Annotated in this window: 52 protein-coding genes and 2 pseudogenes; 12 read left to right on the plus strand and 42 right to left on the minus strand. The window is 60.2% G+C overall.

The window, feature by feature from the left end; translation table 11 throughout:
- The 6 genes and pseudogenes from G485_RS25615 to G485_RS28885 all read right to left on the minus strand — a co-directional run.
- Positions 1-163 (minus strand): annotated as a pseudogene (locus tag G485_RS25615) (IS5/IS1182 family transposase); the annotation flags it as partial.
- Positions 164-320: 157 nt separating this feature from the next.
- Positions 321-2372, minus strand: coding sequence for a peptidoglycan D,D-transpeptidase FtsI family protein (locus tag G485_RS25620; protein ID WP_051318110.1), 2052 nt, complete (start codon positions 2370-2372; stop codon positions 321-323).
- Between the two features lie 108 nt (positions 2373-2480).
- A complete protein-coding gene (locus G485_RS25625; protein WP_084423206.1) occupies positions 2481-4571 on the minus strand; it encodes a peptidoglycan D,D-transpeptidase FtsI family protein in 2091 nt (696 codons plus the stop codon).
- 39 nt (positions 4572-4610) lie between these two features.
- Entirely contained in the window at positions 4611-5732 is a 1122-nt protein-coding gene (locus G485_RS0108250; protein WP_027092176.1) for a transglutaminase domain-containing protein, read from the minus strand.
- The gene (locus G485_RS0108255; protein ID WP_027092177.1) at positions 5729-6163 is read right to left on the minus strand and encodes a hypothetical protein; all 435 of its coding nucleotides are present in this window, start codon (positions 6161-6163) and stop codon (positions 5729-5731) included. The genes G485_RS0108250 and G485_RS0108255 overlap by 4 nt, the downstream gene beginning before the upstream one ends.
- A 300-nt stretch (positions 6164-6463) precedes the next feature.
- On the minus strand, positions 6464-7663 hold the full coding sequence (locus G485_RS28885; protein ID WP_240489097.1) for an ATP-binding cassette domain-containing protein: 1200 nt from the start codon (positions 7661-7663) through the stop codon (positions 6464-6466).
- 269 nt (positions 7664-7932) lie between these two features.
- Here G485_RS28885 and G485_RS0108270 point away from each other — a divergent pair, with 269 nt between their 5' ends.
- Positions 7933-9153, plus strand: coding sequence for an MFS transporter (locus G485_RS0108270; protein WP_027092178.1), 1221 nt, complete (start codon positions 7933-7935; stop codon positions 9151-9153).
- Between the two features lie 518 nt (positions 9154-9671).
- Complete coding sequence (locus tag G485_RS0108280; protein WP_027092179.1) at positions 9672-10034, plus strand: ribonuclease M5; 363 nt, start codon at positions 9672-9674, stop codon at positions 10032-10034.
- A 125-nt stretch (positions 10035-10159) separates the two neighbouring features.
- Here G485_RS0108280 and G485_RS0108285 read toward each other — a convergent pair whose 3' ends face one another.
- Both G485_RS0108285 and cyoE read right to left on the minus strand, forming a co-directional pair.
- Positions 10160-10843, minus strand: a complete 684-nt coding sequence (locus G485_RS0108285; RefSeq protein ID WP_051318111.1) for an SCO family protein — start codon at positions 10841-10843, stop codon at positions 10160-10162.
- A gap of 8 nt (positions 10844-10851) precedes the next feature.
- Positions 10852-11709 (minus strand): heme o synthase, encoded by an 858-nt coding sequence (cyoE, locus tag G485_RS0108290; protein WP_027092181.1) that lies wholly within the window; start codon positions 11707-11709, stop codon positions 10852-10854.
- A 287-nt stretch (positions 11710-11996) separates the two neighbouring features.
- Here cyoE and G485_RS0108295 point away from each other — a divergent pair, with 287 nt between their 5' ends.
- Positions 11997-12419, plus strand: coding sequence for a cell wall hydrolase (locus G485_RS0108295; protein ID WP_027092182.1), 423 nt, complete (start codon positions 11997-11999; stop codon positions 12417-12419).
- 32 nt (positions 12420-12451) lie between these two features.
- Positions 12452-12967, plus strand: a complete 516-nt coding sequence (gerQ, locus tag G485_RS25635) for a spore coat protein GerQ (RefSeq protein ID WP_420805737.1) — start codon at positions 12452-12454, stop codon at positions 12965-12967.
- Here gerQ and G485_RS25640 read toward each other — a convergent pair.
- Entirely contained in the window at positions 12918-13235 is a 318-nt protein-coding gene (locus tag G485_RS25640) for a hypothetical protein (RefSeq protein WP_035155321.1), read from the minus strand. The two genes, gerQ and G485_RS25640, sit on opposite strands and share 50 nt — an antisense overlap.
- Before the next feature lie 90 nt (positions 13236-13325).
- Here G485_RS25640 and G485_RS0108310 point away from each other — a divergent pair, with 90 nt between their 5' ends.
- On the plus strand, positions 13326-14309 hold the full coding sequence (locus G485_RS0108310; RefSeq protein WP_027092183.1) for a metal-dependent hydrolase: 984 nt from the start codon (positions 13326-13328) through the stop codon (positions 14307-14309).
- 104 nt (positions 14310-14413) lie between these two features.
- Here the strand turns inward: G485_RS0108310 and G485_RS0108315 are convergent, their stop codons facing one another.
- On the minus strand, positions 14414-14644 hold the full coding sequence (locus tag G485_RS0108315; RefSeq protein ID WP_027092184.1) for an alpha/beta-type small acid-soluble spore protein: 231 nt from the start codon (positions 14642-14644) through the stop codon (positions 14414-14416).
- Positions 14645-14739: 95 nt separating this feature from the next.
- On the opposite strand from G485_RS0108315, the gene G485_RS30370 reads away from it, so the two are divergent.
- Complete coding sequence (locus tag G485_RS30370; RefSeq protein ID WP_169732301.1) at positions 14740-14916, plus strand: hypothetical protein; 177 nt, start codon at positions 14740-14742, stop codon at positions 14914-14916.
- Positions 14917-14961: 45 nt separating this feature from the next.
- Here the strand turns inward: G485_RS30370 and trpS are convergent, their stop codons facing one another.
- The 3 genes from trpS to G485_RS0108335 all read right to left on the minus strand — a co-directional run bounded on the left by trpS (position 14962) and on the right by G485_RS0108335 (position 20463).
- The gene (gene trpS / locus G485_RS0108325; protein ID WP_035155325.1) at positions 14962-15963 is read right to left on the minus strand and encodes a tryptophan--tRNA ligase; all 1002 of its coding nucleotides are present in this window, start codon (positions 15961-15963) and stop codon (positions 14962-14964) included.
- Between the two features lie 442 nt (positions 15964-16405).
- Positions 16406-18289 carry a beta-propeller fold lactonase family protein gene (locus G485_RS0108330; RefSeq protein WP_420805740.1) on the minus strand — a complete coding sequence of 628 codons (1884 nt, stop codon included), beginning with the start codon at positions 18287-18289 and terminating at the stop codon, positions 16406-16408.
- Positions 18290-18429: 140 nt separating this feature from the next.
- On the minus strand, positions 18430-20463 hold the full coding sequence (locus tag G485_RS0108335; RefSeq protein ID WP_027092187.1) for a hypothetical protein: 2034 nt from the start codon (positions 20461-20463) through the stop codon (positions 18430-18432).
- Positions 20464-20653: 190 nt separating this feature from the next.
- Here G485_RS0108335 and G485_RS25645 point away from each other — a divergent pair, with 190 nt between their 5' ends.
- Positions 20654-21730, plus strand: a complete 1077-nt coding sequence (locus G485_RS25645) for a permease (RefSeq protein WP_051318112.1) — start codon at positions 20654-20656, stop codon at positions 21728-21730.
- A gap of 98 nt (positions 21731-21828) precedes the next feature.
- On the opposite strand, the gene G485_RS0108345 is transcribed toward G485_RS25645, so the two are convergent.
- Together G485_RS0108345 and G485_RS0108350 are read right to left on the minus strand one after the other, a co-directional pair.
- Positions 21829-22230, minus strand: a complete 402-nt coding sequence (locus G485_RS0108345; protein WP_051318113.1) for a hypothetical protein — start codon at positions 22228-22230, stop codon at positions 21829-21831.
- A 337-nt stretch (positions 22231-22567) separates the two neighbouring features.
- Positions 22568-24361, minus strand: a complete 1794-nt coding sequence (locus G485_RS0108350; protein WP_027092189.1) for a M3 family oligoendopeptidase — start codon at positions 24359-24361, stop codon at positions 22568-22570.
- 117 nt (positions 24362-24478) lie between these two features.
- On the opposite strand from G485_RS0108350, the gene G485_RS0108355 reads away from it, so the two are divergent.
- Complete coding sequence (locus G485_RS0108355) at positions 24479-24718, plus strand: hypothetical protein (protein WP_027092190.1); 240 nt, start codon at positions 24479-24481, stop codon at positions 24716-24718.
- A 33-nt stretch (positions 24719-24751) separates the two neighbouring features.
- Here the strand turns inward: G485_RS0108355 and G485_RS0108360 are convergent, their stop codons facing one another.
- Positions 24752-25453 carry a DUF2225 domain-containing protein gene (locus G485_RS0108360; RefSeq protein ID WP_027092191.1) on the minus strand — a complete coding sequence of 234 codons (702 nt, stop codon included), beginning with the start codon at positions 25451-25453 and terminating at the stop codon, positions 24752-24754.
- A 60-nt stretch (positions 25454-25513) separates the two neighbouring features.
- Complete coding sequence (locus tag G485_RS0108365; protein ID WP_240489099.1) at positions 25514-25885, minus strand: globin domain-containing protein; 372 nt, start codon at positions 25883-25885, stop codon at positions 25514-25516.
- 548 nt (positions 25886-26433) lie between these two features.
- Between G485_RS0108365 and G485_RS25650 the strand changes: the two genes are divergently transcribed.
- Both G485_RS25650 and G485_RS0108375 read left to right on the plus strand, forming a co-directional pair.
- Complete coding sequence (locus G485_RS25650; protein WP_420805741.1) at positions 26434-27444, plus strand: nucleoside recognition domain-containing protein; 1011 nt, start codon at positions 26434-26436, stop codon at positions 27442-27444.
- Between the two features lie 144 nt (positions 27445-27588).
- Complete coding sequence (locus tag G485_RS0108375) at positions 27589-28416, plus strand: NAD kinase (RefSeq protein ID WP_027092193.1); 828 nt, start codon at positions 27589-27591, stop codon at positions 28414-28416.
- Between the two features lie 204 nt (positions 28417-28620).
- On the opposite strand, the gene G485_RS30605 is transcribed toward G485_RS0108375, so the two are convergent.
- On the minus strand, positions 28621-29592 hold the full coding sequence (locus G485_RS30605; protein ID WP_084423211.1) for a YutD-like domain-containing protein: 972 nt from the start codon (positions 29590-29592) through the stop codon (positions 28621-28623).
- Positions 29593-29673: 81 nt separating this feature from the next.
- Positions 29674-30558, minus strand: a complete 885-nt coding sequence (lipA, locus tag G485_RS0108385) for a lipoyl synthase (RefSeq protein ID WP_027092194.1) — start codon at positions 30556-30558, stop codon at positions 29674-29676.
- A gap of 98 nt (positions 30559-30656) precedes the next feature.
- Here lipA and G485_RS0108390 point away from each other — a divergent pair, with 98 nt between their 5' ends.
- Positions 30657-31712, plus strand: coding sequence for a M23 family metallopeptidase (locus G485_RS0108390; protein WP_084423207.1), 1056 nt, complete (start codon positions 30657-30659; stop codon positions 31710-31712).
- A gap of 130 nt (positions 31713-31842) precedes the next feature.
- Here G485_RS0108390 and rbsK read toward each other — a convergent pair whose 3' ends face one another.
- From rbsK to G485_RS0108500, 20 genes are all read right to left on the minus strand, one after another.
- Positions 31843-32775, minus strand: coding sequence for a ribokinase (rbsK, locus tag G485_RS0108395; protein WP_027092196.1), 933 nt, complete (start codon positions 32773-32775; stop codon positions 31843-31845).
- 384 nt (positions 32776-33159) lie between these two features.
- A complete protein-coding gene (kduD, locus tag G485_RS0108405) occupies positions 33160-33918 on the minus strand; it encodes a 2-dehydro-3-deoxy-D-gluconate 5-dehydrogenase KduD (RefSeq protein WP_027092197.1) in 759 nt (252 codons plus the stop codon).
- Positions 33902-34660: a DeoR/GlpR family DNA-binding transcription regulator gene (locus tag G485_RS0108410; protein ID WP_027092198.1), complete on the minus strand. Its 759-nt coding sequence runs from the start codon at positions 34658-34660 to the stop codon at positions 33902-33904. Before G485_RS0108410 ends, kduD begins: the two co-directional genes overlap by 17 nt.
- A gap of 45 nt (positions 34661-34705) precedes the next feature.
- The gene (gene kduI, locus G485_RS0108415; RefSeq protein WP_027092199.1) at positions 34706-35536 is read right to left on the minus strand and encodes a 5-dehydro-4-deoxy-D-glucuronate isomerase; all 831 of its coding nucleotides are present in this window, start codon (positions 35534-35536) and stop codon (positions 34706-34708) included.
- A gap of 1189 nt (positions 35537-36725) precedes the next feature.
- The gene (locus tag G485_RS0108425; protein ID WP_027092200.1) at positions 36726-37913 is read right to left on the minus strand and encodes an amidohydrolase family protein; all 1188 of its coding nucleotides are present in this window, start codon (positions 37911-37913) and stop codon (positions 36726-36728) included.
- Positions 37914-38099: 186 nt separating this feature from the next.
- Positions 38100-39497 carry an allantoinase gene (locus G485_RS0108430; protein ID WP_027092201.1) on the minus strand — a complete coding sequence of 466 codons (1398 nt, stop codon included), beginning with the start codon at positions 39495-39497 and terminating at the stop codon, positions 38100-38102.
- A gap of 90 nt (positions 39498-39587) precedes the next feature.
- Positions 39588-40727 carry an ABC transporter substrate-binding protein gene (locus G485_RS0108435; protein WP_027092202.1) on the minus strand — a complete coding sequence of 380 codons (1140 nt, stop codon included), beginning with the start codon at positions 40725-40727 and terminating at the stop codon, positions 39588-39590.
- 25 nt (positions 40728-40752) lie between these two features.
- A complete protein-coding gene (locus tag G485_RS0108440) occupies positions 40753-41643 on the minus strand; it encodes an ABC transporter permease (protein WP_027092203.1) in 891 nt (296 codons plus the stop codon).
- The gene (locus G485_RS0108445; protein WP_027092204.1) at positions 41640-42383 is read right to left on the minus strand and encodes an ABC transporter ATP-binding protein; all 744 of its coding nucleotides are present in this window, start codon (positions 42381-42383) and stop codon (positions 41640-41642) included. The genes G485_RS0108440 and G485_RS0108445 overlap by 4 nt, the downstream gene beginning before the upstream one ends.
- An 81-nt stretch (positions 42384-42464) precedes the next feature.
- Positions 42465-43154, minus strand: coding sequence for a GntR family transcriptional regulator (locus tag G485_RS0108450; protein WP_027092205.1), 690 nt, complete (start codon positions 43152-43154; stop codon positions 42465-42467).
- A 279-nt stretch (positions 43155-43433) separates the two neighbouring features.
- Positions 43434-44948 carry a response regulator transcription factor gene (locus G485_RS28285; RefSeq protein WP_051318114.1) on the minus strand — a complete coding sequence of 505 codons (1515 nt, stop codon included), beginning with the start codon at positions 44946-44948 and terminating at the stop codon, positions 43434-43436.
- Entirely contained in the window at positions 44945-46678 is a 1734-nt protein-coding gene (locus G485_RS0108460) for a cache domain-containing sensor histidine kinase (RefSeq protein WP_027092206.1), read from the minus strand. Before G485_RS0108460 ends, G485_RS28285 begins: the two co-directional genes overlap by 4 nt.
- A gap of 78 nt (positions 46679-46756) precedes the next feature.
- Positions 46757-47578 carry a carbohydrate ABC transporter permease gene (locus tag G485_RS0108465; protein ID WP_035155330.1) on the minus strand — a complete coding sequence of 274 codons (822 nt, stop codon included), beginning with the start codon at positions 47576-47578 and terminating at the stop codon, positions 46757-46759.
- A complete protein-coding gene (locus G485_RS0108470; protein ID WP_051318115.1) occupies positions 47575-48516 on the minus strand; it encodes a carbohydrate ABC transporter permease in 942 nt (313 codons plus the stop codon). The genes G485_RS0108465 and G485_RS0108470 overlap by 4 nt, the downstream gene beginning before the upstream one ends.
- A gap of 65 nt (positions 48517-48581) precedes the next feature.
- A complete protein-coding gene (locus G485_RS0108475; RefSeq protein ID WP_027092209.1) occupies positions 48582-49916 on the minus strand; it encodes an ABC transporter substrate-binding protein in 1335 nt (444 codons plus the stop codon).
- A 403-nt stretch (positions 49917-50319) separates the two neighbouring features.
- A complete protein-coding gene (locus G485_RS0108480) occupies positions 50320-51519 on the minus strand; it encodes an enolase C-terminal domain-like protein (protein WP_027092210.1) in 1200 nt (399 codons plus the stop codon).
- A 40-nt stretch (positions 51520-51559) separates the two neighbouring features.
- Positions 51560-52324, minus strand: coding sequence for an SDR family NAD(P)-dependent oxidoreductase (locus tag G485_RS0108485; RefSeq protein WP_240489100.1), 765 nt, complete (start codon positions 52322-52324; stop codon positions 51560-51562).
- A gap of 58 nt (positions 52325-52382) precedes the next feature.
- Positions 52383-52643, minus strand: coding sequence for a hypothetical protein (locus G485_RS0108490; RefSeq protein WP_027092212.1), 261 nt, complete (start codon positions 52641-52643; stop codon positions 52383-52385).
- Entirely contained in the window at positions 52640-53563 is a 924-nt protein-coding gene (yunB, locus tag G485_RS25665; protein WP_051318116.1) for a sporulation protein YunB, read from the minus strand. Before yunB ends, G485_RS0108490 begins: the two co-directional genes overlap by 4 nt.
- A gap of 120 nt (positions 53564-53683) precedes the next feature.
- Positions 53684-54700: an HD-GYP domain-containing protein gene (locus G485_RS0108500; RefSeq protein ID WP_027092213.1), complete on the minus strand. Its 1017-nt coding sequence runs from the start codon at positions 54698-54700 to the stop codon at positions 53684-53686.
- A gap of 381 nt (positions 54701-55081) precedes the next feature.
- Here G485_RS0108500 and G485_RS0108505 point away from each other — a divergent pair, with 381 nt between their 5' ends.
- The gene (locus G485_RS0108505; RefSeq protein ID WP_027092214.1) at positions 55082-55555 is read left to right on the plus strand and encodes a C40 family peptidase; all 474 of its coding nucleotides are present in this window, start codon (positions 55082-55084) and stop codon (positions 55553-55555) included.
- A gap of 89 nt (positions 55556-55644) precedes the next feature.
- Here the strand turns inward: G485_RS0108505 and G485_RS0108510 are convergent, their stop codons facing one another.
- The 3 genes and pseudogenes from G485_RS0108510 to tnpA form a co-directional block, all read right to left on the minus strand.
- Positions 55645-56175 (minus strand): YceI family protein, encoded by a 531-nt coding sequence (locus G485_RS0108510; RefSeq protein WP_027092215.1) that lies wholly within the window; start codon positions 56173-56175, stop codon positions 55645-55647.
- 161 nt (positions 56176-56336) lie between these two features.
- Complete coding sequence (locus tag G485_RS0108515) at positions 56337-56615, minus strand: HesB/YadR/YfhF family protein (RefSeq protein ID WP_027092216.1); 279 nt, start codon at positions 56613-56615, stop codon at positions 56337-56339.
- A 591-nt stretch (positions 56616-57206) separates the two neighbouring features.
- A pseudogene (gene tnpA / locus G485_RS25670) lies at positions 57207-57589 on the minus strand (IS200/IS605 family transposase); the annotation flags it as partial.
- Positions 57590-57671: the final 82 nt, after the last annotated feature.

Raw genomic sequence — 57671 nt, forward strand, 5'->3', positions numbered from 1 at the left:
GAACCGAATATGCTTTTTGACCGATGCCGATCGATGAGAAGGATTGGAAGTATTTCTCTTCCACTTTATCCCAAGGGATGAGTGCGGCAAGCTGTACCCAGCGATTCCCAGGATTAAGCTTCCCGCCAAAGGGTAAGTAGAAATTTTCCAACAGATCTGCCATATCCCGATTCGGCACGAACACGTTCGCTCACTCCATCTGCAAGGTTTTTTGCCAATTTTCTATGTTTTCCTTGCAGATAAATTCGACAAAAGTAGCTCAAATCCCTTGTGGAATAAGGATTTTTTGTTCGTTCAGCAAGCCCTATTGTACGATGCCGTCATGGAGCCCGGGGTCCCGCAGCGGTCAGTCCGACCGTCGCGTCGTAAGCGTCGAAAATTTTGCGCGCGATGGGCGCAGCTCCCCAGCCGCCGTAGCCGCCGTCCGGCACGACGACCGCCACCGCGAGCTTCGGCTTCTCCGCGGGCGCATAGGCGATAAACACCGCGTTCTCCACAAACTTTCGCTTCCCGACTCCCTGCTGCTGGGACGTTCCCGTTTTCCTCCGAAAACTGTATTGGACGCCCTCGAACCCCTGAACCGGAACCTGATCCATCCCCTTCTCGATCGTCTCCCAGTAGACGTTCGGGAAGTCGACGGTTCCCAGCACGACCGGCTGGAACGTGGCGACGACGTTGCCGTCCGCATCCGTCCGATGATCGACGAACTGCGGCTGCATCCGCTTCCCGCGGTTGGCCAGCATGGAGGCATACTGCGCAAGCTGAAGCGTCGTGTACTTCCCCTGTTGGCCGAACGACGCGTAGATGAGCGCCGATTGCGCGCTGCCCGCCTTCGCCTCGTGGAAATACTCGATCGTGCCGGCGCTCTCCTTCGGCAGCCCGCTGCCGGTTTTCACGCCGAGTCCGAACCGCTTCATATAGCTGTCCCAAACGTCGACGCCCTTGCTGCGGTCGCGCTTAAACAGCGCGTCCCCCACGTTGGCCGCCATGAACGCGTTGGACGACTTGGCGATCGCCCGCGTCGGCGTCAGCGTCCCGTTCGCAGCCCGGCTCGCGTTCTGGACTTCCGTCTCGTGTCCCTTGGCTCCGAACGGGAAATAGCCGGGATCGTTCCACGTCGTCGTCGGCGTAATCAGCTTCTCGCTTAGGCCGACCAGAATCGTCAGCGGCTTCTGCGTCGAACCGAGCGGCACGAGCGACGTCGGATGCTGCGCCCGTTCCTTCGGATCGTCGTAGGGCGGATAAACCTCCTTGATCGTTCCGTTCTCCATGAACGGCATAATTTGCGCGAACGTCGCCGAATCGATGCCGCCTTGCCAGACGTTCGGATCGTAATCCGGCATGCTGGCCATGGCGACCACCTTGCCGGTGTCCACTTCCATCGCCACGGCGTAGCCGGTCGTCGGCTGCGCGTCCTTCTCCTGCTTGGCCGTCGATTGCCGGATGCTTTGGATCTGATCCATAATCGCTTGCTGCGCCGTCAATTGGACGTGCCGGTTGATCGTCAAGTACAAATTTTGCCCCTTCACCGGTTTCGTCAGCTTCGCATCCCCGACAATCATGCTCTGGTTGTTGACCTGATAGGTCTTATAGCCGTTCCGCCCCCGAAGCTCATTCTGGTACATCAGTTCGAGGCCGTCGTAGCCGACCTCCTCCGAGTCGAGATATTTAAGCGCGGGATCGTCCTGATTCTTGTTGATATTCTTGTAGAAGGCCAGGTTCTCTTTGGCGCCCTTCATCTTGTTCATATACCCGACCAATTGAACCGCAACCCGGTCCGGGGCATATTGGCGGATGCTCTCCTCCACGATGTCGATGCCTTTAAACTCGTCGCGATGCTCGCTGAAATAGGCGATTTCCTTCTGCGTCAGGCCCGTCTTGATCCGCCGCTGCTGGAACGGGTAATGGACGCGCCCCTTGAAATCCATTTTCTCGAACACTTCCTCCGCCGTCAGGGCGGGAACGGAAGCGTCTCCGTACAAGTTGAACGCCTGCACCAATCGCGCCGCGAGAGCCCGCCCCTCTTCCGGCTTCGTTCCCGTCGCCAGCGTGTAATAAAGGGATTGAGTCGATGTCGAATAGGCGATCCGGTTGCCTTCCGAGTCATAAATGTTGCCCCGGATCGGAGGAATGGACACACCCGCTGTGCCGAGGCTGTTCTTCTGGTCCTTCAGCGCCGCCGCTTCGACGAATTGCAAATACGCCAGCCGCACAATCAGCAAGGAGAATAGCCCGAACGTCAGGAAAAAAAACAGGTTCAGCCGGAAGCTGAAATGCCTCCGGATGCGAATTTCCCTCTTCTGCGCTTCTTCCGAATTCGACTCGCTCACTCTGCTCCCCCGCTTCCGGTCCGTTCGCCGCAGCTTCCACATTCCTCCATTTCATTCTACCATTTATGGATGGGGGAGGAAACCTGTTCCAAGTGGGCCCGCAAAAAAAACGGCCCTCCGCACGGGTCGGAGAACCTCTCTTGTCTTGCCTTATTGTGCGCTTGCGGCGTTATTCGCCGCCGCTTGGTCGTCCTGCTGCACCGGCTGAGTCGCCGCAGAGCTATCCGACGCCGAAGTGCCGGATGCTTTGCGCGGACCGGCGTCGGTCAAGCCGACCGCTTCGTCGTATGCGTCGAAAATTTTGCGGGCGATCGGAGCCGCGCCCCAGCCCCCGAAGCCGCCTTCCGGAACGACGACGGCAACGGCGAGCTTGGGATCCTCGGCGGGCGCGTACGCGATGAACACCGCGTTCTCGACGCGGCCGCCGCCGACGTCCTGCTCGGACGTCCCGGTCTTCCGGTAGAAGTTGTACGGGAACCCGTCGAAGCCTTGGACTTTAACCTGGGACATCCCTTTCTCGATCGTGTCCCAATACGTTTTCGGGAAGCTGACCGTGTTCAGCACTTCCTTGTGATAGGACTGCACGAGATTGCCCTCCGCATCTTCGATATGATCCACGAATTGCGGCTTCAAGCGCGTGCCGTGGCTCGCCAGCGTCGTCGCATATTGCGCCAGCTGCAATGCGGTATAGCGCCCTTGCTGCCCGAAGGAAGCGTAGATGAGAGCGGATTGCGCGCTTCCCCGCTTGGCTTCGATGTAGTAGTTGATCGAGCCTTTGGACTCGCCGGGCAAGCCGCTGCCGGTCGTAACGCCGAGCCCGAATTCCTTCATGTATTTGTCCCAGACGTCCAGCCCGTCGCTGCCGTCGCGCAAGTACAGCGCATTGCCCACCATCCCCGCCATGAAGGCGTTGGACGATTTGGCGATCGCCTTCGAAGGCGTCAGCCAGCCGTTGGCTTCGCTCTTGGAGTTTCGCACCCTCGTCTCGTACCCCTTGCGCCCGAATTGGAAATAGCCAGGGTCATAGAAGGAAGATTCCGGGGTAATCAGCTTCTCGTTCAAGCCGAGCAGAATCGTGAGCGGCTTCTGCGTCGAGCCCAGGTTGACGAGCGAGGACGGGTGCTTCAGCCGTTCTTTGTCGTCGGCGTACGGAGCCTGAACCTCGCGGATCGCGCCGTTGCCCATGTAATACTTGACGGCGTCGTATTCCTTGGAGCTGATGCCGCCCTGCCACAAGTTCGGGTCGTAATCGGGCATGCTCGCCATGGCGACGACTTTGCCGGTCTTGACCTCCATCGCGACCGCGTAGCCCGTTCTGGCGTTCGGCGCCCGCTCGGCCTTGTTGCTGGAGGTGCGGATTTTCTCCAGATGGCTCATGATCGCGTTCTGGGTCGCCAGTTGAACCTGCTTGTTGATCGTCAGGTACAGATTGTCCCCTTTGACCGGCTTGGTCAGCTCCATCGGTCCGATAATGCGGCTCTCGTTGTTGACCGGATACGTCTTCAGTCCGTTGCGGCCCCTCAGCACATCCTGGTACATCAGCTCGATGCCGTCGAAGCCGACTTCCTCGGAATCCAAATATTTCAGCGTCGGATCCGTCTGGCCTTCGTTGATGTTCTTGTATTTATTCAGAGAGGTCGCCCCCTGCAACTGCTTCATATAGCCGACCAGCTGCACGGCCACTTTGTCCGGGCTGTACTGCCGGATACTCTCCTCGACGATGTCGATGCCCTTGAACTCGTCCCGGTGCTCGCTGAAATACGCGATCTCCTTCTCCGTCAGGCCGGATTTGATCCGGCGCTGCTGGAACGGAAGGTGCACCTTGCCGCCGAAGTCCATGTCGTCGAATACGTCCTCCGCGGTAAGCGGCGGCTTCGTCTTGTCGCCGTATTCGTCGAAGACTTTGACGAGCTTCTCGGCCAGCGCCCGTCCTTCTTCCTCCTTCGTTCCCGGCTCCAGCGTATAGTAGAGCGACTGCGTCGAAGTGGAATAGGCGATCGGTTGGCCGGTCGAATCGTAAATGTTGCCCCGGATCGGCGGGATCGACACGTCTCGCGTGCCGATCTGGTGCTCCTTCTCCTTGAGCGTCGGTCCTTGCACGAACTGAAGGTAAGCAAGCCTTACGAGAAGAAGCGAAAAAACGAAAAAGGTAACGAAAAAGAACAAGTTCAAGCGGAAGCTGAAGTGGCGGCGGTTGCGCAACTCCCTCTTCTGCGCTTCTTCCGTGCTGTCGTTGCTCACATGCCGTTCCTCCTGATGCTTTCATTCATGGCACAGCCGTCAGGCTTGCCGGACGTGCGTAGCTTGGAAATTCGGCGGATCGAACCAATCGCCGGCTTTGGCCCAGGTCGGATCGAGCGGCACCCACGCCTGCTTCTCCGGCAAATAGACCTCGTTCCACGCGTGCGGTCCGGACCCCCCCATACCATCGTAGCCGATGCCGGTCACGACGCGGACTTCGAGGCCGACGGAACGGGCCATCGCCGCGTACAGGCGGGCATAATCGATGCAGACGCCTTTGCGGGTGCGGAACGTGTCCTCCGGCGTCTGTTCGTGCCACTCGCCTCTCTCCTCGTACGCCGTCACTTTGTCATAATCATAGACGATTCTCGTGCCCACCCAGTTGTATAAGGCGCGCGCTTTTTCCTCCGCGGTCTTCTTCCCTTCGGTTATTTGCTCGGCCGCGAGCACGATATCGGAAGGCAAGTCGGCATCGATGACGTCGTAGCGCTTCTGCCACAGCTGGTCAAGCTCGCCCTGCATCTTCTTGGCGAAGACGGGCAGCCGCTCCTCGATGAGCCGGCCGGCGGCCGGTTCGATGATGCGCGCCGCGGCTTCCCGGTACAGGCTGGAATCGGCCACGTAATCGACGTAAGGCGCCGAAGGGAACAGCGCGCAGTAGCTGAACAGCACGGCGGTCAGCAGCAGCGCGCGCCCGCAGCCGAGCGCCGCCCCGATGATTCCGCCGAACAGGCGGCTTACCGGGCCGCCCGACGGCACGAGTCCGAACGGTATCGCTCCGAACCGGATCAGCAGCGAGCCGACCGTCCCGAGGACGGCCCGAAGCACGGTGTAGGCGATCAGGAACAGCACGGCGAAGCGGAGCAGCGGCATGTCGCGAAGTCCCGCGTATGCCGTGTAGGCAAACTGAATGAAGGCGGACGCGTCCGCCTTCGGCTGCAGCCAATTTTGCCGGACGAGCCATTCCTGCACGCCCGGCGAAGCGGCGGATGCCGCCCATGCCGCCAGCGCGACCGACGCGATCGTTATCGCCGCTCCCGCCACGAACAGGAACAGCCGCTGCGCGGAACCGGTCGCCCCTCTCCAAACGCCCTGCAGCAAGGACACCGCGACGACGGCCAGCAGCGCCAGGGTGACCAGATTGGTGTCCAGCGAGATCATTTTGAAGCTTCCCGCGCCTGCACGACGAATTCGCGCACCGCGCCTTCTAGCGGCACTGCCGGGAACGTCACGCCGCGATAGGTTATCTTCACTTCGCCGGAATTCGGAACGCCCGACAGCGCAATATTTTTGGTCGTTACGGTGTACGTCCCGTCGTCGTTCAACGTATACTTCGCCTCTTTGGCCTCCCCGGCCATGGCCGTTATGGCTTCGTCCAGAAGAGCCGAAGACACCTTGCTGCCGACTTCCTTCAAATCGTTGACGCTATATCCCCCGTAGACCATCACGCCGATGACGATGGCCGCGACGAGCACCCATTTCATCAGCGTTTTGACCACGTTTACGATAATCACCAGCGCGACGATCGCAACGGCGATAACGATCCAATGATCGATGGCGAACTGCTTCCAGGCCTCGAAATCAAGGTTCATTGCATCTCCCCCATAGCTATACGAATATCCCTACTCTATTATACTTTACCTTTTTATCGCGAGTAAAACCGGACGAAGGTCTAGATTTTACCTGCGCCGCCGCCAGCCACCCCCAGTGGACGGGGCCGACCCCTTCGCTTCGCAGCCGGTCGGTGAGGACCCACTGGTTGACTCCAAACGAATATCCTGCTGCGAAAAGTGTACGGCTGGGCGAGCATGAGGCAGCTGAGCATAAGCCCGCTGGCCATAAACGTTGCGGCGATAAACAGCGTGACGAGGCCTTCTTTGCGCTACACCAGTTCAGGCAGGCCATTCATCAGCGCACGCGCGGCAGCTCTGGCCGCGATCGCGAGCAGGAAGGACGCAAGAGCGAGCAGACAGACGGACCACACGGCGGCAAAGCGCGCCCGCAGCAGCGTTCCCCGGCCGTACGGAAAGCAGAGCCACCACGCCATCCTCCGTTTGTTCGCTTCGTTCTGATGGAGGGTGGTCACGATCAGCATTTGGATCAAGCCTTCCCGGGTACCGGAAGCGAAGTAAGCCCCGACGGCCAACAGCGCAAGCAAGGCGCCGAAAACGATACGCACCGAACGCTCCAACGCGAACAGCGCGGCGAAGCCGGTTCCCTTTGCGCGAAAGCGGGCCTTTCGCTGCCGCCGGTCCCTGGTCGCAGCGCCCGGCGCCCGGCGGCGGGCCAAATACGGCAACCCGTAACGCGGAACGAAGACGAGCAGACCGCGGTACAGCAAGACGGAAGCCAGCCAGCTGATCATCGCGTAAACAAATACCTTCCCTGTAGCAGGATTCGACGGACCGGCCGGCCAGGCGGAGCGACTCCACTTCGTAGGAGCCTTTGACCGCGCCGTCTCCGATCAGCTCGATGCGGTCGAACAATTGCTCCATCTCCCGGATGTCGTGCGTCGCGATCAGGAACGTCCGGTTCCCGTCCGCCATGTCCCCGACGACGGCGGAAGCGATACGCTCCCGCGAGATCAGATCGACGCCGGTAAACGGTTCGTCCAGCATAATGAGCGGCGCCTGCCGCGACAGGCAGGTGAGCAGTTGCAGCCGGGCTTCCTCGCCGCGGGACATCGTGGCGATCCGCTTCTCCCGGTCCACGCCCAGCTTCGACGTCAGCTCTTCCTCCCGGGCCGGGCTCCAGTCCGGATAAATCCGCGACGCGAAGTCGAGCCATTCCCCCGCCGTCAGATGCGCGGGAAGCTGCCCCCGGTCCGGCAGAAAGGAAACTTCGGACAGGCGGTCCGTTCCGGCGGTTCGCCCGAACAATTCGATTCGCCCCTCGTCGGGAGCGAGCAACCCCGCCAACAAGCGGAGAAGCGCCGACTTGCCGGTTCCGTTCGGGCCGAGCAAGCCAGCCAGACAGCCCGCTTCCACCTCAAAGGTTACGCGGTCCAGCACCTTTTTCTTCCTGTACGTCACCTTGACGTCCGTACACCGGATCGCCGGCATTCCCGCTTTAACCGTCCAATCGCCGTTCATGCGGACTCACTCCTTCTCCCGGGCCAACGCCCATCGTTCTTCCAACGTCAAGCCGATCGACTTCGCGGTCTCCTCCATCTGACGGACCGCTTCTTCCGCCAATTGCTTGCGGGATCTTCGGATCGCCGGATAAAAGCCTGGTTTCCCCCGACGCCGCGAACGCGAAACGTTCGGGCATATCCCCGGCTCGTTCGACGTACAAGTAGGATAGACCTGACAGGCCGTCCTCCGGATCGCGAACGGCCCGTCGAACCGGAGGTGCGCAGCCGATGAGAACGGCTATTTGGCTTTACTTGTTCCTGTTCGTCGCGTTCTTCGATCTCCATGCCCAGTATCCGATGCTCACCCCGTTCGCCATCTCGCTCGGCGCGGCTCCGTCCTTCATCGGTCTGGTCATGGGCATGTACTCGCTCACCCATCTGCCCGGCAATCTGCTCGCCGGTTACGGCGTCGACCGCTTCGGGAGCCGCCTCTTCATCGCGGCGAGCCTGGCGGGCGCCGGCATCCTGCTGCTGCTCCAGTCGCGCGTCACCGATCCCTGGCATCTGCTGTACATCCGCTCCGCGAGCGGATTCGTGCTGGCGTTCCTCTCTCCCGCTTGCTTGTCGCTGCTCGCCCGGCTCGCCAAAAACCATTTTCACCAAGGGAAGCTCATGGCCGGCAACGGGCTCGTCCATACGATCGCTTCGGTTGTGTCGCCGGCTGCCGGCGCCTGGCTGGCCGCGAAAATCGGATTTACGGAATCGTTCGCCATCCTCGGCTGGATCCTGCTCGCGACCGGCGTCTCGTCGCTATGGTTCGTCCGGGAGCCCGAGTTGCCGCAGACGGCCGCCGAAGAGGGCTCCGGCTCGGGCGGCGTCTCCCGCGCCGCCGCGCCGAAGACGGCGCCTCTGCCGGATCCGGTCCAAGCGCCTGCTTCTCCCGAGAAGTTCCCCTGGACCGTCTTCCTGCTGCCGGTCTCGATCTCGTGCGCGCAAGGCATTCTGGCGTTCGAACTGCCGCTTCGGGCGACCTCCTCGGACGAATTGATGACGACCGGCCTGCTCTTCTCCATCGTCAGCCTCGGAGCGCTCTCCACGCTCGGAATGCTGTTCCTGCAGCGGTATTTGCCTTATGCGCGAAGCGTCGCCGGGGTTCTGCTCATGGCGCTCGCCTATTACGGATTGGCGGCGGGATGGCCGGTTCCGATGATGGCGCTGCTGTTCGTCGTCGGCATGGCCAAAGGGATCGTGTTCCCCGCGATGACCTCCTTCCTGCTCCAGCTTAGCGGACCTTCCCGGTTCGGCCGAACGTTCTCCTTCATGTCGATCGCCTCGTCCGTCGGCGCGTTTCTCGGGCCTGTCGCCGCGGGAGCCGTTCGCGACCGTCTGTCGCCCTTCTTCCTCTCCTTCGCCGTGCTGATGGCCGCGCTGACCGTGCTCATGCCCCGGGCCATCTACGCCAAAGGCTGGGACGGCAGTGCCGACACGCCTCCGGCGGCCGGCCATTGAACCTCGGACTGCGCCTTCGCGGGGGATGCGCGCCCACGGCTTGGCCGGTTTGTCCCCCTTCGCCGCCCGGGCGGTCTGGGCAAGCGCACAGGTCGGGGCCGGGACATTCGCATAGGATGCGGATAGGTCCGCGCGGATCGAATCAGGCCGGAGCGGGCCTCAAACCGGGCTTCCGAAGCGGGGTGATGCCGATTGGCTCCGATCGTCAAACACGGTGGCGGAGTGGCGGCTTTGTTCGTGCTCGTGCTGTTTTTGCTGCTCGTGATTATCCTTAGCCTTTGGTAAATAGCCGCGCTGCCGCTTCCCGGCAAGAGCGCGTCCCGGGCGCGCTCTTGCGCGGTTAGGCGCCGCCGGGACAGGCCCGTTCGGACGGAGGCCGGCCGGCCTTCCGTCGGGAAGCCGGGCCCGGCTTCCCGAGCGGCGGCTGATCCCGCGGACGCGAGTGTGGTACAATAGAGTTATCACAATATACGCAGCGCAATTGCCGCAACCGCCGCAGCCAAGGAGGAGCAAGGGACATGGAATCCGCTATCGCCATTATCGTCGAAGGCAAAAACGACAAAAGCCGCCTGGCCCGCCTGCTCTCCTCCGAAATCGCGATTCACTGCACGTTCGGCACGCTGAATACGGATAAGATCGAAGCGCTCCGCAAGGCGGTCGGCAACCGCCAGGTGTATCTCTTCACCGATCCCGACGCTTCCGGCCGCCGGATCCGGGGCGTCCTCCGGGACGTATTCCCCGACGCGGAGCATATTTACACGCGGCGCGGCTACAACGGGGTCGAAGGCACGCCGGAGGAATATTTGATCCAACAGCTGGAGAAGGCGGGGTTGGAAGATTATATCGTTTACCCGCCTCCTTCTTCGGTGTTTCCTGAATAAAAAAGGCTTCTCTGCGTTGGCCGCCGACGGAAGCGAAGCGTTTCCGGAATTCAAAAAAAGAGCAGACCCCTCAAGTCCATACGGACCTAAGGAGTCTGCTCTTTTCGCGTTCAAGCTCGCGCCCTCTACAGAAGACTCTTGATTTCCTGCAGCAGCGCGTCGGCGTCGTAGTCGCCAGGATTGCCGTTCGCAGCCGGCGAGATGAAGTCCCGCATGCGTCCCTTCTTGTCGACCAGGACGATCAGGTTCATGTGGCCGAAATTGCCGTCCTTGTCTTTGGTGACGAGCAGCTGATACTTCTTCGCCAGCTCCGCCGTCTCCTTCTCGTCCCCGCGCAGAAACTTCCAGCCCGTATAGTCGGCGTGGAACTTGGAGGAGAACGTCTTCAGCGCTTCGGGCGTATCCCGCTCCGGATCGATCGTCACGGAGAAAAACTCGACCTTGCTGCCGAATATGCCTTCCTCCTTCAGCTTGTCCTGCACTTGGGACACCATGAAGGTGGTTGGCGGACAAACGTCCGGACAATTGGAATAGAAGAAATAGACCAGCCGCACTTTGCCGTTGGAATCGCTGAACGTAACCGGATTGCCCTCTATATCGTTGTAAGTAAAATCCGCGGCCGCTCCCTGATCCGGCAGCTTGCCCGTTCGGTTCGACGCGGAATTCCAGATCAGAAATCCCGCCAGCACGACGCATATCGCCAGCAGCGTGATCGGGAAGGCGTAGCGCTTCGCAAACGGCCGCTTCGCACCTCCCCCTTGGGGAGCCGTTCCGGCCGCCGCCGGGCGTTCTTCTTCGTTCATGGACATGGCCTGCGTTACACTCCATTCGTATCGAGAATCATCGCGATAAACATGACCATCAAATAATTGACGGAGAACAGGAAGTCCGTCTTCGCCCACTTCTCGGTGTTCGCCGTCCGGAAGCCGGACAGCGCGTGGAGCACCCAGCAAGCGAGAATGACGATGGACAGGACGAGAAACACCTCGCCGACATACCCTTCGGTGTAAAGCAGAACGGAGGCGACGAGCAGCAGCGCGATATACGGAACCATTTGAATTTTCGTCCGCAGCACGCCTTTGACGACAGGCAGCACCGGGTAGCCGGCAGCCCGGTATTCTTCCACCCGGCGGATGGCGAGCGACCAGAAGTGCGGAGGCTGCCACAGGAACAGCAGCGCGAACAGAATCCAGGCGCCGGCGTCCACCTCGTTCGTGACCGCGCAATACCCGATGACGGGCGGCATCGCCCCGGAGACGCCGCCGACGGACGTGCTCCAGGTCGAATTGCGCTTCAGCCACAGCGTATAAACGACGACATAAACGAAAAAGCCGAGCACGCCGAGCCAGCCGCAAAGCGGATTGACCATGACGAACAGGCAGCCCAGTCCCAAAATGCCAAGCACAATAGCGTAGCCGAGCACAAAAGAAGGCCGCAACCGGCCTTGGGGCAGTGCCCTGTTCTGCGTGCGGGCCATCTTCGTATCGAAATCGCGATCGAAATAATTATTGAACACGCAGGCCGAAGCCATCGTCAGCGTCGATCCGAGCAGCATCCAGACAAGCAGCGGCCAGTCGATCTGCCAACGGGAAGCGACCCAGAAACCGCCGAACGCCGCAAACAAATTCAAGCGGATGATGCCCGGCTTGGTGAGGGCCACAAGATCTTTAAACACGGTGTTCCTCCTTTAAACGAACCAAAAAAAAGCAGCCTTACCGGTTGTCATGATTAGATGATACCCCAAATCTTCGACCGTTGACAATGTTCGCGCTTCCGAGTTCATCAAATCGCCACCGCCTCCGGACAAGCACCGAATCCGAAGCGGCTATGACGGCCGATACAGTCACACATTCCGGGCGGGCGCAATAGACTGTATTGCGACAATCGCCCAGCACCCCTCGCCATCAGCCGGGCGCCGATCGAGACCAAGCGGGATGAAGATGAAGGGAAGAATACCGCCTTATGGCCGTTGTAAAAGCAAGCAGCGCGGACGTTAGGCTGCTCGCTCGCCTTCTGCGCGCCGAAGCGGAAGGAGAGGGCAACTTAGGCATGCTCCTGGTGGGCAACGTCGGCATCAACCGGATTTTGGCCAACTGTCTCGATTTTCGGAACATCCGCTCGATGAGCGACATGGTGTACCAGTCTCCGGGGGGCTTCGAGTCGGTTCAGAAGCCGTACTTCTATCAGAGGGCGCGGGAGTCGGAAATCGCGCTCGCCCGAAGGGTCATTAACGGCGAAAAGTTTTGGCCCGCCTCGAACGCGCTGTGGTTTTTCCGTCCTTCCGACGATTGCCCTCCCACCTGGTATAATCAAACGAACACCGGCCGGTACAAAGCCCACTGCTTCTACGCGCCGTCCCCGCAGGATTGTCCGAATGTTTACTAAGGCGCAAGCCGTTATTTAAGGAGGTTTCCCTTTTGTACAACAATGTGCAATGGCCGCAAGCCCAGGTTAATCCCGCGTCATTCGGGGGCGTTCCGACGAACGCCCAGATGCCGGCCGGAACTTTGCAGTCGAGCCCGTTCGCCACGGCTGTCCCGATGATGCCCCAGATGGTAACGGGCAATGTCTTCCCGGTTGCCCAGGCAACGACGATGACGCCCCCGCCGGCGACGAGCGGCTCGATTGTGACGCCCAGCGGAATGACGTTCCCTCCGCTTCCGAAGGAAGAGTCTTATGTCGAAAATATTTTGCGGATGAACCTCGGCAAAGTCGGCACCTTCTACATGACGTACGAGAACAACAGCGAATGGAACGCGAAAATATTCAAGGGCGTGATCGAAGCGGCCGGACGCGACCATATCATCATCAGCGATCCGGTCACGGGACGCCGCTTCCTTCTGCTGACGCTCAACCTCGATTATGTCACGTTCGACGAGCCGCTTACGTATTCCCTTCCGTTCGGATCGATGGGCAGCACCCGTTCGCGTTAATCGGCCGAAACGTCCAAATCCGCACCCCTTCCCTGCCTCCCTTCACCCATTTCTCCATCACTCTCCAGGAACGTCCTTCGCGGCGTTCTTTTTGCATTCGCTCCGCTTCTTCCTCTCCGGCCGCCCTTCGAAGCTCCACGAACACGCCGGGCTGCCCGACGTTCTCCGCAAGCTCGGCGCCCTTCCACCGCTCCGGATCGGCGCCGACCCAGGCCAGAAACTCCTCGCGGCATTCCTCCGGTATGACATATTCGCAGAACAAGATCATCGAACCGCCCCTTTCCGTTTTCTCATAATTTGCCCCTCCCATGCCCATACTGAACCCGACTACAGCCACCAACCGAAAGGGGTCATACGCATGGATTCAGGCACCCATCTGGTGTTCGGACTCGGTCTGGGAGGATTGGCGCTGACCGATCCCGCGATCACTTCCCATCCTTACGGACCGGTAACCGTCCTGATCGGGACGATTCTCGGCTCACAGGCGCCGGACGCGGATATGCTGCTCCGATTCAAAAGCAATGCCGATTATATCAGAAACCATCGGGGACTGTCGCATTCCTTTCCCGCCATCGTCGGCTGGACGGCGCTTATCACGCTGGTTCTGTCCCTTGTGTTCCGCGGCGTTCCGTGGCTGCACCTCGGAGTGTGGGTACTGCTTGCCGTTGTCGTGCATGTGGCGTCGGACCTGTTCAACTCGTACGGCACCCAGGCATTCCGCCCGCTGTCGCGGAAATGGATCGCCTGGAACATCATCCACATTTTCGACCCGGCCATCTTCCTCGCGCACGTGGCGGCGATTCTGCTGTGGATGAGCGGGTGGGCCGACCCGAGAGCGATCTTCCCCGTCCTGTACGGCTTGCTCGTGCTGTATTATGGCTGGAGAACGTGGGTTCATCGCCGGCTGTCTGTCAAAGTCCCCGGACAAGACCCCGAACGGGACCAGGGAGACGAGTATACGCTTCTGCCAACGCTCTCGCTCTCCAAATGGAACGTCGTCAAGCGTTCGGCCGACTGCCGGTACAGCATCGGCGAATGGGAGAACGGACGGCTTACCTGGGTCGACCGTATGAAATGCGACGAACATCCGGCGGTCGAAGCGTCGAAAAGCAACAAAGACGTTCGGGCGTTTCTGGACGTGACGCCGTTCCCTTGCGGTCTCGTCAAATCGCATTCCTGGGGGTACGAGGTCCGCTGGGTCGACATTCGCTACCGCCATCGCCGGCAGTACCCGTTCGTCGCGGTCGTGCTTATGGACGCGTCCTATGTCCCGTTCCAGTCTTATGTCGGATGGCTGAGCGACGAACGGCTGGAGAAGCGGCTGCGAATGAACACCTATTAAAGGTAGAGATGGAACCCCCCGGCTATTGACGGGCGAAACCGATTGGAGGACAATATTAAAAGCCCGAGGGCGACCTCGGGCTTTCAGTCGGGGATTAGCGTCCCTTAGCGACTGCCGGAAAGTTGTTGCTCGGCAATGCGAACCAGGTTCTTGGTGATATATCCGCCAAGAGATCCGGCATCGCGGGACGTTACGTTGCCATAGTAGCCGTCTTGCGGAATCGTAACGCCGAGGGATTGAGCAGCTTCCATCTTCATGTTCTCCAGGGCGCCCTTCGCTTCCTTGACGAGCACACGGTTACGGGAAGAGGAAGTATTGTTGTTGTTTGCTGGCATGATTGAATGCTCCTTTCGCCTTGCGGATTGGTTTGCAAGCTTGCTTTCCTAGTATGCAAAGGCGGGAGAAAAATATGCTTAAGGAGATCAAACCGATGAACAAATCTTTAGGTTTATTGTTTGCCGTCACTTCCATCGCCTGGATGATCGCCACGGCGATCTCCATCGACTACAACGGATGGCTGGCGCTGCTGTTCTTCGTTCTGGGCATGGCCAACATCGGACTCGGCTTCGCGGTCAAGGCCAGGCTGGCCAAGCGCGCCCGGGCGTAACCGCCCGGACGCCGGCCGGAAGCTCTGCCGGGCGCCGCTTTCGATTTACCGCCGGGGCAGCAGGAAGCCCATCAAGTCCTTCACCTGGCGAAGCGTCGTTTCGGCGACGGCCATCGCTTTCTCGGCTCCGTCGCGCAGAATGTCGTGAATAGCGCCCGAAGCGCGGATGTCCTTGTATTTCCGCTGCAGCGGCTCCAGCGTCGCGACGACGTGCTCGGCGAGGTCCTTTTTGAACGCTCCGTACCCTTGCCCTTCGTAACGCGCCTGAATGTCCTCCAGGGACAGGCCCGAGCAATGGGCGTAAATGCTCATCAAATTGCTGATCTCCGGTTTGTTCTGGGGATCGTAGACGATTTCCTTGCCCAGGTCCGTTTTGGCCCGGGCGATTTTTTTGCGGATGACGTCCGGTTCGTCCAGCAAAGCGATGTAGCTGCCCGCGTTCGGGTTGCTCTTGCTCATCTTCTTGGAGGCGTCGTCCAGCGACATGATGCGGGCGCCGACCTTCGGGATGTACGGCTCCGGAATCGTCAACAGATCGCCGTACCGGTGGTTGAACCGTCCCGCGAGATCGCGCGTCAGCTCCAGATGCTGCTTCTGGTCGTCCCCGACCGGAACCAGATTCGCCTGATACAGCAATATATCGGCCGCCATCAGCGACGGATAAACGAACAGCCCCGCGCCGACCGCTTCCTTGCCCGCCGATTTGTCCTTGAATTGCGTCATGCGCTCCAGCTCGCCCATGTACGACAGCGTCGTCATCAGCCAGCCGAGCTCCGCGTGCTGCGGCACCTGGGATTGCACGAACATTGCCGCCCGCGCGGGGTCGATGCCGGCCGCGACGTACAGCGCCGCCACCATCTCCGTCTGCTCCCGCAAATCCGCCGGCTCCTGCGGCACGGTCACCGCGTGAAGATCCGCAATCATGAAGAAGCAATCGTACTCGCGCTGCAAGGCCACGAAGTTGATCATGGCGCCGATGTAGTTGCCGATCGTCAGCTTGCCGCTCGGCTGAATGCCGGACAATACGCGCAATTTCTTTTCGCTCATGCGAGCCACCCTTTCCATAGACCGGTACTCTCCGGAGAAAATAAAAAAAGACCTCTTCGCCAAGGGACGAAGAAGTCGTGGTGCCACCCTTATTCGCTTTGCTGCCGGCAACGATTGTCGGCGGCGTCCGGGCCGCGGCTGAGCGTGCCGGGTCGGGCAAAGCCTTAAGTTCCGCTAACGGGGAACAACCGGGGAGCATCGGGCCGTTCCCGTCCGGGGAACCGCCGTTCCGCTCCCGGCTCCGAGCTCCACTTCCGCCGGCGGACGGACACCGGTTCGCAGCAACCACCGGCTCTCTGGGTCCGTAACCCGCAGGCGTACTCTCTCTCATCATCGCCGAGCTTCATATTGTCATTCATTATACTCTCCCGCGCAAGGATGTCAACCGGACTCGGCGGTGCTTCGGCTCTTACGGCGGAATGGGCAGCGTGAACGACAATTTTTACTCAATCTGCTTCAGGTAAGCGACGACCGCGTCGATCTGTTCGTCCGTCAGCGGGCCTCCGTGCTTGCCTTCCGGATTGCGCGTCGTCAGCACGTCCTTCAGCGTCGCAGCGCTGCCGTCGTGCAAATAAGGCGCGGTCGCCCAGACGCCCCTCAGCGTCGGAACGTCCCACTGCTTCGGGGTGCGCGGATTCGTGAACCCGGCCCTCGCGTCGCCGTCCGAAGCCTTGTCCCGGTCGGTGCCGGTACCGACGTCGTACAGGTGGGAGATGTCGCTTGTCGTGAGCTTTGTGCCTCCGCCCGTCGCCTGGTTGCTGTCGGTAAAGTAATCTCCCGCGTGGCACGTAATACATTTGCCGACCGTGTCGAAAATTTCCTTTCCTTTTTTCGCCTCGTCGGTCAGTTGGCCGTCCGCCGTGCGGAACGGACTCCGGGGAACCGGCAGGCTCTCCGGATCCCGCAAATACGCCTCGATCGCATCGAACATCTTCTGGTACTTCTCCGGCATCATCTTGCCCGGGTCGACGTCCATCATGCCGCCCATTTCGTTCTGCACCGTATGAATATAATCGGTAAAGTCGTCCCGGCTGCCGTCCCACATGAACAGCCCGGTGTCCATTGCAAGCACGTTGCTCGGGACGTTGCGCGGCCCTTTGGCGGTGAGCAGCGTCAGGCCGTCCGTCTCGCCGCCCGCGTGACAGCTCACGCAGCTCATCCAATGGTCCTGGGTCACCGGATATTCGTCGCTGTTCGCGGACAGGAACAGCGTCTTGCCAAGGCGCACTTCCGGCGACAGCGGATCCTTGGCGATAAGCGGCAGCGTCTTCCGGTCCGCCCGGGCGTCGCCGTCCGGCCCTCCGGTCGAGACGGTCGCCAGGTCATGCGTATTGCCGTTGTTAATGAACAGCTTGGAATCGTCCGGCGCAAGCGCCATGCCGATCGGCCAGTCGCCCGGCACGTGACGCACGATTTGCGTCGCGTTGCCGCCCTTCGCGAGGTCGAACACGACGAGATCCTCGCTTCCCGACATGAGCACGTAAGCCTTGGAGCCGTCGCTCGTAAAGCGGATGTCGGACGGGTTGGAGACGATCATCGTTTTCCCGAGATTGTCGGAGACGTTGATCTGCTCGAACAACTGCTTGCGCTGCTTGGTCAGCTCCGTATCCGTCGCCGTGTCAATGACCGACACCGCCGGGAAGATCGTCTCGTCGAAAGCGATCACCGTATCCGTATTCGTCAGCAGATGGGTCGCCCAGGCGGTGCGGCCGTCCGGCGCGATTCGGATTTGCTCCAGCGTATTCGGGATGCCCTGGCTCTTCTTCGGATCCTTCTTGTCCGGAGAGACGGCCAGCTTGATCGTCGACTTGACTTTGCCCGACGCCGTGTCGACGACCGCGATGTTCGCCGTCAAGTACATGCCGACGTACAGCTTGGTGCCGTCCGCCGTCAGGGCAAGCGCCCTAGGGCGTTCCCCGACCTTGATCGTGGAGATCACCTTGCGGCCGGCAACGTCCGCAACGGAGACGGTGCCCGAGCGATCGTTGGTCACATACAGCTTCGTGCCGTCGGGAGACGCGACGACGCCGTACGGCTCGATGCCGACGTCGATCGTTCCCGCAATGGACAAATCCTTCGTCCGCAAAATGTCGACCTTGTCCGTATCCCGGCACGTGACGTACAGCGTCTTGCCGTCCGGAGACAGCGCCGCTTGCTGCGGCATCTTGCCGACCTGAGCCTCCTGCACGACTTTGCCGTCGGCCACGTTCACCTTGGACACCGTACCGGCATCTCCGTTGACGGTGTACAAATATTTGCCGTCCGCCGTCATGACCACGTTGTCCGAAGAGACCGGTTGCGGCTCCTTCGCCGACTTGCCGTTCATGCACCCGGCCACACCGGCCAAGATCGCCAAAACGAGCGCACTTAGAAGCAGAAGCGCCCTCCGACGGGCGAAAAAACGGCCGAACACGGCCGTTCTCCCCGTCCCGTCCGATGCCGGGCGCTCGTTTGGAAGACGCATCATTATTTCGACACCTCAACCGGTCTCAGAATCGGCGCGACGCCGAACTTGCCGCCCGCTTTCTGAATTTGCGGCACCGTATCCTTGTCGGTGTTGCCGGAATCGTCGCCTTCTAAGTAACGATCGCCGGTATCCCAAAATTCACTCGCCTGCATGCCTTGATCGAGCGTTGGTCCGTTGATGACGGTACGGTAAAAATCGACATAACGCTCTTTGACCGTATCCCGCTCAAGCGACTTGTATTGCTCGGCATCGTTCGACTCGTTGCGCAAATTTTCCAGAGCGAGCCGCAGCATCGCCGAGACGCCGCCCGCAGTGTAGGCGTCGTATTTGCCCGATCCGTCCAGATCGGTCTTGTAGGCCTTCCATTCCTTGTTCCACAACAGACGGTCGGTGGCGTCGTAGACCTTCCGGGCGGCATCCCGGTATTTCTTGTCTTCGGTGGCGAGATAAGCCGCCGTCAGACCGCGAATGGCTCCGGCTTGCGCTTCGAGCGTAGGCGCGGAATCATCGGCTTTGCCGCTTCCGTCCCAGCCGTTCGCCGCCAGCCCGTCTTGCCGCAGCACGTTCTGGATCAGGAAGTCCGCCTGCTTGACGATCATCCCGAGCGCGTCTTTGCCTTCCGCGGTGTTCAGCCCCTCGGCGCCCTCGCCGTTGGCGTAGCCGACCGGCTTGCCGTCGATGGCCCGCTCGAACATGCGGAGCGCCTCCATCGTGTAGCCCGCGTCGAACGTATTGCCTGCCGTTCCTTGCTGCTTGCCGTCATGCTCGGAGACCAGCCAGCCTCTCGCTTCGTTCCAGTGCATCGCTTTGATGTTCCGGAACGTCTGCAGCATCACGTCGCGGTCGACCGTATACGGATCGTCGGAGGCGACATCGTTCGACGGATCCTCGTCCACGTTCTGCGCCGGCGCCGCCGGGAACGGCGAGCCGTCAAACACTTGCGCGAACGCCGGATTGCGGTTGACGTTCGCCGGCCGCTGATCGACCATGCCGTAAAATTCGGCCGCCGGCCACAGCGTCAGCCATTGGTCCCGCAGCAGACTGCGGGCGTCCGTGACCTTGTATTGCTGCGCGCCCGGATAATCCTTGTCGCCGTTCTCCGTAACGGCAATGGAGTGAGGCAAGTAAGACAGCCCTTGGGAAGCGTCGTAAGCGGCGCCTTTGCCCGCCGTCAGCGAACCCGACTTCGCGTCGTAGAACAGCCCCTGCCGGATCGTCAGCAGCTTGTTCCAAATCTCCTCGGTCAGAATCATCCCCTGAAGCCCGTCGGCCGAGCTGACGCCGAGCGCCACATTGGCGTCCTTCGGATCGGTCGAGGCCGCATCCAACTCTTCGTCCTTGTCCTTGGAATGGAAATTTCCCAGGAAATCGCCCGCCCACAGCGCCTGCTTCAGCATGGCGCCTCCGTATGCGGCCGGGACGAGACTTTTGTCCATCTTCCCGCGATCCCAGCGAAGGCTGGAGAAGTCGACCTGATAATTCGGCACGTACGCGCCGTCCTCGCCGTCGGCGAATTTCTTCGTATCGACTTCCTGCGCATAGTGCGGATCCCCGCCTGCATATTCGATCGTCGTCGGAAACATGTTTTGCTGAATGTCTTCCGGAGCGGAGCCCACCGCATCGGCGAACAGCATAAAACGGGCGGCCAAAGCCTCGTTCGCCGACACGCCTTTCTCCTTGGCGTAAGCCTGGATGGCCGGCCCGTTCAGCAGATGCAGGCCGAGCCCGGACTTCTCGACAACCTCGTACATGGCTTCTTCCGAATATTCATAGGATTCGATGCCCGCGATATAATCGAAAGCCGACGGCTTGTCGATCGCGTTCGGATCGAGCACGTCCAGATCCAGGCCGAGCGATTCCGCAAGCGGCTCCCCGGACAGCTCAAATTCGGCGTAGGCAAACATATTCCCCGCCGTGTCGAACTTGTTCTCGTCGGTCACGCTCACTTTCAATCCGTCGCTGCAGCCGGTCGTCAGCGCAATCACTCCCGCGGCGCCGGCCAAGGCAGCTTTTTTCCCCCATCTATTCGCCATTTCGCTTGATTCTCCTTTTCCCCCGCTACAATGCTTTACTTGACGAATTATATCAGCAATGAGAATGATTATCAATAAAAAAGGTGAAAAGCATTTTCGCCCCCGACGCTTTGACGGAAGCCGGGACGGGTTCTTCGCCGGATCGGTCAAGCATACGCTAGAAAAGCTTCGTCAAAGGAAGTGACGCGCAGTGACCATCGTCAGGCTTCGTCTTGTGACGGCGGCGGCCGGAGTCGCGTTTTTTGCGCTGCTGTGGCGCAACCATTCCGCCTGGCTGGCGCCGTTCGTCCGCACGTTCGCGGGCATTCTGCTCGATGCGCTGCCTTACTTGGCGCTCGGCTCCGTCGTCTCCGCTCTCCTTCATACGTATGTCTCGGACGGGTTCGTCGGCCGGATCGCTCCGCGCAACAAGCTGTACGGCACGCTCTTCGGCAGCCTGCTCGGCATGGCGCTGCCGCTGTGCGAATGCGGGATGATCCCCGTCGTCCGAGGGCTGATCCGCAAAGGGCTTCCCGCCTACATCGGCATCGTCTATTTGGCGGCGGGGCCGATTCTGAATCCGATCGTCATGGCGTCCACGTTCGCAGCCTTCCGCGAATCTCCGCATTTGGCCTTTGCGCGGTTCGGGCTCGCTTTCTTCGTCACGGTCGCGCTCGGGCTCTTGCTGTCCGTCCTGATCAGGCAAAACCCGCTTCGGGAAGACCGCGCCGGGCAAGGCTATCTTCATACGCACAGCCGAGATCGCGATCACGGGCACGGGCACGGGCACGACCACGTCCACCATCATCATCATCATCACCATGATCACGATGACGGCCACCATCAACACCATCAAGGCGCGGAAGATGGCGGTTGGGCCCGCAAGCTGGCCGGCGTGCCCCTGCATGCCGCCGAAGACATGTGGGACATGGGCAAATATTTGCTTCTCGGTTCGGCCATTACGGCTGCCGTTCAAACGGCCGTTACCGATGAAACGTTCGCCGCGGTGGCCGGCCACGACCTGTTATCCCATCTGTTCATGATGGGGTTGGCCTTCGTTCTGTCGCTGTGCTCCACCGCCGACGCCTTCATCGCGGCGTCTTTCGTTCATTTGTTTCCGCCGGGCGCGCTGCTGTCCTTCCTCGTTTTCGGGCCGATGCTGGATTTGAAAAGCACGCTCGTCCTGCTCTCGACGTTCCGCAAAAGCTTCGTGCTCCTCTTTGCGCTGCTGACCGCCTGGCTCGTACTGCTCGGCTCGCATATTTTCGAGTCGCTGGGGTGGGTTTGAGCTTCACGCCTTGCGCCAATGCGCCCTGATAACGAGCAAGGCCGGCTCCCCCTTGCGGGAAGCCGGCCCTGAGTATGATCTCGGTCGGCAAGACGTTGCTACGCCTCGCGCCGATTGTGTCGCTTCGGATTCAGTCGGAACATCAAATTCGCCATATTATAATTAGATTCGAATTGTACGCTTAGGTTAACCTTTCCCTGCTTGAGCACAAAATCGTAAGTAATCTCCCCGTGCGTCCAGCTCCGCTTATGTACAAGCGCCTCCACCGCCATTTTCTTCAGCGATGCTACGTGATCGGCCGTCATGCCGCCAGCGGCGGGACCGTTCCCGGTTTGTTTGTCCTCGCAATCCAACGGCAAGTGGCGAATGCCGAATTTGCCTACTGCGTCGTTGCGAATTTGGAACACGATCGTGCCTGCGGACATGCCCTTCAGTTCATCTTCCATTTCATGCAATGCGGCGTCTACCTGTCTGGCCAACGGAACCATTTCCCAGGACATACCTCTCCTCCTTTGTGCTCATGAATTTTTATCCAGCCTTTTCCGTTTTTTGCAACTTCAGACTCATTATATGAGAATATTTAGAAAACTTCAACGAATTTGTCTGATTTTGTCGCGAAAAAAATTTTTCATCGACCGGACGGCAAGAGGAGGAGAGAGAGACGGAGGGGGGCGAAGCCCTAAAAATCGGCTTACAGCAGGCCGTCGGCGCTTTCTGCGCGCTGTAATCCGACGTTAGCGGCTTACAGCACACGGTCGAGGCTTTTGCCGAGCTGGGCGTACAAACAAGGGCGGAGCCGATCCTCCCGGATCGGTTCCGCCCCATAAGGCGTTTCGCTTATCGCGAAGCCAGCTTCTCGAACGCGTCGACGTCGGCAACGGCCCGCTTTACGGCCGCCTGCCAGAAGTCCGGCCGCGTCAGGTCGACGTTCAAATGGCGGGAAGCGAGCTGCTCGACGCTCATGATGCCCGTATCCCGCAGGAGGCTGTCGTAGCGCCCGGCAAACGACGGACCCTCCGCCTCGGCGACCGCGGCCAGCCCCGTGCTGAACAAGTAGCCGAACGTGTACGGGAAGTTGTAGAACGGCACGTCGGTCAAGTAAAAATGAAGCTTCGACGCCCAGAAATGCGGATGCCAGGAGGCCAAGGCGTCTCCGAACGCTTCCCGCTGCGACGCGGTCATCAGCTCGTTCAACTGCCCGGCGTCAAGCATGCCTTGGCCGCGCTGTGCGTAGAACTGCGTCTCGAACAGGAAGCGCGCCCGAATGTTCATGAAGAACGCCACGGCGTTCTGCAGGCGTTCGTCCAGCAGCGCCAGCTTCGCCTCGTCGTTCTCGGCCCGGCGCAGCAACGCCTCGTTGACGAGCGCTTCCGCGAAAGTGGACGCCGTCTCGGCGACGTTCATGGCGTAATCCTGGGCGAACGGCTTCAGACCGTCCACAAGCGAAGTGTGGTAAGCGTGCCCCAGCTCGTGCGCCAGCGTGGAGACGTTGTCCGCCGTACCGGAATAGGTCATGAAAATGCGGGTTTCCCGTTTCAGCGGGAAATCGGTACAGAAGCCGCCCGGACGCTTGCCCGGCCGATCCTCGGCTTCGATCCAGCGCCCCTCGAACGCACGCTTCGCAAGCTCCGCCATCGCCGGGGAGAATGACGCGAACGCGTCCCCGATCAAAACGGCCGCTTCGTCGTAAGGGATCGTCGAAGCGTCCGTCGCCACCGGAGCGGCCACGTCGTGCCAGCCAAGCCGCTCCTTGCCGAACAAGCGGGCTTTGGCCGCCAAATAACGCTTCAGCGGCTCGATGCCCCCGGCCACCGCCTCCCACATCGCGTCCAGCGTCTCACGGCTCATGCGGTTGATCTTGAGCGGTTCGCGAAGCGGATCGTTCCAGCCGCGCGCGCCGTACAGCTTCAACCGGAAGCCGGCCAGCCGGTTCAGCGTGTCCGCGCACAAGTCGGCCTGGCCTGCCCAGGCTTCCTCCCAGAGACCGCCCATCGCATCGCGCACTTCCTGCTTGGGGTGATTGAGCTTGTTCGCCGCTTGCCCCGCGGACAGCTTGACGCTGCGCCCGTCTTCCTCCCAAGGAATGGAGATCCGGTTCACGATCGTCTGATAATGCTCTCCCCAGCCTTGGTAGCCGTCGATCGTCAGCTCCGAGGCAAGCGCCTCCAGCTCGGGAGGCAGCTTGTCGCGAATCGCCTCGCGGCGCTCGCTCAGCGGAAATGCGATCTCCGCCTGGCTCGGCTCGGCGACCCAGCGGGCGAACGTCTCGTCCCGGAGCGCCGCCAGCGCGACGTCGAACAGATCGGAGGCTTGACGGAAACGGGCCGCGAGCGACTGCACCTTCTCCGTCCAGGCGACCGCGCGCCGATCGTTCATGTTCTGCGCCGCCAGACAGCCGACGAAAGCATCCGCATGCCGAATCCGGGCGTGCGCTTCCTGGAGCTTTTCCGTCCACTTGCTCAGACTCTCCCCGGAGGGCTCCCGATTCGAGCTTGACTCCCCCTTCAGCTCTCCGAGCAGAGAAGAGACGAGCGCTTCGGTCTCCGCCATAAACGCGGCGAACTCCGGCGAATCCGCCCCTCCCGCGAACAGCGCGTCCAAATCCCATGTTTGCGCCAATGTTTGCGTCATAACGCCGACCATCCTCTCTTTGTGCGACTCAAACTCTATTCCAAATGCTACATCATTGCGCTCCCCGGAACAACTGTTGTATCGTAAGATAAGCCTTGCGAACGGAGGTGCGCCGTCTTGATTCCTTTCCGGAACAGTTTGCCCTACGATATTCAAATGAACGACGTTTATGCGACGGAATGCCCGTTCTGCGGACAAGCCCACGTGCGGCTTCCCTTGAAGCCCGGCGAAGTCGCGGAGCTGCGAGGCGGAAGCCGCAAGCGCGCCGTCGTCTTCCCCTGCTGCCATGAGCGGCTGCAACTGGTCGACGCCGACGCGGACTACCTGCTGGCCGACCGGCCGCTCGACCGCAAATGAACGATCCGCTCCGCCAACGACAAACGGCGCCCCTCAGGCGCCGTTCTGCTTCATCTCTTCCGGCAGCTCCTCGCCGGATCGGGCCATATCCTCCCGGATCGCCGTCCACTGTTCGCGCGAAGCCCGGATCATGGACGCGTCGGTAATGCTTTTGTCGTGAATGACCCGCGAAAACCATCTTACCGCCTCATGATACTCCCCGAGCCTGCGGTGCAGCTCCCCGATCAAATATAGCAAGCGGGCGTTGCTCCCGGACCCGGCCTCCGTCTGATACACCCGTATGTAAGCGTCCAGCGCGAACCGGATAAACTTGAGCTCCATCGGATGATTGCCTTCGTACCGGTACAGCCAGGCGATGTGGTGCAGCAGCCCCGCGATCAGCCGATCCTTCTCCTGAACGGCTTGCGCCGACAGCAAGGCCAGCTTGTAGCATTCCATCGCCTCCCGCGCGGTCCGTTCGCCGCCGTAGTCGCGGGGGACCCAAAACTTCCCGATTTGGTCCTGATAGGCCTCCTTGTGAACGTCGAGCAACATTTCCTTCGAATTCTCGGTCGAAGCGAATCCGCAAGACGGGCACACCCGAACGACGTAAAAATCGGGATTGACCGACCCGAAGTAAGCGCAAAAATCGGTGTCCGTGCGAATCGCTCTTTTCAAACTCGGCCGCACCCGGGATGTCCGGAAGACGGAACCGCAGCAGGCACAGGTGACTTTCGTTTGATATAACGGATCCATTTCCGAAGCCTCCAGAAGCCAGCCCCCGCTTGCGGCAGGGCGGCCGGCGGGTAATGGCCTTTACGAATTGACAAAGTGATAAGCGGGGCCGGACAGCCGCTCCAGCATGATCGCCTGAAGCTCGGGCGGCGCATCGGTCTCCGCAAGCGCCCGCCTCATGCAGTCGAGCCAGGCTTCCGCCCTCTCTCTCGTGATCGGGAAAGGCAGATGGCGAGCCCGCATCATCGGATGGCCGTGCTGATCGGAATACAAGGACGGTCCTCCGAAAAATTGGGACAAAAATTGATATTGCTTCTCCATCACGGGACGGATATCCTCAGGGAACAAGGGCGCCAGCAAAGGATGCTCCTGCACCTTCGGGTAAAAACGTTCGACCAGCTCCCGGAAGAACGGAGCGCCGCCGGCGGCTTCGTAAATCGTCGTATAGTCCAAAAGCAGCAACCCCTCCTTTTTGCCGGTATCGGAAAACGGGACTATTCGCCTGATGCCAACCTATTATAGCACAACTGAATCCCAATTTAGCGCCCCGAAAAACAAAAATCGCCCCCGAAGGGCGAGAAAATGCGATATGCGCGATTGCCGTTACCAGTCTTTCTCGGGAGGTGTAAGAGATTCCCTGATTACATAAACGAAAGCGCATACAAGAAAGCCAGCCACAATGCCCGCCGCCATGGAAACCCCTCCGTTTGTTCCGCTAAAATGATGCCCTTCCGGCCTGCTTATGGTCCTATTGTATCATAAAGCAGCCGAAAATATCAGCGATATTTTTGTACTCGATTGCAGCGGATTGTGGCGGCAAGAACGGGAAACTCGGCACATATAGTGGACAAGAGGCTTCATTCGAGAATGGAGGGAATGCCGCTATGCGCACGACCGTTCAACCGCCCGGAACGACGGGCCGGATCTCCCGCCGGAACGGCTGGCTTGCCGCGCTCACGATAGGGGCGGGCGTTACTCTGATCGGCGGTCTTGCCCTGTCCATGCCGCAAGTCGCGCTGAACGCGTCGCTGAAAGGATTGTCGGTGTGGTGGGAAGTGCTGTTCCCCGCGCTGTTTCCGTTCTTTGTGCTGTCCGAAATCTTGCTCGGCTTCGGCGTCGTTCACCTGACCGGCACGCTCCTCGATCCGCTGATGCGGCCCCTGTTCCGCATCCCGGGCGTCGGGGGCTTCGTCGTGGCGATGGGCTTCGCTTCCGGCTATCCTGTCGGCGCGAAGCTCACTTCCCGGCTGATGGACGCAAAGCTCGTGGGCCGGGAGGAGGGCGAGCGGCTCGTCGCCATGACGACCTCCTCCGATCCGATCTTCCTCATCGGGGCGGTATGCATCGGATTTTTCGGCCGCTCGGACATCGTGCCGGTGCTGGCGGCCGCCCATTACGGCGGAGCGATGCTGATCGGGCTCCTCATGCGCTGGAGCGGCGGCCGGAGCGAGCCGGACGCGCAGGCCGCACCCGCCCGGCGCCGCCGCAGCGGAAGGCTCAAAGAGGCGCTCGCCGCCATGCACCGCGCCAGGCAAGAAGACGGCCGGACCTTCGCGGTTATGCTCCAGCAATCGCTGCAATCTTCGCTGCAGCTCATGATCGTCGTCGGCGGGCTCGTCGTCTTTTTCTCGGCGACGTTGGAGATGCTCGTCCAGAGCGGCCTTCTCGGAGCGCTTCGCCATCTGATCGTGTGGGGGCTCGACGCCGCGGGCGCCTCCCCCCATCTGTCCGACTCGCTCGTCCGGGGGACGTTCGAGGTGACGCTCGGGGCGCGGGCCGCCGCGGAAGCCGGAGCGGAGTCGGGCGCCGCGCTTCCCCCGCTCGCCGACCGCGTCGCGGCCGCCGCGTTCGTGCTGTCGTGGGGCGGACTGTCGGTTCACGCGCAGGTCGCGGGGCTGATGAGCCGCACGAGCTGGCGGTACATGCCGTTTCTGCGGGCCAGGCTCCTGCATGCCGTGCTGGCTGTCTTGCTCGTGTACGCGCTATGGCCGATTTTGTACCGCCCCGCTTGAGCGGATAAGCGGAGGTGCCGGGATTGTTTTCCCGCCCCCGGTTGGTATATGATCTTAACAACAAAAGAGTTTGTCAAACGGCCGGACCTGCGGTTCCCTTCGATCGGAACGCCCTGCACTGCCGGCCTTGGAAGGAGCAACGGATTGAAATACGCATTGCTTGACCGGGGAGACCGGTTATCCCGCGAATTGGCGGAGCAATTCCACGCCCTGGCCCAAGAGCGCGGGCTGGAGCGCGACGAATCGTCGCCCGAGATCGTCCTGTCCATCGGAGGGGACGGGACGCTGCTGCAGGCGTTCCACCGGTTCCGCGACAAGGTGGGCTCGGTGGCGTTCGTCGGCGTGCACACGGGCCACTTGGGATTTTATGCCGATTGGAAAAAAGACGAGCTGCCCGCGCTCGTCGAGCGGATGGCGACGATGAAGCCGACTACGGTGAGCTACCCGCTGCTGCGGGTCGAGATCGTAACGGACGGCGGCACGTCGGTCTACCTCGCACTGAACGAGTTCACGCTCAAAAGCGTCGAAGGCACGCTGGTCGCCCAACTCAACATCAACGACGAACCGTTCGAGATGTTCCGCGGCGACGGCATCGTCGTGTCTACCCCATCCGGCAGCACCGGATACAACAAAAGCGTCAACGGCGCGGTCATCCATCCTTCGCTGGAGGCGCTGCAAATCGCCGAGATCGCGTCGATCAACAACCGGGTATACCGGACGCTCGGATCGTCCGTCATCCTGCCCAAGCACCATCATTGCGACATCGTCACCGATCCGGACGAACCGCTGGCGATCGGCATCGACCATCTCGTCATGCAGTTCGACGAAGTCCGGTCCATTACCTGCTCGGTCGCGGAGGACAAGGTTCACTTCGCGCGGTACCGGCCTTTCCCGTTCTGGAACCGCGTGCGGGAAGCGTTTATCGGCTTCAATCAGAACGAGAACGGATCGAATTGGAAAAAGCGCCGCTAACGCCCGGATTTTCTTCGAAAGGGGCGCCGTTTCAAGCGAATCGGAGCTTCTCGGTCCGTTGCGCTCCCCGAAAGGCTTCCGACCGCAAAGTAACGAATCCACGGTCCGTAACTCCATAAGCGCCAAAAAAGGCTCGCCCCGCCGCGCCGCTCCGGGAGCATGCGCGATAAGGCGAGCCTTTCCTTTTGTTCGTTCGTTAACGCGTTACGACCGCTCTCCGCCGGAGTGTCCGACGTCCGGGCGGCGTCCGCCTTCGGGCCTCGGACCGCCTTCGGGCCGCGGGCGATTCGGCTTGCCGTGGAACCCGCCGCGGCGCCGGTTCTTGCCGGCCCAGCGGCCGCCCCCGGCGCCTCCCGCGCCGCGGGGCGCGCCTGCGCCTTCGCCTTGCGGAGCCGCGCCCGCCGACGGGCGCGCTTCCGCTGCGCCGCCGGACTCCCGGCCCGGCGACGGCGGCTGCGGCCGCTGGCCGGCTCCCGGCCGGCGCTCCTGCCCGCCGGCGGAAGGCGCGGCGCCGCCGCTGCGCGAGCCGGCGCCGTTCGGCTGGGGCCGGCGGTCGCGGTCGCCGTCGCCTTGCGAGCGCGAGCGGACGCCGAAGGCGCCGTCCTGCGCGCCGCGCCCGGCGTCGGCTCTCGCATGGGAGCCGGCTGCGGCGGCTTGGGCCGCAGCCGCGGCAGCCGCGGCCGCGCGCCGCTCGGCGCCCTCGGACACGGCGCGGGCGACGGCCGAAGGACTCGTCCCCGGCACGCGGCCGCCGGGGCGCTCCTTCAGCGGCCAGCGCAGCAGCATGCCGGACGGATGGGCGGCGGTCGCCGCCGCAACGGCCGCCGCGAAGGAGCCCTCCGCCGGTTCTTCTCCGCCCGGGCTTTCGAGGTCTACCGAGACGACTTCGGCGCCTTCCGGAATCGTCCTCGGATCGGTCTTCTCCAGCACGAAATAAGCGCAGCCGAAATTGCAATATTCGTTAATATAATCGACGAGGCTCGAAATGACCGAATCCTTCGGCGCCTTCGGCTGCGCCTCGCGGAAAAACCCCCGCAACCGAAGCTGGTTGTAGCCCCAATCCCCGACGATGTAGTCGTATCGCTCCAGCACTTCGCTATAACGTTCGCGAAACGCTTCGGGGTTCCAACCGTTCTTATGGTCATGCACGAGCGTGTATGCGTTGCCTCCTGCCATATAGATCACGAATGGTTCTCCTCCCGAACGCTCGCTGTTCATTCCGTTTATCCGGCCGTTCCGTCGGAAGCGGCCTTGCGGTTATTGCGCCGCGTGGGCGGCGGCGGATTGCACCTGCTCGTGAGCGTGATAAGAGCTGCGGACGAGAGGCGCCGATTCGACGTGGCTGAAGCCCTTGGCCAGGCCATCCTTCTTCAGCTGCGCGAACTCGTCCGGATGCACGTACCGCACGACGTCCAGATGCGAAGGCGTCGGCTGCAAATATTGGCCGAGCGTCAGAATGTTGCAGTCGACCTCGCGGAGATCGTCCATCGTCTGATGGATTTCCTCGAGCGTCTCTCCCAGACCGAGCATGATGCTCGATTTGGTCGGAATGTTCGGCGCCATCTCCTTGGCCCGGCGCAGCAGTTCCATCGTGCGGCGATACTTCGCCTTGGCCCGGACCCGATCGGACAGCCGCTCGACCGTCTCCACGTTATGGTTGAGAATGTCCGGCTTCGCGTCCATCACCGTCTTGAGGGCGTCCCAATTGCCGAGAAAATCCGGAATAAGCACTTCCACGCTGCAGAAGGGCAGCTTCTCGCGGATCGCCTTGATCGTGGCCGCGAAAATCGAAGCCCCTCCGTCCGCCAAATCGTCGCGCGCGACCGAAGTGACGACGCAGTGCCGCAGATTCATCTGAACGGCCGCTTCCGCGACGCGCTGCGGCTCCTGCAGGTCGAGCTCCGTCGGCTTGCCCGTCTTGACGGCGCAGAACCGGCAAGCCCGCGTGCAAATATTGCCCAATATCATAAAGGTTGCCGTACGGTTGGCCCAGCATTCGTAAATATTAGGGCAACGAGCTTCTTCGCATACGGTATGGAGCGTCTTGCTCCTCATCATATCCTTAATCTCATGGTAGTTGTCGCCTGTGGTCAGCTTGATGCGAAGCCAGTCCGGCTTGCGCGGCTTAGCGCTTGTCGTCATCGCAGTCCCCCGCTTTCTGTCCCCTTTATTATAACAGGTTTCACATAAAAACCAATGATCTGCAAACCATACCTTTATGCGTACAAGGAGGGGTGTCCGTGCAGAGTCAACGGTGCAAACCATCGATCCGGCGGAGGTTGCGGCTGTGGACCGCCGTCTTGCTCTCCGCCCAACTGGCGGTCTCCGGCGGGACGGCGTCGGCCGAACCGGCCGCCTCCGACCCCGGGAAAGACGCCGCCGCCCGGAAGGAACTGCGGCAAATGTACAACCGAATCGCCGTCATGACCGGCTTGCCCTGGGAGAACGTTGCCGCGCTGGACCGTTATGAACGGACGTTGTCCCGCGCGCATCCGAAGACGCGGCCGCTGCGCCCGAACGCGCTTGTCGGCGTCTACGTTCCCCCGGAGCGATGGAGCGGTTACCTTAATCCCGATCCGGAAGACACGAATCCGGTATCGATCCGGGTGTTTCACGGCGTCGGACGGGACGGGTCCGGCGACGGAATCGCCGACCGCAACAACGACCTCGATTTGCTTTACAGCGTTGCCCGCCAGGTCCGCCAGCAGGGTCCCACTTCGGACGATTTCGCGATCGGCCTGTGGGAGTATTATCAAAATACGCGGGCGGTGCAACGCATCCTGCAATTCTCCAAAATTTACGAAACGTTCGGCAAGCTGGATCTGAACAAGCACGTGTTCCCGCTGCCCGTCGGTACCGATTATTCCTACCGCAGCACGTGGGGGAACAGCCGGGGCTGGGGCGGCACCCGCATTCACGAAGGAACCGACATTTTCGCCGATTATGGCGTACCCGTCCGCAGCACGTCCTACGGCATCGTCGAAGTGAAGGGCTGGAATCCCTACGGCGGCTGGAGAATCGGTATCCGCGATCTCGACAATTTGTATCATTATTACGCCCACTTGTCCGGCTTCGATAAAAGCCTGAAGCCGAACGACGTCGTGCGGCCCGGCCAAATTATCGGCTGGGTCGGCAGCTCGGGGTACGGCCGTCCCGGCACGCAAGGCAAATTCCCGCCTCATCTTCATTACGGGGTGTACCGGGACCGCGGCCTCGTCGAATGGGCGTTCGACCCGTATCCGCTGCTTCGCAAGTGGGAGCGCAACGAGCTTAAAGCGTTAAAGGTGCATAAATAACGCGGCAGCCGCTAATCGGAGATTAACGCTGCCGGGCCGGCAGAGAACGATTGACCTCGCTCGGCGTGGTGCGAAGCAGGAAGCCATAGCGATCCGCCGGCCTCGGGCCGCGGTCGACGAACAAGATACCTTAGGAGCGCTTCTCGTCCCCGGCGCGATCCGCCAGAAACCGTTCGATCTCTTCGCGGGTCGGAATGGAGGCCTGCGCCCCCTTGCGCGTCACCGCGATGGCGGAGGCGGCCGTCGCGAACCGCAAGGCGTCCCGCGTCTTCAGCCCGCGTGCCCGGGCGGCGACGAATGCGCCGATGAACGTATCCCCGGCCGCGGTTGTATCGACCGCCTTCACCGCGAACGAGGGCGTGAACACAGTCTCGCCCTCCGAATCGACATAAAGCGAGCCTTTGGCGCCGAGCGTTACGAGCACGCTGCCCGCGCTGCGGCCGATCAGTTCCCGCGCCGCCCGTTCCGCCTCTTCCCGGCCGGCGACTTCGATGCCGCTGAGCCCTTCCGCTTCCGTCTCGTTGACGACCAGCAGATCGATCAGACGATAAGCCTCGGGCGGAATCAGCCGAACCGGCGCGGGATTGTAGACGACCTTTGCCCGGCCCGACTTGCAAGCTTCCAGCACGTGCAAATTCGTCTCCCACGGAATTTCGTTCTGCAGCACAACCGCCGCCGCATCGGCCAGCTTCCCCGCCGGGACATCCTCCGGCCGAAGCCGGCCGTTGCTGCCTTCGGACAAAATAATCTCGTTCTCCCCGGCATCGGACACCGTGATGAAGGCCAGTCCGGACGTGCCCGGCTTGCGGACGACGCCGTCGACGGCAACCCCGTTGCGCCGGAGGGAATCGAGCAGCGGCTCGGAGAAGGCGTCTTCGCCCACCGCTCCGATCATGACGACGTCGCCGCCGGCGAGCGAGGCGGCGACCGCCTGGTTCGCCCCTTTTCCCCCCGGAAGAAACTCTACGCCCCGGCCGTGAATCGTCTCTCCCGGCTGGGGAAACTTCTCGACATAATTGACCAAATCCATATTCATGCTGCCTGCCACGACGATCCGGCTCATGTTCCGCATCTTCTCCCGTCTGTGCCGCCGCCCTCGTCCGTCAGGAGTCGGAGCCGGCTTTTAGAATGTAGCGTTCGTAATTGCAGCGCAAAAGTTCGATCGCCTGGTCCGTATCGGAATCGGAATGCAAGCGGATCGACACCCGTCCCGAATCGGGATCGATCGGGTGAGTTTCGTGCCGCGAACCTGCGAGCCGAAGCGTTCCGCATCGGCTTTTGCAGCAGGCTCGGCTTCCTTTTGCGGTTCGTTACTTTCAGCTTATTGAAAACGAAGGCCGAACACAAGAAAAAACCGTCGGGATGGCGCTTCTTCCCGACGGTTCGATTCGTTGCCTATGCGCTGCTTCGTTCGCTTCCTCGCGCCTTTCTGCTCTGCTGGCCGGCCTTAACGCACCATCCAGCCGCCGTCGACGCACAGCACGTGCCCGCTCATGTAATCGGAAGCGGCCGATGCCAGGAAGACGGCCGGCCCGACGAGATCCTTGTCGGCTCCCCACCGTCCGGCCGGAATCCGTTCGAGAATTTGCCGGCTGCGGTTCGGATCGTTCCGGAGCGCTTCCGTATTGTCGGTGCTCATGTAGCCCGGAGCGATGGCGTTCACCTGCACGCCCTTGGGCGCCCATTCGTTGGCAAGCGCTTTCGTCAATCCGGCGACCGCGTGTTTGCTCGCCGTATAGCCCGGCACGTTGATCCCTCCCTGGAACGACAGCATGGAGGCGATGTTGATGATTTTGCCCGAGCCCTGCTCGATCATCCGGCGTCCCGCCAGTTGGCTGAGCACGAAGACGGAGTTCAAATTGACGTCGAGCACTTCCTGCCAATCCGCGTAAGTATGCTCCGCGGCGGGCGTGCGGCGGATGATGCCCGCGTTGTTGACCAGTATGTCGATGCGGCCGAACGCCTCTGCGGTGCGGTCGATCAGGGACGGAAGCTGCGAGCGTTCCCCCACGTCGGCCTGCAGAACGATCGCCTTGCGGCCGAGCGCTTCGACGCTTCGCTTCGTGTCTTCCGCCGGCGTGCGGTTCGTCACCAGCGCGACATCCGCGCCGGCTTCCGCCAACCCGACCGCGATCGCCTGGCCCAGACCGCGTCCCGCTCCCGTCACGAGCGCGATTTTGCCCGTCAAATCAAAGAGCCCTTTCAATTTTCACCGAACCTCCTTCAAATCGCCGGACCGTCTCGTCGTCCAGCCCGGCATCCGTCAGAATCGCGTCGATCTCGTCGATCGAGGCGAACGTGAGCAGCGCCGCGCGGCCGAATTTCGTATGGTCGGCTACGCAGTAAATTTCCTTTGCACTCGCCATATAGGCTTTTTTAAGCTCGATCAGCTCTCCCGTAAAAACCGTCAGTCCGTACTTCTCGTGGATGCCCGTGGCCGACAGGAACAGCTTCTGCACGTTCAGCCGCGTCAGCCAGTCGAGCGCCTCGTTGCCGATCAGCACGTTGCGCTGGCGGTACCCGCCCGGCACGACGAGCCGGATCCGGTCTTTGCCGATCAGCTCCTGCATGATGAGCAGGTCGTTCGTCAGCACCGTCAGCGGTTCGTTCGGAAGCCGCTTCGCAATCTCCAGCGTCGTGCTTCCGGCGTCGAGCGCGATAACGTCCCCCGGCTGAATGTAGGTCAGCGCATGGCGGGCGATCGCTTCTTTCTCCGGCAAATGCTTCGTATTCGGAATTTGCAAGGGGAGCATCGGCTCCGCTTCCTCCGCGCGGGCGACCGCGCCTCCGTGGGTCCGGCGGAGCAGTCCCTTCTCCTCCAGCTTCTCCAGGTCCTCGCGGATCGTTTTCGGGGTGACCCCGAACCGTTCGCTCAATTCGGATACCCGGACGGCCCCTTCGGCAAGCAATCTCTCCAAAATCATCTGATGTCGCGCGGCGGCAAGCATGCGGCAGTCGTCCTCCCTCGTACCTTTCGTCACTTGTCTATCTTTTTACTTTAACGCAGCGGGCGGCACGACATCCATATCCTTGAACGTATAATTTTCGCCGGCCATCGACCAAATAAACGAATAATTGCTGGTGCCGACTCCGGAATGGATCGACCAAGGCGGCGAGATGATCGCTTGCTCGTTCGCGACGACCAGGTGGCGGGTTTCGCCCGGTTCGCCCATCATGTGGAAGACGCGCGCGTCCTCGTTCAAGTCGAAATACAGATAAGCCTCCATGCGGCGGTCGTGCACGTGGGATGGCATCGTGTTCCAGACGCTGCCCGGCTTGAGCACCGTAATGCCCATCATCAGCTGGCAGGAGTTGATACCGCCTTCATGGATGATCTGGTTCAGCTCCCGTTCGTTGGAGGTGGCCTGCGACCCCAAATACTGCGTGTTCGCTTCCTTGATCGACACCTTGCGGGTCGGGAAAACCGCGTGCGCCAGCGCCGAGCAGAAGTACAGCTTCGCCGGTTTGGCGGCGTCCTTGCTCTCCAGCTTCAGGTTTTGCACGCCTTTGCCGACGTAGAGCGTGTCCAGCTTCGACAGCTCGTACCGCTCGCCTTCGACCGTAATGACGGCGTCGCCGCCGATGTTGACGAACCCGATCTCGCGGCGTTCGAGGAAATATTCCGTCTTCAGCGTATCGGGCGCCTCCAGCGTCAAGCTTTCGTTGACGGGCTGCGCCCCGCCGACGATCATCCGGTCCTCATGGGTGTACACCATGTGAACCTGATCTGGCTCGAACACCTTCTCGATCAGAAAATGCTGCCTCAGCTTGGCGGTATCGTAATGCTTGGCGTCGGACGGATGCACGGAATGGCGGATGTCCATAACGGTTGGCCTCCTCGTATGTTTTCGTTCGTTTCGATTATAACACACATAATCAAACTTAATCGAACGTTTTTTTACGACGCGCTATTGTTCCGTCACCCATTGCCTCTAAAGCGCCGTTGTGTAGCCGCTCCCCATTTGCGGGCTTATCCCCGCGGCTCAGATCGAATGGCCCCTGTACTGTCTTCTTCTGGAGGCCTATCCCTGTACATCAGATTAAACGATTGGGGCTCCGTGTCTTTTCAGTTTGGCAAAAACCTGTCGCGCGGACGGTAGGCTGTACTCAATTTTGTGAACGGGGTGTGCTTTCCCCTTTGCAACCAACCGGCAATAGAATCGGAGGTTCTCCACATTCGAAGACAACGTTCGAAGGAGCGCCGGCCGGACTTGTCGTGGTGGAGCGCATCGCCGGCAGTGATGAGGTTGAGGATTCGATCGTGCAAGGGAATGTGTACAATGAATCGAAGGGGGGGCTTGATGTCGAGAGCACGACATCCGAATCTGCCGCTGAAGTTTGATTCGTCAGCAGGTATCCACGCCTGGAAGGTTCCTCCCAAACTCCCTATGGTCGCCTTGCTAACGAATCGTATGATTCTTATGATCGGATATTATTGTAATTTCTCCGGTCTAACGAACCCCAGAAGCGTTAATGAGGAATAATTTTGAGGAAATGCCGTCCTTTTTCCGTAATAGCGACGCTGGAGTTCGTTACCATTTCAAAACGAGTTATTTTGACCAAATAAGGTTCACTGGGTTCGTTAGCCGCAGATCCAATCACGCTGTTTGCCGCTCGCAACGGAAATAACTTAAAGTCGACTCACTTGCGACAGATTCGGCTCGTACGTTCATCTGCCATTCGCCCGCGCTGAGCGAGGGTTTCCTTGGGGATGATCTTAACGAGTGATCAGAGTTGCTTGAGGGAGATGGAAAATGTTGCAAACGTGCGATGGCCGGCACGGTTGCCCCTTCGGAGCGCAGCATCGGGACTCCCCGACAGCGGGGCGAACCGAAGGATTTGTTGTCCGGCTGCTGCCTGCCGCCGTAGCCGGACGTTCAGCCGCCTAACTGCCGGAGCCGGGCTCCTCCTAAGTCCGTCATTCAGCCGCCTAACTGCCGATACCGGGCGCCTCCTGAAGTCGGTCGTTTAGCCGCCTAACTGCCGGAGCCGTTGCCTCCTGGAGTCGGTCATTCAGCCGCCGACGCCCGGTTTCTCGCGCCCGGCCCATCGGCCGCCGACGAGCTGCCCCCGCGAGAACACCGCTTCTCGCGCGGGAACGGAAGCGACCGCGTGCATCGGATGTTGCGAGTCGACGAGCATGAAAGTGGCGGGCGCCCCTTCGACCGGCTCGAGCGGCCCGTCGGCGGGCAAGGCGAACGCCTTCAGCAGATCGTCGTCCGTCACCCATCCGAACCGCTCCGCGAGACGGGACGTACGGGCGAGCAAGTCGCCGTTGCCGAACGGGCTCCAGGCGTCGCGAACGTTATCCGTTCCAATCCCGACGTCCACCCCTTCGGCAAGCAGCTCACCGACCCGGGGCATCGGCCGGTCGATCGGGACGCTCGTCACAATGGCTACACCTTCATCCCCCAACCGGCGGGCGAGCTCCCGCGACTGTTCCGGGGGAATTTGCCCCAGACAGTAAGCGTGGCTCACCGAGGCGCGGCCGGCTTTGCCCGCTTCGGCCGTCAAATCGGCGAACCGTTCGATCGTGTACGCCCCGAGATGGCCGGGGTCGTGCAGGTGCAGATCGACGCCGGCGTCGAATTCGGCGCTCAGCTCGAACATCGCTTCCAGGCTTCGTTCCAGTTGCCGGTCCAGCCCCGCCGGATCGACGCCCCCGACCAGGTCGGCTCCCGCACGCAGCGCTCTTTTCATGATCGCAACCGACTCGGAGCGAAGCAGTCCTTGCTGGGGAAAAGCCACGATCTCGATCTCCATGCGCCCGCGGTATTGCTCCCGCACCGCGAGAACGTCTTCGAGATGGGACAGCCCGATCCGGGGATCGACGTCGACGTGGGTCCGAATCTTCGTCGTGCCTTGATCGAGCAGAACGTCCAGCAGTCGCCGCGCGCGCTCGGCGGCGGTCGTCGGGAGCGAAGCCAGCAGCGTTTGCTCGAAGGCAAGCTGTCCCGGAAGGGTGACAAAAGGCTGCAGCGGCTTCCAAGGCTCGCCCAGAAAATGCTTGTCGAGATGCGTATGCCGGTCCTTCAGCGTCGGCAAATACAGCAAGCCGCCCGCGTCCTTAATGCCGGCTTGCATGTTTTCCTTCGCGCCGCCCGCCGGAACGATCAGCGAGACGGTTCCGGCGTCCGGATCCAGGATCAGATCGAACAGGCGCTCCCCGACTCTCACCCGATTCAATCTTGAGATTCGCATCCCGTTCCCCTCCTTCCTTTTTTTAGCATATTGGAATTTTTATAACTATCGGGCCCGAAGGCGATCTTGACGCCATTGGAGCAACGGACCGCGAATCGTTATCGCTCGAATGCCGGGAACGAACGCTCTTAACCGTTCTTTCGGCCAAGCTTCTTCGTCGTCCAAAGACGCCAAAGGCGTTTTTGCTTATAAAGCGGTGTTTCCGGCCTTCGCTCCGCTCGGACTCGTCCCGATCCATTCGCCGGACGGAAGGGACCGGACGCCCGAGCCCCGCTCGTAAACGAGCCGCCCTCTGCTGTAAGTCGAGACGACTTGGCAGGAGAAGCTCCTCCCGACATAAGGGCTTATCTTGTGGCGGTACAAAAGCTGTTCGGCCTCCAATCGATACGGCGCATGAAGGCGGACGAGCACGAGATCCGCATCGGCTCCCGGCGCGATCTCGCCCTTGCGCGGGTGCAAGCCGAAGCGCCGGGCCGGCTCGTACGAGAGCAAACGGCTGAGCTGCGGCAGCGGCACTCCCCTCTTCGCGAAGCCTTCGTCGAGCATCAGCTCGAGCGAGCTTTGCGCGCCGGAGATGCCGCCCCACGCCTCGAACAGGTCGTCCGTCGCCTTCATGGACGCCGGACAGGGAGAATGGTCCGAGGCGATCATGTCGATGCGCCCCGCCTTTAGGCATGTCCACAGCTTCTCCATCTCGGCTCCGCTCCGCAAAGGAGGCGCGCATTTGGCGACGGGCCCTATCCGCTCCAGATCGTCTTCGGTCAGCGTCAAATAGTGCGGACACGTCTCCAAGGTCACGTCCAGGCCGTCCGCTTTGGCCGCCTCAATGGCCGCAACGGCCGCTTCGCTGCTGATGTGCACGAAGTGGAGCGAACAGCCCGTCTCGCGCGCGTAGCCCAGCGCCCGGCGCACCGCGTCGAGCTCGGCTTCGATCGGCCGCGACGCCGAATAGTCGGCGGCCTTCGTCGCCCCTTGCGTCCGCATGCTCGCGGCCAGCCGGGAGACGATCGGCTCGCTCTCCGCATGCAGCGCCAGCACCCTTCCCAGCTTGGCGATCCGCTTCATGCCTTCGAACAGCGTCGCGTCGTCGACGTTGCGGAACGCCTCTTCGCCGGGATCGCCCGGCGCGGACATGAACGCTTTGAAGCCGACGACGCCCGCCTCGCTCAGCGGCTCCAAATCGTCCAGATGGCCGGGCATCAGCCCGCCCCAGCAGCCGAAATCGACGAGCGACCGCCCCTTCGCCGCCTCCAGCTTCATTTGAAGCGCGCGAACCGTAACGGTCGGCGGAATTCCGTTCAGCGGCATATCGAGATACGTCGTGCATCCCCCGGCCGCGAGCGCGGCGGAGCCGCTCTCGAACCCTTCCCAATCTCCAAGACCCGGCTCGTTCAGATGGACGTGAACGTCGATCATGCCGGCCATGACGTGCAGCCCTTCCGCGTCGATCGCTTCCGCTGCTTCGATCTCCGCGATCGTGCCGAGCCGAACGATCCGGCCGTCCTTAATGCCGATATCCGTCCGGCGTACCTCGTCCGGCAGAACGACGCTTCCATTGCGTATGACAAGATCCATCAGGCTCATAACGCGGCTCCCCTTTCCCATTCGGAAGGTATGCGAAAGCCGGGTCCGAGGTATAGATCAGACCCGGCCTTCCTTGCTTCGATCTTCGTCTTATTTGATTTCCGCCTTGATGAGCGAGGCGTCGACCGCCTTCAGCAAGCTAAGGTCGTGATAGGAGGCGGGATCCGGAATCGTCTTGATGTTGCCAACCGACTTCAGGTACTCCCCGACCGCCGGACCGTTGCTGCCGTTCACGTACGTGTCGTCCACGTCCATGGAGTAGACGTTACGGTTCATGATCTCCTTCAGCTCCGCTTCGCTCAGATGCAGCTCCGGCGCCAAAATTTTGATCGCCTCGTCGCGATTCGTATTGATGTAGTCCGTCGCTTTCCTCAGCGCGGCGAGAACGGCCTTGACCGTGTTCGGGTTTTTCTCGAGATACGAATCCGTCACCTGCATCGTCGTATGGACGCTCATCCAGTTGACCGGCCCCTGCTTATCCGGCAGCTCGCTCTTCGTTCCGCTGAACAGGAACTTGCCTCCGGCCTGGATCGCCTTCGTAACGAACGGCTCCCAGCACGCCATGGCGTCGATGTCGCCTTTCTGCAGCGCGACGACCGCGTCGCTCGGCGCCAGGTTGACGAATTTGATTTTGCCGATGTCGACGCCCAGTTCCTTGCCCATATTGTCGATGGCGATTTTGACGTCGGCGCCGTTCGGGATGCCGATCGTTTTGCCTTCGAGGTCCTTGGCGCTCGTCAGCTTCAAATCTTTCGCGCCTACGACCGCCTGCGTTCCCGCGATTTGCGCCAGCGGAGCGACGATTTTCACCCCGATGCCGTTCGATTTGAGGATGATGTCCATGAAGTTCGTCTGAATGCTGACGGGCGCGCTGCCGCCGGAAACCATCGGTCCGATGTCCGGGCCGCTCTCGATCAGCTTGCTCGTGACGTTGAGGCCTTCTTCCTTGAAATAGCCCAGCTTGTCGGCGATAATCTGCTGCGACGAGATTTGCGCGTCCCGTACGCCGATCAAGGTCACTTCCGTCGTCTCCGGCTTGGCGTCCGCGGCGAACGGCGAAGCGGATTCGGAAGCGGACGCCGAAGGCGAAGCCGGCGCGGCCTGGGATTCGGACGATGACGCCGACGGCGAGCTTCCGGCATTCGAATGGTTGTTGCTGCCGCATGCCGGCAATATCATCAACAGGATAGCGACGATAAACAGCGTTTGAACCCGACTTTTCCTTTTCATTCGTTTCCCTCCACATGGTTTCTGTTTATCTGGTCTTGCCTTTCTCGACGGCAGCTCCCATGCCGCCCTTGCGCCAAGCGAGCACCCTCCTCTCCAGCAGCTTCAGCAGGAAGGAGAACAAGCTGTATTCCATGCCAATCAGAATGATGGCAACGAACATATTGGTAATCTTGAAGTAGTTCCGGGCGTCCACAATAATGTAGCCGAGGCCGGAGTCTGCCCCCATCATCTCCGCGACGATCAAGGCGGAGAACGACAGCCCCAGGCTGATGTGCGCGCCGATGAGCAGGTTGGGAACCGCGGACGGGATCAGCACCCGGGCGAAAATCTGCCGTTCCGAAGCGCCCAGGCTGAGCGCCGAGCGGATAAGCGTCGACGGGACGGACTTGAAGCCTTCGAGCGTGTTGACGAGCACCGGAACGAAGGTCGTCCAGGCGATGAGCAGCACCTTCGGAAATTCGCCGATGCCGAACCAGATGATGAACAGCGGCAGCAGCGCGAGCGCCGGAATCGGGCTGACCAACGTAAGAACGGGGGCGAACCATTGCTCCAGCCGCCGGAATTTGCTCATGAGCACCGCCAGCAGGACGGCCGCGCACGAGCCGATCAGGAAGCCCAGCACGATGCGGATCGAGCTTGCGATCAGACTGTCCGCGATGATGCCGGTCTTCGCCAGATCCCATCCGTCGCTCACAAGCGTCGACGGCGCCGGAAGGAACAGCGGATTGAACAACGCCGCTTGTTCGTTCAGCCGGGAGAACATTTCCCACACCGCGAAAAACAGCACGTAAGGAATCCAGTTCCATTGCCTCCGGGCGCCGGCTTTGACGGGCTTGCGCTTCGCAGCGGGAGCGGCCAGCTTGAGCGGGGCGGGCGATTCGGCTTCTTCGGCGACGGTTGCGGGAAGCTCGCTCATGCCGGCACCTCCCCCGCGCCGTCCATCAGCAGCCGTTCGATGCGGGCCATCGCTTCCCCGAAGCCGGGCGACTCGTACGACCGCGGATGGGCGATGCCGATCTCGAACACCTCGGCGACGGCGCCATGCTTCATGACGACGACCCGGTCCGCCAAATAGACCGCTTCGCTGATGCTGTGGGTGACGAATAGAATCGTCGGCCGCAGCTTTTCATAGATTCGACGAAGCTCTCTCTGCATCATGTCCCTCGTCAAAATGTCCAGCGCGCCGAAAGGCTCATCCATGAGCAAAATGTCGGGACTGCTCGCGAGCGCCCGGGCGATGCCGACCCGCTGCTTCATGCCGCCGGACAGCTCGGCCGGGTAATGGGACGCGTACGCCTCCAGCCCGACCAGACGGAGGAAGCGCTCCGCCGTCTCCCGCGCTTTGCGCTTGGGCACGCCCTGCACCTCCGGTCCGAAGGCGACGTTCTGCAGAACGGTGTACCACGGGAAAAGCGCGTGATCCTGGAACACCATTCCCCTCGCCTTGGACGGTCCGCGCACCGGCTGGCCGTCCACCCGGATCTCCCCCTCGTCGGGGAGCAGATAGCCGGCCACCATGTTCAGCAGCGTCGATTTGCCGCAGCCGCTGTGGCCCAGAATGCAGATGAATTCGTGCTCGTTCACGGTCAAATTCACGTCTTTGAGAACGATTCGGTCTCCGTAGCTTTTTCCGACCCGATCCACGGTCAGCTTCATAGTCTCGCCTCGCTTTTTCGTAAAGTTCACAACCGAATGGGATACAAAATTGTATACAATCGCCGGCACAAAAACGGATGCCTACTCCCGGGATCCGATCAGCCTCTCCGGCCGGAAAATGTCGGCGAGCGACTTCGGGCTGTCCTGCGCCCTCCCGAAATCCAGCGTCTCCTCCAGCTCCCGCAAATGCTCCAGCGTCAAGCGCTCGGCCGCACCTAAGTCCCGCTCCCGAATCGCGGCGAGAATCCGCTCGTGGTCCTGGCAGCACTTCACCTTCTGTTCCCCGTACAACGCCATAATGACGTAGGTCAAAGACAGCAGCTCTTCCAGGCAGCGATAGAAGTACGAATTGCCCGAGAATTCGGCGATCCGCAGATGGAAGTCGCCCGTCACCTGAATCGCGCCGAACAAGTCGCCCCGCTTCTGGGATTCCTCCTCCTCCGCCAGCAGCTTCTTCAGCACATCGTACTGCGGATCGGTCAGCGTCCGGCAAACGTTGCGGACGGCCGCCGCCTCGATCACCCTTCGCATCTCGAACACTTCCATCGCCTCGAGCACCGTCGGACAAGCGACGAACGCGCCCTTGTAGGGGATGATCGAGACGAGCTTCTCGCTCGCCAACCGGCGAAAGACGCCGCGAACCGGGGTCCGGCTGACGCCGAACGACTCGGCGATCACTTCCTCCACGAGCTGCATGCCGGGCCGCAGCTTCTGCTCGATAATCGCTTGCTTGATCGCCTTGTAAATCTCCGTTTCGACTTCTTGGGCCATCGGCTCGGTTCTCCTAAAGTTTTATGGAAGCGACGCATCAAACTCACCCCGATCGTAAAACGCCCCATCCAGATGTGTCAATGTAGTTGACGCGTTTGCGGTTGATCCTTGTGATAGGGCACAAAAATAAGCGATTTCAGTTGGGTTCGGAACAATTTTCAGCAAAGATACGTCTTGATTGAGTTAGGTTTTATCACACGAATACAGGCGTTTTCTCCGAACAAAACAAATAAGCTTCAAGCCGATTGGCTGAAGCTTCCTCCGAATTTGAACCGGGCGTCACGCGTTCCGTTGAGGGGAGCCCTGCTGCCCGATTTTGCGGATTTCCGAGGGATACTTCCCGAACATCTCCGTAAACAGTTTCGTGAAATGGCGCGTGCTGTAATAACCGACTCGCTCCGCGACCTGCTTGATTTGCAGGTTGGTGTACAGCAGCAGCTCCTTCGCTTTGTGCATGCGGATGCGCGTCAAATATTTCACGAACGTGATGCCCGTTTTCTTGTGGAACAACGTGCTTAAGTAAGCGACCGACACATTCAGCTCGCTCGCCATTTGTCCGATGCCGATGTCGTCCATGTAATGCTGCTCGACATATTGAATAACCTGGTCCGCAAGATTGGCCGGCACCGGCTCTCTCGCCTCCCGCAGCGCGCGTTCCCTGAACGTGCGAAGTTCTCTTGCGGTTTGCGAGGCCGGGGCTTCCCCCGGCAGATCGAGCCCGATCGCATAGCGCAAAAACAGGCGGGCGGCTTGCCGCATGCACGGTTTGTCGGCAAGGCCGGATTTCGCCGCCAGCGTCTCCAGACTGCCGATCGCCTGCTCCGCCTGCAAATACATGCGGTTCTGAAAGCATGCCGCAATGGAGGAGAGCAGCCGGCTCGCCTCCAGCTTATCCGGATCGCGTGCGCCTTGCGCCACTTCCGAATAGGACAGAATCCGGCCGATGCCGCACAGCGCCCGAGCTTCCGTCCATTGCATCAACTGCTGCAGTTGTTCGTTCATCGCTTCAAAACCCGCGCACTCTTCCGTCTTCAGCACAGTCATCATCGTTTCTTCGCCGCACCGTTTATCCGCCGCTTCCTTCACCTTGCCGAAGAAACGGCTAACGTGATCCTCGCCCGCTCGCCCCGTCTCCGGATCCCATGCCGCCACGGCGGCGAGCGCTCCGGATGGCAGAGAGAGCAGCGCAGCATTCATCCCGTATACGATGTGTCCGTCGGCAAGCCGGCGCAGCTCGTCGTAAAATTCGCGTTCCAGCGCGGTTACGCGGCCGGGAAGCTGCGGAGCGTCCATGACGAATATCCAGCCCGTGAACCGGCCGCGGAAAAACACGCCGCTCCGTTCCTCGTTCTTGAGCGAGGTAAGGCCGTTGCACAGCGCAAATACGTTGTTCTCGAACTGTTGGTTAAGCAAGCCGATATATTCTTTATTGTCCCTGTAAATGTGCAGCAGCGTCTTCTCCAATTCCGCCGGAGCGACCGGCTTCAGCAAATATTCCGAAACGCCCAGCTTTAACGCCTGATGCGCATACTCGAAATCGGAGAAACCGCTCAATAGAATCCATCGGGTCAAGGGGGATAACGCTCTGCCTTGACGGATCGCTTCCAGTCCGTCCATCTTCGGCATGCGGATGTCCACGATGGCGATGTCCGGCTTATGCTCGGCTACCCGTTCAAGCAGTTCCTCGCCGTTCGTCGCTTCGCCGACGATTTGCCACGCCGCCTCCATCTCCTTGATCATCATGGTCAAGCTGACTCTGACGAGGCTTTCGTCATCGGCGATAACCAGTTTCACTTCCCGCTCACATCCTTCACCGGAATTTGAATGCGGACGAGCGTTCCGCCGCCTGCAGCCGAATGGACGTGCAATTGCGCCCTCTTGTAAGCGAATTTCAGCCGTTCCCGAACGTTGGTCATCCCGATGCCGCTTCGCGCGCGACCCGGATCGAACCCGGCTCCGTTGTCGGAAATGCGGATCTCGATGCAGGAATCGTCTTCGCCCATCGGCTCGAACGACGCCGCCACGGCGAGCGTGCAGGGCGTGCCGCTCGGTTCGACGCCGTGGATGACCGCATTCTCGACGAGCGGCTGAAGCAGCAGCTTCGGGATCGGCGTTTTGGCCGTGCCCGGATCGCAATCGATTCGGAACTCGAGCTTATCCGCGAATCGAATCTGCTGCAGCTCGCAATAGTTGGCGATAAAATCGAGTTCTTCCTTAAGCGTCACCGTATCGTTGCGCCCGAGCGAGTACCGCAGCATGCCGCCGAGCGACAAAATGGCCCTCTCGAGCAAGACGGTTTGACCCGTCCGGTTCAACCCGATAAAGCAGTTTAACGTGTTGTACAGAAAGTGCGGCTGAATTTGCGCCTGCAGCGCCCGGAATTCGGCGTTCCGCCTGCTCAGCTCCGCGCGAAATTCACGGTCGATCAGCTCTCCGAGCCGGGAAATCATCGTATTCAGGTGGCTGCCGAGCTGGGCGACCTCGTCTTTGCCCCGTACCGGATAGAACGTCTTCAGATCGCCGCGCTGCACTCTTTTCATGACGCGCACCATGTTCTTGAACGGATTCGTCAGCCAGCGCGATACGGTGAAATAGAGCAGAAACACAATCACGAGGCCGGATACGAGAAAATAAAAACCGACCCAATAAATTCGCCTGAGCTGGCTGTTGATGACCGATTCGGGGAAAAGCACGACGATCTCCCAGTTGGACCGGCTGACCGCCTTGCTTACGACCGAATAACGGTCGTTCGAATCGCGGACCGTCGTCTGCCCCGCCGCCAATTGGCGCAGCATGCCGTCAGACAGCGGGCTGCTGGCGTAAATCAACTTTTTCTTGTCGTCCAGAATGGCCGCGATCGATCCGGATGTCGGCTTGATGCCGCTGATCATCCGTTCCAGAACAACCGTATCCGCATCGGCCATGATGACGCCGAGCGGCCGCTGCGAATCGGGATCCTTGATCAGCCGGGCCACGGAGAAAACCTCTTCTCCGCCGCTCACCAAGTAATTTTGCGCATGCGCGCTAATGAACGCGACCTTGCCGTCCGCCTTCAGCGCTTCGATATACCAATCCTGCTTATCGAACGGAAATCCTGCCACCGCCTGGTTCACGTAACCGTTCGGCGAGGTCACGTAGACAGTCCCGTCCATCGGCAGCAGGATCGTGCCCAGAATGTCCTGGCGCAAATTTTTCAAATATTTCGGCAGCGTCGCATAGAGCTGCTGATCCGCGTACCACTGCTCGTAAGGCGTAAGCAAATTCCATTGGTACGACGATTTTTCTTTAAGCGCCCTCATCACTTCATCGTTCAAATAAGGGGCGATCGTCATCCGGTCCAAATCGTCCATATACGTCTCGATTTCGAACGTCAGCGCGGTCAGCGTGCCCTCGGTAAGCGAGGACGCCTGCTTCGTGACCAGCTTCTGATAATAGGAAGGAAGCGTGACGACGAGCGCGGCGACGGGCAGGACTACCGTAGCGAGAAAGAGCATCGACAGCTTGAACCGGATTGATTGAAGCATGCGCCCTCCTTGTCATGAACGGACGTATCCCTTTTCCCCATCGTAACGGATGGGCGTTCTCCCGCAAAAGCTTCCAAACTATCCTTTTACGGCACCGGACGAAAGTCCCGTAATGAAGTAACGCTGCAGGAACAAGTAGACCGCAACCATCGGCAGCGCGCCGATCAGCGAACCTGCGGCTACCCAGCCGATCTCGTTCGTGTACGAGCCGAAGAAGCTGGACAACGCGACCGTAAAGGTGCGCAGCTCCTGTTTTTGGAGGAAAAAAACGGAGAACTGATAGTCGTTCCACACCGCTACCCCGGTCAAAATGACGACCGTCGCGGTAATCGGCTTCAGCAGCGGCAACAGAATCCGGTAAAACAAACCGAGCCGGTCGGCGCCGTCGATCATCGACGCTTCGTCCAAATCACGGGGAATCGTGCCGATAAATCCGGTATAGAGGAAAATCGTCATCGGCAGGTTGAACGTCACATGCAGCAGGACGATGCCCCAGTACGTATTCATGCCGCCGATATCGACCATGTATTTGTAGAGAGGCACCAAAATGGTAAGCGGCGGCACGATCAAGGCCGACACGAACAGCGCATACATGAACTTGTTCCAGCCCGTTTGGCGGCGGGCCAGCGGATAGGCGGCGACCGAACCGGTCAGAACGATCAGGAGGACGGACAGCGCCGTGACGATGATATTGTTCCGGAAGGCGACGGGCAGACGGGCTTCGCGCCAAGCGTTTACGAAGTTGTCCAGATAGAGGTAGCCCGGCATCACCCACTTCGAGCTCAAATCGCCGCTCGCTTTAAACGAGGTCGTGATCAAGATATAGAACGGCAAAAGATGAAGCAAACAAATGAGGGCGGCTGCGAGGGCAAGCCACAAGGTTTTGCTTCTGACCGTCATGACGTTACCTCCCGTCTCCTTAGCAAGATCAGAGCCGAAATGCTGACCACGGAGATAAGGACGAACATCAGCACGCCGATCGCAGCCGCGTACCCCGCGTCTTCACGGCCGAAGTAAAGCAGGTACATCATCGTGGAGAGCGATGCGGACGCATACCCCGGACCGCTGTTCGTCATCGCCGTTATGACGTCGAACAGCTTCAGGCCGCCGATCAGATTGAGCACCATGCTGACGGTAAAAGACGGTGCCAGCAAAGGCCATGTCACGCGGAAGAAGCGCGCGATCGGCCCCGCGCCGTCGATCGTCGCGGCTTCGTAATACTCTTTGGGAATCGACTGCAGGCCGGCGAGGAACAGCACCATTGCGATCCCCAAATATTGAAACGTGTTGACGAACGTAATGACCCATACGTTGGCTTTCGGGTCGCCGAGCAGATTCGAAGGCTGATCCCGGAACAGCAGCAAAATGTCGTTGATCGCCCCGCCGTCGTATTGGAAGAAGAAGTACCAAATATAGCCCATAATGAGCGCGCTGATAATGACGGGCAAATAGATCACCGTTCTGGCGACGCCGCGCAGACGGATGTTCGTATGGAGCAGGAGAGCGTAAAGCAGGCCGATTACGTTCTGCAGAATCGTACTGCCGATCCCGTAAACGAACGTGTTTTTGAACACCGTCGCCATGTCCGGATCGTCCAGCATGCGGGCATAGTTGCTGACGCCGATCCATTTGAAATCCTGATTGTAGCCGTCCCAGTTCGTAAACGATATTTGGACTCCTCTCAGGAACGGGTAAAAGATAAAGACGACAAACAGAACGAGAGCCGGCGCATACAGCAAGTTAAGCGGCGCGCCGCTGCGGGCGAGCCGTTTGAAATAGCTCCCTTGAGCCGGCAGCTGATAGGGGTCATGCAGCGGTCTCGTATTCGGCTCGGCCATAGTCGCAAACCTCCTCGGGCGTTTCCGGACCAAACGGGAGGGGGACGCCCTCCCGTTCGACCGGTTTATTGCTTGCGCAGACGCTCGTACTCCGATTTCATCTTCTTGGAGAACTCCTCCGGCTTTATGTTTCCTGCAATAAGCGCGGTACCCGTTTTGCACATCACATCCCACATGCCGTTCGGCAGGTAGACGCGATCGAAGTACGGGAAGACGCGCACATCGGCAAACTGCTCGTAATATGGCGAGAACTCATGGTTGGATTCGATATTTTTCAGACCGGCGGGCAGCTTGGTCGCATTTGCGATTTTCGACATATTTTCCGGCTTCGCGAAGAAAGCGATCAACTTCTTGGCTTCCGCCAAATGCTTGCCGTCCTTCCACGCTCCCATCGTGTACCGCTCGCCGCCGGAGAAGTTTTGGCCGTCTCCCGCAACCATCGGCGTGACCGGCATGTAGCCGATTTTCACGTTCGAGTTCACTTTGTACACATCGTCCGCGAATGCGGGACCACCTATGACGAACGCCACTTTGCCTTGCGCGAACCGCTGCGGCATATCGCTGTACTTGGCCGTCAGGACGTCTTTGTTGATATAGCCTTTGGTTTGCAGGTCCAGCAGGCTTTGCGCAAGCGGCGTCCATTTGTTCCAGTCGAAGGTGCCGTCGAGCAGGCTTTGGGCTTCGTTGTTAGCCGGGCTGATCAGCAGCGATGTCGCATACTGGTCGAGGAATTGGCCGATCATGCCGTTATCCACGCCGGACATGTAGAACGGGGAAACTTCCCCTTTGCTCTCGGTTTTCATTTTTTCGGCGGCCGCCATCAGCTCCTCGAACGTTTTCGGCGGTTCGATGCCGTATTTTTGCAGAATGTCGGCGTTGTACGTAATGCCGTCTTTCGCTTCGCTTAGGACGAGGACGTTCACTTTGCCGTCTTTGCCGGTTACGACAGGCTTGATGGTGTCGGTGAGCTGCGGGGCCCATGCTTCGTCTTTAAGATCCGCCAGATAGTTCCCGTAGCGGATCACCGCCCAGCCGTGGGTGTCGAATACGTCCGGCAAATCGTTCGCGGCCATTTTGACTTTCAAAATATTTTCGTACTCGGAGCCCGGGAACTGAAAGTCGACTTGAATGTCCGGGTTTTCCTGCATAAAGTCCGCAGCGATGCCTTTCATCATTTCCTGGTTTTTCGGTTCGTTCATCGTGCTGTAAACGGAGAGCCGGATTTTTTCGCCGCCTGAAGAGCCGCCGCTATTCGCGCTCGTATTCGCCGGCGTCTGACTGCCGTTTTGGACGTCGCTTCCGGCGTTCTTCTCCGTTCCGCCCGGTCTTTGCGAACAACCTGCAAGCGCGACCGAGGCCGTGATCAGGATGGCGGCGCCCGTTGTCATCCATCTTCTCATGCGGTTCATCAACCTCCCTTTTGTTTTGCGTATGCTGCGTTTGCATTTGCAACTCCATCGTAACACGATTGGTAGCGCTCTCAAGTCACCCGTTTTTTAGATGGAAGCGCTCTATTTTTAGAGGGGCAAATGGAAGAGGCGGAGGGGGCGGGAGCATTCCCGAATCGGGCGCTCGGCGAGCGGGACTTGTGGGCGGCGTTGCTCGATAGAATTGGTTTACGCGACTCGGGGATGGGGCTTTTACGCGGTAGACTCAAAACGTTAGCAGGGCCGATCCTCGGGATGAAAGCCCAAGGATCGGCCCTGCGTTTGTGGGATAAGGGGGCCGGCATTGCGCCCTGTTGGGGGATATCATCCCGGCTCTACCAAAGCGGGCCCTCCCGCGCGGACGCCTCCGCCTGGCTTACGGCCGTCCCGGCCCGCCGTCCGGCAAACGGGCGAGCGTCCATTCCGGCAGCTCGTTGCGGCACGGATATTTGGCGGCGAGCTTCTCGTCGATGTCGATGCCGAGCCCCGGCGCTTCGTTCACGTAGGCATAACCGTTGCGGACCGTCGGACAGCCGGGGAACACCTCGCGCAGCCGGTCGGTCAATTCGTACCACTCCTGGATGCCGAAGTTGACGGCGTTAAGGTCCAGATGCAGGTTCGCCGCGTGCCCGACCGGCGAGACGTCGCCCGGACCGTGCCAGGCGGTCCGCACGCCGAACGATTCGCTCAGCACGGCCAGCTTCCGGGCCGGCGTGATGCCCCCGATCGCGCTGACGTGCACGCGGATAAAGTCGATCAGGCCGCCGGAGATGAGCGGCACCCATTCGCGCGGATGGACGAACAGCTCGCCCATCGCGATCGGGGTTGCGCTCTGCGCGCGGATCATCCGGATAGCGTCGAGCTGCTCCGGCGGCAGCGGGTCTTCCAGGAAGAACAGCCGGTACGGTTCGAGCTGCTTGGCCAGCCGGACCGCTTCGATCGGCGCCAGCCGCTCGTGGACGTCGTGCAGCAGCTCGAGCTCGAAGCCGAACCGCTCTCTCATCCGGTCGAACAGCTTCGGCACGCTGCGCGCGTAAGCATCCGGATGGAAGTAGGCTCCCGGCAGGGCGCCTTCCGGCGTCACGCAGTCGTTCCGGCCGCCATATCCGCCCCACTGGCAGCGAATATACCGGATGCCCTGCTCCATGAACGCGGCGACGTTCTCCTCGATCTCCGCCAAGTCGCGGCCGTCCGCATGGCGGTAAATGGCGGCCGCCTCCCGGCACTTGCCGCCGAGCAGCTGGTAGACCGGCTGTCCGGCCAGCTTGCCCTTGATATCCCACAGCGCCATATCGACGCCGGAGAGCGCGTTGTTCAGCACGGGGCCGTTGCGCCAATAGGAGCTGACCATCGCCGTCTGCCAGATGTCTTCGATGCGCTGCGGGTCTTTGCCGATGAGGAACGGCTTCAAATAGTCCTCGATCGCCGTCGCCACAGCCAGATAACGTTGGGTAAACGTGGCGCAGCCGAGCCCGTACAGCCCGGGCTCGGACGTCTCCACTTTGACGACGACCAGGTTGATGCCCTCCGGTGCCGTCAGAATCGTTCTCACATCGCGAATCGTGATTGTGCTCATCGGTGGCTTCCTCTCCTTGTTCCTCTCCAATATCGCTTGCTTACCAGCGGTCGGAATTCTCCGGCATTCCCGGCAGAATGAGGCCGCCGTCCGCGCGCAGGTTGACGCCCGTCACGTAGGCGGCTTGCTCCGAAGCGAGCCAGACGGCAATGCGCCCCATGTCCTCCGGCGTGCCCATCCGGCCTAGCGGAATGCGGCGCCCCAGCCCTTCCGCCGGGTCGGCGCCTTCCCGGATCAGCGTGGCGCCGGGCGCAACGCAGTTGACGCGGATGCCGTGCGGCGCGAGATCCAATGCGGCGGATTCGGCGGCGCGCTTCAGTCCCGCCTTCAGCCCGCCGTACACCGCGTCGCCCGGATACGCCCGATCCGCCCGCGACGACGTAATGTTGAGCAAGCTGCCTCTTATTCCCGCCTCGATCATATGCCGCGATACTTCCTTCATGAGCAGCAGCGGCGCCCGGAAGTTAATGCGCATCAGCCGATCCAACGCGTCCAACGGCTGTTCGGCGATGCTGTGGAACAAGCAGATGCCCGCGTTGTTCACGAGAACATCGATGCGTCCCATCGCTTGCAGCGCTGCCGACGCCGTCGCTTCGGCGGCGCCGGCTTCCGCGAGGTCGGCTTCGACGACGTGGCATTCGCCTCCCCAACCGGAGCGGATGCGCTCCGCCGTCTCGGCCGCCCGATCGCCGTCCTGCCAATGCCCGATCGTCACGTCGTAGCCGGCCTTCGCGAATTCGATCGCGATGCCACGGCCGATGCCCCGGCTGCCGCCGGTTACAAGCGCCTTTTTGCGTTTTCCCATATCCCTTGCCTCCATTCCTGGCATCTGCCTGTTGTTCCTCGAACTCCGCGCCGCAGGATCAGGCGATGTTCATAAACAACCTGATCTTCTGCGTCTCCGTAAACCAGGCGCCGTACCGGTTGGGCAAATGGCCGCTAACAGCTTTGGCCGGGAACGAGCTCGGGCCGCAGGCGAAATCTTCGGATGGAATATCGACGTTCGGATGCAGGTCCTTGCCGGGGCTGAGATCGCTCCGGCAGCTTCTTCCGGCTCGCCGGCTCAGCCGCGGCCCGCCCGCCACTCGCGGCTCGCGCTCCGCGCTCCCGGCGAGCCCGCTCAATGCGACGCCGTCCCCGGAGCGGACGGCTGCGGGTCCGCGCCCGGCAGCGAGAGCGCCGGCGCTTGGGCGGCCCCGTTGCCGACCGGGTTGCCTTTGCCGTCGTAATAGTACGTGGGCACGTCGCCGACGACCATCATGTAGGAGAGCGGAATGTCCGTCTCGAGCGTGCTGGGCTCCTGATCGAACGGGATGACGACGGCGATCTGCGTCTTGATGTGGACGTACACCTCGACGAGCAGCATGTTGATGCCCGCGCTCGACTGGCGCGTCCGCACTTCCGCCTGCACGGCGCTGGCCGGATGGAAGCGCACCGACACGCTCGGCCCGATCGAGGAGATGAACGGACTGTTGAGCGCGTGGCCGAGCGGTATTTTCTCGTACAAGCCGGCCTGTTCCTGCAGCGTCCGCTCCACCACTTTGATCGTCTGCGCCGTAATGTTCATCTGCTCCTTGTAATCGATCAGAAACCCCGTAATTTTCCCCGCTTCGTTCGTTTTCCACTGAACCATCTTGCTGCTGTCCGCACCGCTCGCGATATTGTCCATCATCGCCTGATTGACCGCTTCGGTCGCAATCTGCGTGATGCGAACCTTGGCCAGGAACATAAGCGGATCCCGCAAATATTTGTCGAGAAAAAGCAGCGACTGGAAGGTCGCAAGCACGATTAGAAGCAGCATAAGCAGCCAGAAATGGCGGCGTTTCATCCGTTTGCGCGGGCGGGCCACCCAGCCCTGGGGTTGCGGGGCGTAAGCGGACTGCCGGCGCGGGAACCGCCGCTTGCGCGCGACGAACCCCGCGCTTCGCGGCGGCGGGGCCTGGATTCGCGGCGTCCATCTGCGGGCGGCGCGGAAGCCTCTGGTCTTGGCCGGAGGATTCCACTTCCAACGAAACGCGAGAGGCCTTCCCCATCTGCGGCGCATCTGTTCGTCCCCCCTATCGTCGTGGCTTCCGGAACGCTTGCCCGTAAGGCGGGCCTCTCCCAATTTATGCGAAGGGGGGACAAAAAAGAAGACGCCCCCATCGGGGCGCCTTCCGAACGTTCAACCGGTCGCGATCGCGCCGATTTCGGCTTCCCGCTCCCGGCTCAAATCGATAAAGCCGCCGCCGATGCGAATGAGCGGAAGCTCCGGCGCGTTCGGATTGACATAGACGACCTCTCCCGAACGGCCGTCGGTGAGCACGACTTGTTGGCCGACCAGACGGCGGAAGAGATTGTCGAGGAACAAAGTGACGATCTGCGGACTCAATCCGCCGAATTTCTCCTGGCGCATCTGGCGAAGGAGCTCGTTGAACGGATACGGGTCGCGGTAAGGCCGTTTGGAAGACATCGCGTGGAACACGTCCGCCACCGCCACGATGGAGCTGAGCGGATCGATCTTGTCCTTCCCGAGGCCGAACGGATACCCGCCGCCTCCTTCCCGTTCGTGATGCTGCAAGGCGACGAGAGCGACGCGGTGATTGACGCCCTTCGTCTCCCTCAGCATCTCGTACCCGTACACGGTGTGCTTGCGGACGATCTTCATCTCTTCTTCGGTCAGCTTCCCGGGCTTCATCAGCAGCTCGTCGGGAATTTTGATTTTGCCGATATCGTGGAGAAGGGCGGCGAGCGACAGCAGCGACAGCTCCGTCTCGCCCAGATTCATCCACCGGCCGATCAGGGAAGACAGCACCGCCACCCCGATATGATGCTCGTATGTATAATCGTCCTTGCCCTTCACCCGCTCCAGCAGCTGGAACACGTCGGGCGTGTCCGACGCCTCGATGACGAACGGCAAAATTTCGTTGCGGATTTCCCAGATGGGCACTTTACGCGACAGGCGAATGTTCTCGTACAGTTCCTTCAAATGCCGGACGCATTGCGCAATGCGGCGATCGTCGGCCGCTTGCGGCTCCGGCTTCTCCTCGTCCGTCTCCAGCACGATCGACTGCTCGTTGACGCGATGCTTGACGATGAGCTCCAACACTTCTCTATCGATGGTCGAATGAGCGGGAACGATCGTTACGCCGTACGCGTTCACGATATCCTCTTTCACTTTCCTGCCCAAATATTGCTCCATGCTCCGCCCTCCGTTTCGACTTGGCAAGACAAGTTTCTACATTCAATTTTACCAAGTTCTTCCGCAGAATGGACTAGGACTTAAGATTGCAAAATGGCAGCGGCGAAAATTAGGTTCGAAGGTCTAGTTCGGAACGGATTGAGACTGAAGAATCAAAAAGAGCCGCGGCGACTTCGGCTTTTCATCCGCCATCCTTCGGGCCGATATGAGATCGCCGATCTAGGATAATAGGCCCAACTTATCACTAATTACCCATTCTACTTAAAAAACGGTAATTTATTTACTTTTTGTACAACTTACCACTAACGTTTTTCTCGCCAAAATGATGTAAAGTTACCCATGGGCTCAGGTCCCAACTTTGGTCCAAGGATGTGTGATTGCATGAAAAAAATAATCTCAGCTTCGTCTATCGCCTTGTCGATTGTCTGCTCCGCTACGGTCATCGCAATGCCAGCACCCGCCTCCGCCCAGGAAATTTATGCGACCAACGGCCATCTGTTCGTGAACACGGCGAAATCCTACATAGGCAAAGTGACCTGCCAGTTCAGCGCAAGAAATCCGTCCGGGCTGATCTTCGATTGCTCTTCGTTCACGCAATTCGTCTTCGCCCAGCACGGCGTTAATATTCCTTGGGCCAGCGCGCAAACGCGGTTCGGCATCCCGGTTCCGAGCAAGTCCCGGCTCGCCATCGGCGACCGTGTCATGTTCAGCGTCAATACGCCGGGGCAGATCAATCACGTCGGCATCTACATCGGCAACGGCCAATTCATCAGCAACATACCGAAGAGGGGCGTCACCATCTCCAGCCTGAACACGGGTTATTGGAGCACCCGATACACGGCGAGACATTATTAAGCCCGTTCTTGAAAAAAAGAACCTCCGGCTGCGCGCACGACGCGGAGTCGGAGGTTCTTCGTTTCTACGGACGCTTAGGCTCTGGGCGATTAGGCTTTAGCCGCTTCGATCTCGAGCGATACTTTCACTTCGTCGCCGATCAGCACGCCGCCCGTCTCCAGCACGGCGTTGTAAGTCAGGCCGTAATCGCTGCGCTTCAGGCTGCCGGTGGCGCTAAAGCCGACCTTCTCGTTGCCCCAAGGATCCTTGCCGATGCCTTCGAAGCTGACATGGAACGTCTCGGAACGGGTAACGCCGTGCAGCGTAACGTCGCCGGTCACGTCATATTCGCCGTCGCCTTTGCTTACAATCTTGGTAGCGTTGAACAGCAGCTTCGGATGGTTCTCGACGTCGAAGAAGTCCGCCGACTTCAGGTGGTTGTCGCGATCCCCGTTGCGCGTGTCGACGCTGGACAGATCGATCTGGAACGCAATGTCGGCGGTCGTCAGATCTTCCGGATCGGCCGAGATTTGCGCCTCGAAGTTATGGAACGTGCCTTTGACTTTCGCGATCATGATGTGCTTGACGGAAAATTCGATTGCGCTGTGGGCGACGTCTACGACCCAATTGGATTTTGCCACGATAAGTTCCTCCTCTTCATTACTTACTAAATATAATTATCTAATGAAAATAAATTATCTTAATTCAAATATAGGCGAATACGTAAATATTGTCAACGAAAAAAAACTCGGAGAGCGCGCAGTTTTTTCCACGCAGTCTCCGAGCTTTGCAACGTTCAACGTTAAGCTTCGACGGTAAAAACGATATCGCCGTCCCTGCAATCGATCGTCAGCTTCTTCCGTTCCAGAAACCAGATATCCTTGCTCTCCATATAGAAGGTCAGCCGATCGTCCTCGACCCTGACGGCCGGGTCCATCGGGTCGTCCTTCATGATGCCGAATCCGTAAGGATCTTGCCCCCCGCTGACGTACCGGACGAAAATCCGCACGCAATCTCCGTCCGTGTAGCCCCATTCGCTCCTGAAGCAGGATCTGGCAGCCTCCGATACGACGAGTTCCATGTCGGCCCCTCCTTATCTCCCCGTAATGGCAACGATTGTCTCTTCATTATAGGGGGGAGCCGACCCATGCACAAGACGCGCGGCTTAGATGTAGCCTCCGTTGACCCGGATCGTCTGTTTGGACACCGGTTCCGGAAACGTTGAACGACAAGTGCGACGAGAACGCGGCTGGTATGCACGAAGGAACAAGGGTTTGGAGTTGGCGCCTTAACGGACAGGGAATCCGTTATTCTCTGGTAAACCAGGTTTAACCCCGTCTGAACGGACACACGTTCCGCTATGACCCCCGAAATGCTCCGACTTTTGAGTTTTCACGCCCTATAACGGACGCTCCGTCCGTTACAAACGAAAACGAGAGGAAAATCAGGAAATAACGGATCGTGTGTCCGTTGCAAGGGAAGAAGCAGCAAGACCGTGGGGAAGAGTGCGGATTGGCGAAGCCGGCCTTCGGAAGCGATAAAGTCATAACCACCGGCTTAGCCGGTGGCTTCCATAAGCCCTATAAGGGCATGGTGCAATCAAGCGCCTCTAAGGCGCACTGAAGATCTGCCAACCGCGTGTTGCCTCAGGCTGCCCCTGAAAAGGGGCTTTTTACTTGCCCTTTTTCACCGTCTCACCCGTAAACGGGTCGATTAGCTCCTTCATCGTAAGTTGTTCATAATTCTTGTCCTCCACCAGTTGGTTTCGGATATACTCCTCGATGACCTTCCTGTTTCTCCCCACGGTATCTACGTAATACCCTCTACACCAGAATTGGCGATTACCGTAACGATATTTCATATTTGCAAACTTATCGAAGATCATCAGCGAGCTTTTTCCCTTCAGATATCCCATAAACTCCGACACACTAAGCTTCGGAGGAATACTCACCAGCATGTGAATATGATCGGGCAAGCTTCTGCTTGAACGATTTCCACCCCTTTTCGCTCGCACAGTTCTCGAATGATCTTACCGATTTCTCTTTTTAATTTCCCAAGCTAATTGCGATGTCCGGGAAACCGGACGCGACAAAGGTTGAAAGATGAGCGAAAATAAATTTTACCCCAAAAACAAGCG

Origin of the sequence: Cohnella thermotolerans DSM 17683 (assembly GCF_000429825.1) — a bacterium.
Lineage (GTDB): Bacteria > Bacillota > Bacilli > Paenibacillales > Paenibacillaceae > Cohnella > Cohnella thermotolerans.

Coding starts and splice junctions, on each gene's coding strand:
- G485_RS0108440 (WP_027092203.1), bottom strand. CDS start 41,643: ATGAGCGAGCTTCCCGCAACCGTCGCCGAAGAAGCCGAATCGCCCGCC.
- G485_RS25650 (WP_420805741.1), top strand. CDS start 26,434: ATGCCGCAAGTCGCGCTGAACGCGTCGCTGAAAGGATTGTCGGTGTGG.
- G485_RS0108360 (WP_027092191.1), bottom strand. CDS start 25,453: ATGGATCCGTTATATCAAACGAAAGTCACCTGTGCCTGCTGCGGTTCC.
- G485_RS0108485 (WP_240489100.1), bottom strand. CDS start 52,324: ATGGGAAAACGCAAAAAGGCGCTTGTAACCGGCGGCAGCCGGGGCATC.
- G485_RS0108430 (WP_027092201.1), bottom strand. CDS start 39,497: ATGAGCCTGATGGATCTTGTCATACGCAATGGAAGCGTCGTTCTGCCG.
- G485_RS25620 (WP_051318110.1), bottom strand. CDS start 2,372: ATGTGGAAGCTGCGGCGAACGGACCGGAAGCGGGGGAGCAGAGTGAGC.
- G485_RS0108480 (WP_027092210.1), bottom strand. CDS start 51,519: ATGAGCACAATCACGATTCGCGATGTGAGAACGATTCTGACGGCACCG.
- G485_RS28885 (WP_240489097.1), bottom strand. CDS start 7,663: ATGAACGGCGATTGGACGGTTAAAGCGGGAATGCCGGCGATCCGGTGT.
- G485_RS0108500 (WP_027092213.1), bottom strand. CDS start 54,700: ATGGAGCAATATTTGGGCAGGAAAGTGAAAGAGGATATCGTGAACGCG.
- G485_RS0108475 (WP_027092209.1), bottom strand. CDS start 49,916: ATGAGAAGATGGATGACAACGGGCGCCGCCATCCTGATCACGGCCTCG.
- G485_RS30370 (WP_169732301.1), top strand. CDS start 14,740: ATGAACAAATCTTTAGGTTTATTGTTTGCCGTCACTTCCATCGCCTGG.
- G485_RS0108310 (WP_027092183.1), top strand. CDS start 13,326: ATGGATTCAGGCACCCATCTGGTGTTCGGACTCGGTCTGGGAGGATTG.
- G485_RS0108460 (WP_027092206.1), bottom strand. CDS start 46,678: ATGCTTCAATCAATCCGGTTCAAGCTGTCGATGCTCTTTCTCGCTACG.
- G485_RS0108295 (WP_027092182.1), top strand. CDS start 11,997: ATGGCCGTTGTAAAAGCAAGCAGCGCGGACGTTAGGCTGCTCGCTCGC.
- G485_RS0108315 (WP_027092184.1), bottom strand. CDS start 14,644: ATGCCAGCAAACAACAACAATACTTCCTCTTCCCGTAACCGTGTGCTC.
- G485_RS0108410 (WP_027092198.1), bottom strand. CDS start 34,660: ATGCTTGCCGCCGCGCGACATCAGATGATTTTGGAGAGATTGCTTGCC.
- G485_RS0108335 (WP_027092187.1), bottom strand. CDS start 20,463: ATGGCGAATAGATGGGGGAAAAAAGCTGCCTTGGCCGGCGCCGCGGGA.
- lipA (WP_027092194.1), bottom strand. CDS start 30,558: ATGACGACAAGCGCTAAGCCGCGCAAGCCGGACTGGCTTCGCATCAAG.
- G485_RS0108350 (WP_027092189.1), bottom strand. CDS start 24,361: ATGACGCAAACATTGGCGCAAACATGGGATTTGGACGCGCTGTTCGCG.
- yunB (WP_051318116.1), bottom strand. CDS start 53,563: ATGCGCCGCAGATGGGGAAGGCCTCTCGCGTTTCGTTGGAAGTGGAAT.
- G485_RS0108445 (WP_027092204.1), bottom strand. CDS start 42,383: ATGAAGCTGACCGTGGATCGGGTCGGAAAAAGCTACGGAGACCGAATC.
- trpS (WP_035155325.1), bottom strand. CDS start 15,963: ATGAGCGAAAAGAAATTGCGCGTATTGTCCGGCATTCAGCCGAGCGGC.
- G485_RS0108330 (WP_420805740.1), bottom strand. CDS start 18,289: ATGAACGGCAAGTCGGCGAAGGAGCCGCAACCGGTCTCTTCGGACAAC.
- G485_RS0108425 (WP_027092200.1), bottom strand. CDS start 37,913: ATGCGAATCTCAAGATTGAATCGGGTGAGAGTCGGGGAGCGCCTGTTC.
- G485_RS0108255 (WP_027092177.1), bottom strand. CDS start 6,163: ATGAACCTTGATTTCGAGGCCTGGAAGCAGTTCGCCATCGATCATTGG.
- G485_RS0108505 (WP_027092214.1), top strand. CDS start 55,082: ATGAAAAAAATAATCTCAGCTTCGTCTATCGCCTTGTCGATTGTCTGC.
- G485_RS0108465 (WP_035155330.1), bottom strand. CDS start 47,578: ATGACGGTCAGAAGCAAAACCTTGTGGCTTGCCCTCGCAGCCGCCCTC.
- G485_RS0108450 (WP_027092205.1), bottom strand. CDS start 43,154: ATGGCCCAAGAAGTCGAAACGGAGATTTACAAGGCGATCAAGCAAGCG.
- G485_RS0108470 (WP_051318115.1), bottom strand. CDS start 48,516: ATGGCCGAGCCGAATACGAGACCGCTGCATGACCCCTATCAGCTGCCG.
- G485_RS0108285 (WP_051318111.1), bottom strand. CDS start 10,843: ATGTCCATGAACGAAGAAGAACGCCCGGCGGCGGCCGGAACGGCTCCC.
- G485_RS0108435 (WP_027092202.1), bottom strand. CDS start 40,727: ATGAAAAGGAAAAGTCGGGTTCAAACGCTGTTTATCGTCGCTATCCTG.
- kduI (WP_027092199.1), bottom strand. CDS start 35,536: ATGGACATCCGCCATTCCGTGCATCCGTCCGACGCCAAGCATTACGAT.
- G485_RS0108515 (WP_027092216.1), bottom strand. CDS start 56,615: ATGGAACTCGTCGTATCGGAGGCTGCCAGATCCTGCTTCAGGAGCGAA.
- G485_RS0108345 (WP_051318113.1), bottom strand. CDS start 22,230: ATGTCCTGGGAAATGGTTCCGTTGGCCAGACAGGTAGACGCCGCATTG.
- G485_RS0108250 (WP_027092176.1), bottom strand. CDS start 5,732: ATGATCTCGCTGGACACCAATCTGGTCACCCTGGCGCTGCTGGCCGTC.
- G485_RS25640 (WP_035155321.1), bottom strand. CDS start 13,235: ATGATCTTGTTCTGCGAATATGTCATACCGGAGGAATGCCGCGAGGAG.
- rbsK (WP_027092196.1), bottom strand. CDS start 32,775: ATGAGCCGGATCGTCGTGGCAGGCAGCATGAATATGGATTTGGTCAAT.
- G485_RS0108270 (WP_027092178.1), top strand. CDS start 7,933: ATGAGAACGGCTATTTGGCTTTACTTGTTCCTGTTCGTCGCGTTCTTC.
- G485_RS30605 (WP_084423211.1), bottom strand. CDS start 29,592: ATGGCAGGAGGCAACGCATACACGCTCGTGCATGACCATAAGAACGGT.
- G485_RS0108280 (WP_027092179.1), top strand. CDS start 9,672: ATGGAATCCGCTATCGCCATTATCGTCGAAGGCAAAAACGACAAAAGC.